This is a genomic window from Peptoniphilus olsenii, from assembly GCF_040545475.1.
Lineage (GTDB): Bacteria > Bacillota > Clostridia > Tissierellales > Peptoniphilaceae > Peptoniphilus_A > Peptoniphilus_A olsenii.
In genome coordinates this window covers 1-56,622 of the sequence record NZ_JBEPMA010000002.1, presented here as the reverse complement: position 1 = coordinate 56,622, position 56,622 = coordinate 1, and the positions used below count along the sequence as shown (strand labels likewise).

The 56,622-nt window shown below is 30.5% G+C and carries 72 protein-coding genes (1 of these 72 only partly in view); 59 read left to right on the top strand and 13 right to left on the bottom strand.

The features are described 5' to 3' along the window. The 29 genes in view from rplC to rplQ are tightly spaced (at most 30 nt apart) and all read left to right on the top strand, a layout consistent with a single transcriptional unit that may run on beyond the window. Nucleotides 1-620 carry the 3' portion of a 50S ribosomal protein L3 gene (gene rplC / locus ABID14_RS02355; protein WP_354366855.1) on the top strand. It extends 13 nt beyond the left edge of the window, so the window shows 620 of its 633 coding nt (coding positions 14-633); the start codon falls outside the window, past its left edge; it ends in the stop codon at nt 618-620. Between the two features lie 17 nt (nt 621-637). Further along, nucleotides 638-1,261 carry a 50S ribosomal protein L4 gene (gene rplD, locus ABID14_RS02350; protein ID WP_354366854.1) on the top strand — a complete coding sequence of 208 codons (624 nt, stop codon included), beginning with the start codon at nt 638-640 and terminating at the stop codon, nt 1,259-1,261. Continuing rightward, nucleotides 1,261-1,548 carry a 50S ribosomal protein L23 gene (gene rplW, locus ABID14_RS02345; RefSeq protein WP_354366853.1) on the top strand — a complete coding sequence of 96 codons (288 nt, stop codon included), beginning with the start codon at nt 1,261-1,263 and terminating at the stop codon, nt 1,546-1,548. Before rplD ends, rplW begins: the two co-directional genes overlap by 1 nt. Before the next feature lie 17 nt (nt 1,549-1,565). Further along, nucleotides 1,566-2,399, top strand: coding sequence for a 50S ribosomal protein L2 (gene rplB, locus ABID14_RS02340; RefSeq protein ID WP_354366852.1), 834 nt, complete (start codon nt 1,566-1,568; stop codon nt 2,397-2,399). Nucleotides 2,400-2,411: 12 nt separating this feature from the next. After that, nucleotides 2,412-2,696, top strand: a complete 285-nt coding sequence (rpsS, locus tag ABID14_RS02335; RefSeq protein ID WP_354366851.1) for a 30S ribosomal protein S19 — start codon at nt 2,412-2,414, stop codon at nt 2,694-2,696. Between the two features lie 14 nt (nt 2,697-2,710). Further along, nucleotides 2,711-3,046 carry a 50S ribosomal protein L22 gene (gene rplV / locus ABID14_RS02330; RefSeq protein WP_354366850.1) on the top strand — a complete coding sequence of 112 codons (336 nt, stop codon included), beginning with the start codon at nt 2,711-2,713 and terminating at the stop codon, nt 3,044-3,046. Between the two features lie 11 nt (nt 3,047-3,057). Further along, nucleotides 3,058-3,777: a 30S ribosomal protein S3 gene (rpsC, locus tag ABID14_RS02325; protein ID WP_354366849.1), complete on the top strand. Its 720-nt coding sequence runs from the start codon at nt 3,058-3,060 to the stop codon at nt 3,775-3,777. A 20-nt stretch (nt 3,778-3,797) separates the two neighbouring features. Then, a complete protein-coding gene (gene rplP, locus ABID14_RS02320; RefSeq protein ID WP_354366848.1) occupies nt 3,798-4,229 on the top strand; it encodes a 50S ribosomal protein L16 in 432 nt (143 codons plus the stop codon). Further along, complete coding sequence (gene rpmC / locus ABID14_RS02315) at nt 4,219-4,425, top strand: 50S ribosomal protein L29 (RefSeq protein WP_354366847.1); 207 nt, start codon at nt 4,219-4,221, stop codon at nt 4,423-4,425. Before rplP ends, rpmC begins: the two co-directional genes overlap by 11 nt. Nucleotides 4,426-4,429: 4 nt before the next feature. After that, nucleotides 4,430-4,684 carry a 30S ribosomal protein S17 gene (gene rpsQ, locus ABID14_RS02310; RefSeq protein WP_354366846.1) on the top strand — a complete coding sequence of 85 codons (255 nt, stop codon included), beginning with the start codon at nt 4,430-4,432 and terminating at the stop codon, nt 4,682-4,684. Nucleotides 4,685-4,708: 24 nt separating this feature from the next. Further along, nucleotides 4,709-5,077, top strand: coding sequence for a 50S ribosomal protein L14 (gene rplN / locus ABID14_RS02305; RefSeq protein WP_354366845.1), 369 nt, complete (start codon nt 4,709-4,711; stop codon nt 5,075-5,077). A 14-nt stretch (nt 5,078-5,091) separates the two neighbouring features. Further along, nucleotides 5,092-5,400, top strand: a complete 309-nt coding sequence (gene rplX, locus ABID14_RS02300) for a 50S ribosomal protein L24 (RefSeq protein WP_354366844.1) — start codon at nt 5,092-5,094, stop codon at nt 5,398-5,400. Between the two features lie 11 nt (nt 5,401-5,411). Then, the gene (gene rplE / locus ABID14_RS02295; protein WP_354366843.1) at nt 5,412-5,957 is read left to right on the top strand and encodes a 50S ribosomal protein L5; all 546 of its coding nucleotides are present in this window, start codon (nt 5,412-5,414) and stop codon (nt 5,955-5,957) included. 11 nt (nt 5,958-5,968) lie between these two features. Continuing rightward, entirely contained in the window at nt 5,969-6,154 is a 186-nt protein-coding gene (locus tag ABID14_RS02290; RefSeq protein ID WP_354366842.1) for a type Z 30S ribosomal protein S14, read from the top strand. 30 nt (nt 6,155-6,184) lie between these two features. Then, nucleotides 6,185-6,580 carry a 30S ribosomal protein S8 gene (rpsH, locus tag ABID14_RS02285; RefSeq protein WP_354366841.1) on the top strand — a complete coding sequence of 132 codons (396 nt, stop codon included), beginning with the start codon at nt 6,185-6,187 and terminating at the stop codon, nt 6,578-6,580. A gap of 14 nt (nt 6,581-6,594) precedes the next feature. Then, nucleotides 6,595-7,131, top strand: coding sequence for a 50S ribosomal protein L6 (rplF, locus tag ABID14_RS02280; RefSeq protein ID WP_354366840.1), 537 nt, complete (start codon nt 6,595-6,597; stop codon nt 7,129-7,131). A 15-nt stretch (nt 7,132-7,146) separates the two neighbouring features. Then, nucleotides 7,147-7,509 carry a 50S ribosomal protein L18 gene (rplR, locus tag ABID14_RS02275; RefSeq protein WP_354366839.1) on the top strand — a complete coding sequence of 121 codons (363 nt, stop codon included), beginning with the start codon at nt 7,147-7,149 and terminating at the stop codon, nt 7,507-7,509. Nucleotides 7,510-7,522: 13 nt separating this feature from the next. Beyond that, entirely contained in the window at nt 7,523-8,029 is a 507-nt protein-coding gene (rpsE, locus tag ABID14_RS02270; RefSeq protein WP_354366838.1) for a 30S ribosomal protein S5, read from the top strand. Nucleotides 8,030-8,041: 12 nt separating this feature from the next. Next, nucleotides 8,042-8,218, top strand: coding sequence for a 50S ribosomal protein L30 (gene rpmD, locus ABID14_RS02265; protein ID WP_354366837.1), 177 nt, complete (start codon nt 8,042-8,044; stop codon nt 8,216-8,218). 12 nt (nt 8,219-8,230) lie between these two features. Further along, nucleotides 8,231-8,680: a 50S ribosomal protein L15 gene (rplO, locus tag ABID14_RS02260; protein WP_354366836.1), complete on the top strand. Its 450-nt coding sequence runs from the start codon at nt 8,231-8,233 to the stop codon at nt 8,678-8,680. Next, on the top strand, nt 8,680-9,960 hold the full coding sequence (gene secY, locus ABID14_RS02255) for a preprotein translocase subunit SecY (RefSeq protein WP_354366835.1): 1,281 nt from the start codon (nt 8,680-8,682) through the stop codon (nt 9,958-9,960). Before rplO ends, secY begins: the two co-directional genes overlap by 1 nt. Before the next feature lie 9 nt (nt 9,961-9,969). Continuing rightward, nucleotides 9,970-10,611 (top strand): adenylate kinase, encoded by a 642-nt coding sequence (locus ABID14_RS02250; RefSeq protein WP_354366834.1) that lies wholly within the window; start codon nt 9,970-9,972, stop codon nt 10,609-10,611. A gap of 4 nt (nt 10,612-10,615) precedes the next feature. Further along, nucleotides 10,616-10,870, top strand: coding sequence for a KOW domain-containing RNA-binding protein (locus ABID14_RS02245; RefSeq protein ID WP_354366833.1), 255 nt, complete (start codon nt 10,616-10,618; stop codon nt 10,868-10,870). 18 nt (nt 10,871-10,888) lie between these two features. Further along, nucleotides 10,889-11,107, top strand: coding sequence for a translation initiation factor IF-1 (infA, locus tag ABID14_RS02240; RefSeq protein ID WP_354366832.1), 219 nt, complete (start codon nt 10,889-10,891; stop codon nt 11,105-11,107). A gap of 22 nt (nt 11,108-11,129) precedes the next feature. Then, nucleotides 11,130-11,243, top strand: coding sequence for a 50S ribosomal protein L36 (gene rpmJ / locus ABID14_RS02235; protein WP_010244353.1), 114 nt, complete (start codon nt 11,130-11,132; stop codon nt 11,241-11,243). A gap of 11 nt (nt 11,244-11,254) precedes the next feature. After that, nucleotides 11,255-11,611 carry a 30S ribosomal protein S13 gene (gene rpsM, locus ABID14_RS02230; protein WP_354366831.1) on the top strand — a complete coding sequence of 119 codons (357 nt, stop codon included), beginning with the start codon at nt 11,255-11,257 and terminating at the stop codon, nt 11,609-11,611. A gap of 13 nt (nt 11,612-11,624) precedes the next feature. After that, entirely contained in the window at nt 11,625-12,020 is a 396-nt protein-coding gene (gene rpsK / locus ABID14_RS02225) for a 30S ribosomal protein S11 (protein ID WP_354366830.1), read from the top strand. Nucleotides 12,021-12,048: 28 nt separating this feature from the next. Further along, complete coding sequence (locus ABID14_RS02220; RefSeq protein ID WP_354366829.1) at nt 12,049-12,996, top strand: DNA-directed RNA polymerase subunit alpha; 948 nt, start codon at nt 12,049-12,051, stop codon at nt 12,994-12,996. Between the two features lie 11 nt (nt 12,997-13,007). Further along, the gene (gene rplQ, locus ABID14_RS02215) at nt 13,008-13,349 is read left to right on the top strand and encodes a 50S ribosomal protein L17 (protein WP_354366828.1); all 342 of its coding nucleotides are present in this window, start codon (nt 13,008-13,010) and stop codon (nt 13,347-13,349) included. A 1,251-nt stretch (nt 13,350-14,600) separates the two neighbouring features. Here the strand turns inward: rplQ and ABID14_RS02210 are convergent. Beyond that, nucleotides 14,601-14,804, bottom strand: coding sequence for a thioesterase family protein (locus ABID14_RS02210; protein WP_354366827.1), 204 nt, complete (start codon nt 14,802-14,804; stop codon nt 14,601-14,603). Further along, nucleotides 14,795-15,280 (bottom strand): VOC family protein, encoded by a 486-nt coding sequence (locus tag ABID14_RS02205; RefSeq protein WP_354366826.1) that lies wholly within the window; start codon nt 15,278-15,280, stop codon nt 14,795-14,797. The genes ABID14_RS02210 and ABID14_RS02205 overlap by 10 nt, the downstream gene beginning before the upstream one ends. A gap of 365 nt (nt 15,281-15,645) precedes the next feature. Here ABID14_RS02205 and ABID14_RS02200 point away from each other — a divergent pair, with 365 nt between their 5' ends. Next, the gene (locus ABID14_RS02200; protein WP_354366825.1) at nt 15,646-17,121 is read left to right on the top strand and encodes a hypothetical protein; all 1,476 of its coding nucleotides are present in this window, start codon (nt 15,646-15,648) and stop codon (nt 17,119-17,121) included. Between the two features lie 309 nt (nt 17,122-17,430). Here the strand turns inward: ABID14_RS02200 and ABID14_RS02195 are convergent, their stop codons facing one another. Next, nucleotides 17,431-18,984 (bottom strand): acyl CoA:acetate/3-ketoacid CoA transferase, encoded by a 1,554-nt coding sequence (locus ABID14_RS02195; protein WP_354366824.1) that lies wholly within the window; start codon nt 18,982-18,984, stop codon nt 17,431-17,433. A 51-nt stretch (nt 18,985-19,035) separates the two neighbouring features. Then, complete coding sequence (locus tag ABID14_RS02190; RefSeq protein WP_354366823.1) at nt 19,036-20,175, bottom strand: acyl-CoA dehydrogenase family protein; 1,140 nt, start codon at nt 20,173-20,175, stop codon at nt 19,036-19,038. A 529-nt stretch (nt 20,176-20,704) separates the two neighbouring features. Here ABID14_RS02190 and ABID14_RS02185 point away from each other — a divergent pair. The 19 genes from ABID14_RS02185 (at nt 20,705) to ftsH (ending at nt 37,052) form a co-directional block, all read left to right on the top strand. Continuing rightward, nucleotides 20,705-21,067 (top strand): CidA/LrgA family protein, encoded by a 363-nt coding sequence (locus tag ABID14_RS02185; protein WP_354366822.1) that lies wholly within the window; start codon nt 20,705-20,707, stop codon nt 21,065-21,067. Further along, entirely contained in the window at nt 21,060-21,764 is a 705-nt protein-coding gene (locus tag ABID14_RS02180) for an LrgB family protein (RefSeq protein ID WP_354366821.1), read from the top strand. The genes ABID14_RS02185 and ABID14_RS02180 overlap by 8 nt, the downstream gene beginning before the upstream one ends. 221 nt (nt 21,765-21,985) lie before the next feature. Beyond that, nucleotides 21,986-22,714: a LytR/AlgR family response regulator transcription factor gene (locus tag ABID14_RS02175; RefSeq protein WP_354366820.1), complete on the top strand. Its 729-nt coding sequence runs from the start codon at nt 21,986-21,988 to the stop codon at nt 22,712-22,714. After that, nucleotides 22,711-23,991, top strand: a complete 1,281-nt coding sequence (locus tag ABID14_RS02170) for a GHKL domain-containing protein (protein ID WP_354366819.1) — start codon at nt 22,711-22,713, stop codon at nt 23,989-23,991. Before ABID14_RS02175 ends, ABID14_RS02170 begins: the two co-directional genes overlap by 4 nt. A gap of 145 nt (nt 23,992-24,136) precedes the next feature. Beyond that, nucleotides 24,137-24,760 carry a CPBP family intramembrane glutamic endopeptidase gene (locus ABID14_RS02165; protein ID WP_354366818.1) on the top strand — a complete coding sequence of 208 codons (624 nt, stop codon included), beginning with the start codon at nt 24,137-24,139 and terminating at the stop codon, nt 24,758-24,760. 8 nt (nt 24,761-24,768) lie between these two features. Beyond that, on the top strand, nt 24,769-25,212 hold the full coding sequence (locus ABID14_RS02160; RefSeq protein WP_354366817.1) for a hypothetical protein: 444 nt from the start codon (nt 24,769-24,771) through the stop codon (nt 25,210-25,212). Beyond that, complete coding sequence (locus ABID14_RS02155) at nt 25,205-26,416, top strand: radical SAM/SPASM domain-containing protein (protein ID WP_354366816.1); 1,212 nt, start codon at nt 25,205-25,207, stop codon at nt 26,414-26,416. Before ABID14_RS02160 ends, ABID14_RS02155 begins: the two co-directional genes overlap by 8 nt. Beyond that, complete coding sequence (locus ABID14_RS02150; protein WP_354366815.1) at nt 26,409-26,783, top strand: hypothetical protein; 375 nt, start codon at nt 26,409-26,411, stop codon at nt 26,781-26,783. Before ABID14_RS02155 ends, ABID14_RS02150 begins: the two co-directional genes overlap by 8 nt. Nucleotides 26,784-27,120: 337 nt before the next feature. Continuing rightward, nucleotides 27,121-28,824 carry an ABC transporter transmembrane domain-containing protein gene (locus ABID14_RS02145; RefSeq protein ID WP_354366814.1) on the top strand — a complete coding sequence of 568 codons (1,704 nt, stop codon included), beginning with the start codon at nt 27,121-27,123 and terminating at the stop codon, nt 28,822-28,824. Then, nucleotides 28,781-29,665 (top strand): ABC transporter ATP-binding protein, encoded by an 885-nt coding sequence (locus ABID14_RS02140; RefSeq protein WP_354366813.1) that lies wholly within the window; start codon nt 28,781-28,783, stop codon nt 29,663-29,665. The genes ABID14_RS02145 and ABID14_RS02140 overlap by 44 nt, the downstream gene beginning before the upstream one ends. Then, nucleotides 29,649-30,398 (top strand): hypothetical protein, encoded by a 750-nt coding sequence (locus tag ABID14_RS02135; RefSeq protein ID WP_354366812.1) that lies wholly within the window; start codon nt 29,649-29,651, stop codon nt 30,396-30,398. The genes ABID14_RS02140 and ABID14_RS02135 overlap by 17 nt, the downstream gene beginning before the upstream one ends. Nucleotides 30,399-30,709: 311 nt before the next feature. After that, nucleotides 30,710-31,630: an SAM-dependent methyltransferase gene (locus tag ABID14_RS02130; protein WP_354366811.1), complete on the top strand. Its 921-nt coding sequence runs from the start codon at nt 30,710-30,712 to the stop codon at nt 31,628-31,630. Nucleotides 31,631-31,777: 147 nt separating this feature from the next. After that, nucleotides 31,778-32,056: an HU family DNA-binding protein gene (locus ABID14_RS02125; protein WP_354366810.1), complete on the top strand. Its 279-nt coding sequence runs from the start codon at nt 31,778-31,780 to the stop codon at nt 32,054-32,056. A 118-nt stretch (nt 32,057-32,174) separates the two neighbouring features. Then, nucleotides 32,175-32,414: an RNA-binding S4 domain-containing protein gene (locus ABID14_RS02120; protein WP_354366809.1), complete on the top strand. Its 240-nt coding sequence runs from the start codon at nt 32,175-32,177 to the stop codon at nt 32,412-32,414. 24 nt (nt 32,415-32,438) lie between these two features. Then, on the top strand, nt 32,439-32,759 hold the full coding sequence (locus ABID14_RS02115; protein WP_354366808.1) for an FtsB family cell division protein: 321 nt from the start codon (nt 32,439-32,441) through the stop codon (nt 32,757-32,759). Between the two features lie 14 nt (nt 32,760-32,773). After that, nucleotides 32,774-33,157 carry a S1 RNA-binding domain-containing protein gene (locus tag ABID14_RS02110; protein ID WP_354366807.1) on the top strand — a complete coding sequence of 128 codons (384 nt, stop codon included), beginning with the start codon at nt 32,774-32,776 and terminating at the stop codon, nt 33,155-33,157. A 63-nt stretch (nt 33,158-33,220) separates the two neighbouring features. Then, complete coding sequence (tilS, locus tag ABID14_RS02105) at nt 33,221-34,558, top strand: tRNA lysidine(34) synthetase TilS (RefSeq protein ID WP_354366806.1); 1,338 nt, start codon at nt 33,221-33,223, stop codon at nt 34,556-34,558. After that, the gene (gene hpt, locus ABID14_RS02100; RefSeq protein WP_354366805.1) at nt 34,545-35,075 is read left to right on the top strand and encodes a hypoxanthine phosphoribosyltransferase; all 531 of its coding nucleotides are present in this window, start codon (nt 34,545-34,547) and stop codon (nt 35,073-35,075) included. The genes tilS and hpt overlap by 14 nt, the downstream gene beginning before the upstream one ends. Nucleotides 35,076-35,096: 21 nt before the next feature. Continuing rightward, nucleotides 35,097-37,052, top strand: coding sequence for an ATP-dependent zinc metalloprotease FtsH (gene ftsH / locus ABID14_RS02095; protein WP_354366804.1), 1,956 nt, complete (start codon nt 35,097-35,099; stop codon nt 37,050-37,052). Between the two features lie 166 nt (nt 37,053-37,218). Here the strand turns inward: ftsH and ABID14_RS02090 are convergent, their stop codons facing one another. Then, the gene (locus ABID14_RS02090) at nt 37,219-37,425 is read right to left on the bottom strand and encodes a hypothetical protein (protein WP_354366803.1); all 207 of its coding nucleotides are present in this window, start codon (nt 37,423-37,425) and stop codon (nt 37,219-37,221) included. A 525-nt stretch (nt 37,426-37,950) separates the two neighbouring features. On the opposite strand from ABID14_RS02090, the gene ABID14_RS02085 reads away from it, so the two are divergent. Continuing rightward, nucleotides 37,951-38,172: a hypothetical protein gene (locus tag ABID14_RS02085; protein ID WP_354366802.1), complete on the top strand. Its 222-nt coding sequence runs from the start codon at nt 37,951-37,953 to the stop codon at nt 38,170-38,172. 64 nt (nt 38,173-38,236) lie between these two features. On the opposite strand, the gene ABID14_RS02080 is transcribed toward ABID14_RS02085, so the two are convergent. From ABID14_RS02080 to ABID14_RS02055, 6 genes are all read right to left on the bottom strand, one after another. Beyond that, entirely contained in the window at nt 38,237-39,127 is an 891-nt protein-coding gene (locus ABID14_RS02080; RefSeq protein ID WP_354366801.1) for a copper amine oxidase N-terminal domain-containing protein, read from the bottom strand. Nucleotides 39,128-39,511: 384 nt separating this feature from the next. Beyond that, a complete protein-coding gene (thiE, locus tag ABID14_RS02075; RefSeq protein ID WP_354366800.1) occupies nt 39,512-40,126 on the bottom strand; it encodes a thiamine phosphate synthase in 615 nt (204 codons plus the stop codon). Further along, entirely contained in the window at nt 40,123-40,935 is an 813-nt protein-coding gene (gene thiM / locus ABID14_RS02070; RefSeq protein ID WP_354366799.1) for a hydroxyethylthiazole kinase, read from the bottom strand. Before thiM ends, thiE begins: the two co-directional genes overlap by 4 nt. Then, entirely contained in the window at nt 40,904-41,449 is a 546-nt protein-coding gene (thiW, locus tag ABID14_RS02065) for an energy coupling factor transporter S component ThiW (protein WP_354366798.1), read from the bottom strand. The genes thiM and thiW overlap by 32 nt, the downstream gene beginning before the upstream one ends. A gap of 983 nt (nt 41,450-42,432) precedes the next feature. Next, entirely contained in the window at nt 42,433-43,911 is a 1,479-nt protein-coding gene (locus ABID14_RS02060) for a DUF438 domain-containing protein (protein ID WP_354366797.1), read from the bottom strand. A gap of 93 nt (nt 43,912-44,004) precedes the next feature. Then, nucleotides 44,005-44,679 carry a Crp/Fnr family transcriptional regulator gene (locus ABID14_RS02055; RefSeq protein WP_354366796.1) on the bottom strand — a complete coding sequence of 225 codons (675 nt, stop codon included), beginning with the start codon at nt 44,677-44,679 and terminating at the stop codon, nt 44,005-44,007. A gap of 111 nt (nt 44,680-44,790) precedes the next feature. Between ABID14_RS02055 and hcp the strand changes: the two genes are divergently transcribed. The 3 genes from hcp (at nt 44,791) to ABID14_RS02040 (ending at nt 47,977) form a co-directional block, all read left to right on the top strand. After that, entirely contained in the window at nt 44,791-46,389 is a 1,599-nt protein-coding gene (gene hcp / locus ABID14_RS02050; RefSeq protein WP_354366795.1) for a hydroxylamine reductase, read from the top strand. A 105-nt stretch (nt 46,390-46,494) separates the two neighbouring features. Next, nucleotides 46,495-47,277 carry a carbon-nitrogen family hydrolase gene (locus tag ABID14_RS02045; protein WP_354366794.1) on the top strand — a complete coding sequence of 261 codons (783 nt, stop codon included), beginning with the start codon at nt 46,495-46,497 and terminating at the stop codon, nt 47,275-47,277. Between the two features lie 10 nt (nt 47,278-47,287). Then, nucleotides 47,288-47,977: a DUF2848 family protein gene (locus tag ABID14_RS02040; protein WP_354366793.1), complete on the top strand. Its 690-nt coding sequence runs from the start codon at nt 47,288-47,290 to the stop codon at nt 47,975-47,977. A gap of 219 nt (nt 47,978-48,196) precedes the next feature. Here the strand turns inward: ABID14_RS02040 and ABID14_RS02035 are convergent, their stop codons facing one another. Continuing rightward, on the bottom strand, nt 48,197-50,608 hold the full coding sequence (locus ABID14_RS02035; protein WP_354366792.1) for a transglycosylase domain-containing protein: 2,412 nt from the start codon (nt 50,606-50,608) through the stop codon (nt 48,197-48,199). Nucleotides 50,609-50,730: 122 nt separating this feature from the next. Further along, nucleotides 50,731-51,273: a biotin transporter BioY gene (locus ABID14_RS02030; protein ID WP_354366791.1), complete on the bottom strand. Its 543-nt coding sequence runs from the start codon at nt 51,271-51,273 to the stop codon at nt 50,731-50,733. A gap of 243 nt (nt 51,274-51,516) precedes the next feature. Here ABID14_RS02030 and ABID14_RS02025 point away from each other — a divergent pair, with 243 nt between their 5' ends. From ABID14_RS02025 to ABID14_RS02000, 6 genes are all read left to right on the top strand, one after another. Next, complete coding sequence (locus tag ABID14_RS02025) at nt 51,517-52,299, top strand: type III pantothenate kinase (RefSeq protein ID WP_354366790.1); 783 nt, start codon at nt 51,517-51,519, stop codon at nt 52,297-52,299. 36 nt (nt 52,300-52,335) lie between these two features. Continuing rightward, nucleotides 52,336-53,241, top strand: coding sequence for a tRNA dihydrouridine synthase DusB (gene dusB, locus ABID14_RS02020; protein WP_354366789.1), 906 nt, complete (start codon nt 52,336-52,338; stop codon nt 53,239-53,241). Between the two features lie 185 nt (nt 53,242-53,426). Next, entirely contained in the window at nt 53,427-53,900 is a 474-nt protein-coding gene (gene greA, locus ABID14_RS02015) for a transcription elongation factor GreA (RefSeq protein WP_354366788.1), read from the top strand. 42 nt (nt 53,901-53,942) lie between these two features. Further along, nucleotides 53,943-55,835, top strand: coding sequence for a lysine--tRNA ligase (gene lysS / locus ABID14_RS02010; protein WP_435529941.1), 1,893 nt, complete (start codon nt 53,943-53,945; stop codon nt 55,833-55,835). A 63-nt stretch (nt 55,836-55,898) separates the two neighbouring features. Further along, entirely contained in the window at nt 55,899-56,180 is a 282-nt protein-coding gene (locus ABID14_RS02005) for a CD1845 family protein (protein WP_001267200.1), read from the top strand. 83 nt (nt 56,181-56,263) lie between these two features. After that, a partial coding sequence (locus ABID14_RS02000) for a replication initiator protein A (protein WP_354366786.1) occupies nt 56,264-56,622 on the top strand: 359 nt, incomplete at its 3' end.

Sequence of the window (56,622 nt, the reverse complement as noted above, 5' to 3'; positions counted from 1 at the left end):
TAGGTAAGAAAATTGGGATGACCCAAATTTTTGATGAAGAAGGTACTGTTACTCCTGTCTCAGTTATTGAAGTAGAACCAAATGTTGTTGTGCAAAAGAAAACTATTGAAACAGATGGATATAATGCTGTTCAAGTTGCAACAGGAGAAGTTAAGGCAAAAAAACTTAATAAACCTGAAAAGGGACATTTTGAAAAAGCTGGTGTTGATTTCAAGAGACATGTATCAGAATTTAGAACTGATGATGTTGATTCATACAACATTGGAGATGAAATAAAAGTAGACATTTTTGAAGTTGCAGAACATGTTGATGTTACTGGTACTTCAAAAGGTAAGGGAACTCAAGGTGTTATCAAACGTCACAATTTTGGACGTGGTAGAGAAACTCACGGTTCTAAATTCCATAGAATGCCAGGTGGTATGGGAGCTGCTTCTTATCCAGGAAGAGTTTGGAAAAACCACAGAATGGCTGGAAAAATGGGAAATGAAAGAGTAACTGTTCAAAACCTTGAAATAGTTAGAATAGATACAGATAAAAACTTGATTTTAGTAAAAGGTGCAATTCCAGGAAATAAAAAAAGTACTGTAAAAATTAAAAGCACTGTAAAAATGACTAAATAAGATTAGGAGGTAAAGAGATGCCTAAGATTCAAATGATTGACATTAAGGGAAATCCTGTTGAAGAAGTCGAACTAAATGAAGGGATCTTTGATGTTGAAATTAATCAACATGCCGTTTATTTAGTTGTTAAAAATATACTAGCAAATAATAGACAGGGAACTCACGCAGCTAAGACTCGTGCGGAAGTGCGTGGAGGCGGTAGAAAACCTTGGAGACAAAAGGGTACTGGCCGTGCAAGACAAGGTTCCATCAGATCACCTCAATGGAGAGGTGGAGGAGTTGTTTTCGCTAAGAAACCAAGAGATTATTCTTATTCAACTCCAAAAAAAGTTAGAAGACTTGCTTTAAAATCAGTTTTAACTAGCAAATTAGCTGATGGCGAAATGATTCTTGTTGATAAATATAAAATGGAAGATGCAAAAACAAAGACATTTGCAAATATCCTTAAAAATATAAAAGCTGATTCCAAAGCTCTAGTTGTTGTAAATGACGAAGATTCTAACATTTATAGATGTGCTAAAAACATCAAAGGTGTAAAAGTATTAAGAGCAACTGATATAAATGTGTATGATCTTTTAAAATATAATAGTCTAGTAATCAGTAAAGATGCACTTAATACAGTTGAGGAGGTGTTTAACTGATGAATAAATTTGACATTATCAAAAGACCGATTGTCACTGAACAAAGTATGGATGAAATGGAATTTAACAAATATACTTTTGAAGTGGATAAAAATGCAACTAAACCGGAAATTAAAGAAGCAATCGAAGAAGTTTTCGGAGTAAAAGTTGAAAAAGTTAACACTATGAATGTACGTGGAAAAATGAAAAGACAAGGAGTTCATCAAGGAAGACGCCCTGCATGGAAGAAAGCTGTAGTAAAGCTTACTGATGACTCTGAACCGATAGAATTTTTTGATTCTATTTAATCGTAGGAGGTAGAAAAATGGCTATAAAAGGATTTAAAGCGACAACTCCTGCCCGTAGAGAGATGACTGTAGCTTCTTTCGAAGAGCTTACAAAAAAATCACCTGAAAGATCTCTATTAGCTAGCAAAAAAAGCAATGCTGGTAGAAATTCTTCTGGTAGAATTACTTCAAGACATAGAGGCGGCGGAGTTAAGAGAAAATACAGAATTATAGATTTAAAAAGAAATAAAGATAATATTCCTGCAAAAGTAGCTGCAATTGAATATGATCCATATAGAACAGCTTATATTGCTCTTTTAAACTATGCAGATGGTGAAAAAAGATACATCATTCAACCAAATGGTTTAAAAGTTGGAGATATTGTTGAATCTGGATTAGATGTTGATATTAAAGTAGGTAATACTCTAAGACTTGCAGATATACCTGTAGGTACAACTATTCACAATATTGAAATGACTCCAGGACATGGTGGACAAATTGCTAGAGCAGCAGGTTCATCTGCACAATTAATGGCTAAAGAAGGTAAATATGCTCAACTTAGAATGCCATCTGGAGAATATAGATTAATTAGACTTGAATGTAGAGCAACAATTGGACAAGTTGGAAACATTTCACACGAACTTATCACACTTGGTAAGGCTGGTAAAAAGAGATATCTTGGATTTAGACCTCATGTTAGAGGATCTGCAATGAACCCAGTTGATCACCCACACGGTGGTGGGGAAGGTAGAACACCAGTTGGTAGACCTTCACCAATGACTCCATGGGGCAAAAAAGCTCTTGGATTAAAAACTAGAAAGAGATCTAAGAAATCAAACATGTATATCGTTAGAAGAAGAAAGACTAAGTAATCGGAGGGTATAATGAGTAGATCAATAAAAAAAGGACCATTTGCTGATGAACACCTTCTAAAGAAGGTTGACGAATTAAATGAAAAAAATGAAAAGAAAGTTATAAAGACTTGGTCACGTCGCTCAACAATTTTCCCTGAGTTTGTTACACACACTATCGCAGTTCATGACGGTAGAAAACATGTGCCAGTATATATTACTGAGGACATGGTAGGACATAAATTAGGTGAATTTGTTCCAACAAGAACATTCAGAGGTCACTCTGAAAGAAGCGAGAAGACTACAACTTTAAAATAAGAGGAGGGTATTAAATGCAAGCACAAGCAATAGCTAAATATGTTAGAATTTCACCCCTAAAGGTGAACTATATCTGCGCTGAAATTCGTGGAAAAAGCGTTAATGAAGCCCTCTCAATTTTAAAATTTACTAATAAGAGAGGAGCTCACGAGCTCTATAAAGTATTACATTCAGCTGTAGCTAACGCTGAAAACAATCTTAATTTAGACAGAGACGATCTTTATGTAAAACAAGCATACGCTAATGACGGACCAACTATGAAGAGATTCCATCCTAAGGCGAAAGGAATGGCTTATCCAATCCTTAAGAGATCAAGTCACATTGGCGTTGTAGTAGCAGAAAGAGAGTAAGGAGGTAAAATATGGGTCAAAAAGTAAACCCACATGGACTTCGTGTTGGTGTTATTAAAGATTGGGATTCAAAATGGTACGCAGATAAGAAAAATTTTGCCGATCTTTTATTAGAAGATAATAAAATTAGAGAATATATAAAAGAAAAACTTTATGCAGCAGGAATTTCAAAAATCGAAATTGAAAGAGCTGCAAACAGAGTTAAGATTTCAATATACACTGCAAAACCAGGAATGGTAATTGGACGTGGTGGAGCAGGAGTTGAAGAACTTAGAAAAGAAGTTGAAAAACTTACAGGTAAATCTGTTGTATTAAATGTTGAAGAAGTTAAAAATCAAGATTTAGATGCACAACTTGTTGCTGAAAACATTGCAGACTCACTTGAAAGAAGAGTTTCTTTTAGACGTGCAATGAAACAATCCATCCAAAGAACAATGCGTCAAGGAGCTCTTGGTATTAAAACTTCTGTTTCAGGACGTCTTGGCGGAGCTGATATGGCAAGAACAGAAGGTTATTCAGAAGGAACTATTCCTCTTCAAACATTAAGAGCAGACATTGATTATGGTTTTGCTGAAGCTGATACAACATATGGTAAACTTGGTGTTAAAGTTTGGCTTTATAAAGGTGAAGTTCTTCCAGAACTTAAAGAAGATAATAGAAGAAAACCTAGAGATAATAGAAATCGTAGAAGACGCGATAACAAAAGAAATAAAAGAGATAACAACAAGTAATAAAGAAGGGAGGAATAGTCATGTTGATGCCTAAGAGAGTAAAATATCGTAGAGTTCACAGAGGCAGAATGAAAGGTAAAGCTATGCGTGGTAATGATCTTTCATACGGTGAATTCGGAATTAAAGCCCTTGAACCTGCATGGATTACTTCAAACCAAATAGAAGCGGCACGTCGTGCTATGACAAGATATATTCGTAGAGGTGGAAATATCTGGATTAAAATTTTCCCGGATAAACCTGTTACTGAAAAACCAGCTGAAACTCGTATGGGTTCAGGTAAGGGAGCTCCAGAATACTGGGTAGCTGTAGTTAAACCAGGTAGAGTTTTGTTTGAAATGGGTGGAGTTTCTGAAGAAACTGCTAGAGAAGCAATGAGACTTGCATCTATGAAATTACCTATCAGAACTAAATTCGTGATGAAAGATAAGGATGGTGACTCAAATGAAGGCTAAAGAAATTCGTAATATGTCTAAAGAAGATCTAAATAAACAAGTTACTGAACTTAAGAATGAACTTTTTAATTTAAGATTTAGATTGGCGACAGGCCAACTTGATAATCCATCAAGCATTAAGAATGTTAAAAGAGATATAGCAAGAGTAAAAACTATCATTAGAGAACGTGAACTTGAAGTTGGAAAGGAGGCTTAATCTCATGGAAAGAAATTCTAGAAAAACTTTAACTGGCGTTGTAGTCAGCGATAAAATGGATAAGACAATTGTAGTAGCAATAGAGACTTTTAAAACTCACCCAATCTACAAGAAGAGATTTAAGAAGACTACTAAATTCAAGGCACATGATGAAAAGAACGAATGTGGTATTGGTGATCGTGTAAAGGTAATGGAAACTAGACCACTAAGCAAAGATAAAAGATGGAGACTTGTAGAAATTATTGAAAAAGCTCAATAATTTTCGCTTGAAAGGAGATACACAATGATTCAACAAGAAACTAGACTGCGTGTTGCTGACAATTCAGGTGCAAGAGAACTATCTGTAATTAAGGTACTTGGTGGAACTAATAGAAAGACAGCTAGTATCGGAGATATTGTAGTTTGTTCTGTAAAGCATGCAACACCAGGTGGCGTTGTCAAAAAAGGTTCAGTTGTAAAAGCTGTAATTGTTAGAACAAATAAAGGCATAAGCCGTAAAGACGGATCATATATCAGCTTTGATGACAACGCAGCAGTTGTTATTAAAGATGACAGAAGTCCAGTAGGAACTCGTATTTTTGGACCTGTAACGAGAGAACTTAGAAGTGGTAACTTCATGAAGATAATCTCTCTAGCACCAGAAGTACTATAATTTGGAGGTGTAGAATGAAGATTAAAGCAGGCGACATCGTAAAAGTTATAGCTGGTAAAGACAGAGGAAAGACTGGTAAAGTTCTTAGAACTATACCTAAAGATAATAAAGTCGTAGTAGAAAATATAAATGTTGTTACTAAACATAATAAACCACAAGGACCACAAAATCCTGGCGGAATAAATAAAGTTGAAGCTCCTATTGATGCATCAAATGTAATGTATTTTGATAAAGCGTCTGGAAAAGCTTCAAGAATCGGATATAAATTCGAAGACGGAAAAAAAGTTAGATTTGTTAAATCTACTGGAAACACTATTAAGTAGGGGGTAAAATAATGACTTCAAGATTACAAGAAAAATATAAAACAGAAGTTGTAGGCCACCTAATGGAACATTTCAACTATAAAAATGTTATGGAAGTACCGAAACTTGAAAAAATTACTATCAATATCGGTTTAGGAGAAGCTAAAGATAATCCTAAAGCTTTAGAATCAGCAGTTAATGAACTTACAAAAATTGCAGGACAAAAAGCTATTGTAACTCACGCTAAAAAATCTATTGCGAACTTTAAACTTCGTGAAGGTCAAACTGTTGGTGTAAAAGTTACACTTAGGGGAAGAAGAATGTATGACTTCTTAGATAAATTAATGAATGTAGCTCTACCAAGAGTAAGAGACTTTAGAGGAATTAAACCAACTGCATTTGATGGCAGAGGAAACTATGCTCTAGGTCTTAAAGAACAACTTATATTCCCAGAAATTGAATATGATGAAGTTGAAACTGTTAGAGGTATGGATATTAATATAGTAACTTCTGCAAAAACTGATGAAGAAGCTAAAGTGTTCCTTGAAAAAATGGGAATGCCATTTGCGAAAGCATAAGGAGGTACAAAGTGGCTAAAAAATCAATGATTGCAAAACAAAAGAGAAAACAAAAATATTCATCTCGTGAATATACTAGATGTAAAATTTGTGGAAGACCACATTCTGTTTTGAAAAAATATGGTATTTGTAGAATCTGTTTTAGAGAACTTGCTTATAAAGGCCAAATTCCTGGCGTAAGAAAAGCTAGTTGGTAATAGACCTTAGATGAAAGGAGGCAAACTGATATGATGACAGACCCTATAGCAGATATGCTGGCAAGGATCAGAAATGCAAACAATGCAAGACACAAATCTGTTGACATTCCTGCTTCAAATATTAAAAAAGAAATCGCAAGAATTCTTCTTGAAGAAGGATATATTAAAAACCTAGATGTAATTGAAGATAACAAGCAAGGAATGCTTAAGATTGAATTAAAATATGCTGATAGCGGACAAAGAGTTATTACTGGTGTAAAGAGAATTTCTAAACCAGGACTTAGAGTTTATGTTAAGTGCGATGATGTTCCTAAAGTACTTGGTGGACTTGGAACTGCTATTATTTCAACATCTAAGGGAATTATAACAGACAAAGAGGCTAGAAAAGAAGGAGTAGGCGGAGAAGTAATCTGCTACATTTGGTAATTTGGAGGTGAAACATGTCAAGAATTGGTAAAAAACCTATTGAAATCCCAAGTGGAGTTGATGTTAAAGTTGAAGGTAATAACATCACAGTTAAGGGACCAAAAGGTGAACTTAATAAGTCTTTGAACAAAGACATGAAAATTGAAATTAATGACGGAGTTCTCACAATAGAAAGACCAAATGACTCTAAAGAAATTAAAGCCATCCATGGTCTAACAAGAACTCTTATATATAATATGATTATTGGTGTAACTGAAGGATATTCAAAACAACTTGAAATTATCGGTACAGGTTATAGAGCGGCAAAGAAAGGTAAAGTTCTTTCTTTAAATCTTGGATTTTCACATCCACTTGACCTAGAAGACCCTGAAGGAATTGAAGTTGAAGTACCTTCTGCTAACTCAATAATTATTAAAGGTATAGATAAACAATTAGTAGGATCTTATGCTGCAAAGATTAGAAGTTATAGAGAACCTGAACCATATAAAGGTAAAGGTGTTAAATATATAGATGAGCACGTAAGACGTAAAGTAGGAAAAACAGGTAAGTAAGAAAGGAGAATTTAAGTGTTTAAGAAAATTAATAAAAATGCTAATAGACAAAAAAGACACAGAAGAATCAGAAACCACATCTCCGGTACAGCTACTATGCCTAGACTTTCTGTATATAGATCAGCGTCACATATTTATGCTCAAATAATTAATGACGATGAGGGACGTACATTGGCTAGTGCGTCTACACTTGATAAATCATTAAACCTTGAAACAACAGGTAATATTGATGCAGCTAAAGCTGTTGGAGAGTTAATTGCTAAAAAAGCTAAAGATGCAGGCATTGAAGAAGTAGTATTTGACAGAGGTGGCTATGTATACCATGGTAAAGTCAAAGCTCTTGCTGAAGCTGCACGAGAAGCTGGACTAAAATTCTAAGAAGGAGGAAGTTATGGAGCGTTCATTAATAAATGCGGCAGAACTTGATCTTGAAGAGAGAGTAGTATCAATCAACAGAGTTGCCAAAACTGTTAAGGGTGGTAGAAACGTAAGATTCTCAGCTCTAGTAGTTGTTGGAGATAAAAATGGACATGTTGGTGTTGGTACTGGAAAAGCTCTTGAAGTTCCTGAAGCAATCAGAAAAGCTACACAAGATGCTAGAAAACACATTATAGAAGTAAATCTACAAAACACTTCAATTCCTCATCAAGTAACTGGAATTTTTGGTGCAGGTAGAGTATTCTTAAAGCCAGCTAGAGAAGGTACTGGTGTTATTGCCGGTGGAGCTGTGCGTGCGGTGTGTGAACTTGCAGGTATTTCTGATATTCGTACTAAAAATATTGGTACAAATAATCCTAGAAACACTGTAAATGCAACAATTGACGGATTAAAGAAGCTTGTTACAGCTCAATCAGTTGCAAAGCTTAGAAATAAATCTGTTGATGAAATTTTAGGATAAGGGGGAACTTTAATGAGTACAATAAAGATCAAACTAATAAAGAGCCCTATTGGTAAAATACCAAAACACAGAAAAACAATTACGGCTCTTGGTCTTAAAAAAATTGGCCAAGTCGTTGAAAAGAATGACACACCTCAAATAAGAGGTATGATTAAAGCTGTTGAATACATGCTTGAAGTTGAAGAATAAGGAGGTGTACCAATGAAACTACATGACTTAAGACCAAATGAAGGTGGCGGCGTTAAAGCCAGAAAGAGAGTAGGTCGTGGAATAGGTTCCGGTACTGGTAAAACTTCCGGAAAAGGTCACAAAGGACAAAATGCTAGAAGTGGCGGAGGAGTTAGACCAGGTTTCGAAGGTGGACAAATGCCATTATTTAGACGTCTTCCTAAGAGAGGTTTCACTAATGTTTTCAAGAAACAATATGCTGTTATTAATGTTTCTGATTTAAATAATTTCGAAGAAGGAACTGTTATTACACCTGAATTCTTAATCGAAAATAATTATGTGAAAAAAGCAACTGCAAAAGACGGAATTAGAGTCCTTGGAGATGGCGAACTAAATGTATCATTGACTGTTAAAGCTCAGCATTTCTCAAAATCTGCAATAGAAAAAATTGAGGCTTGCGGAGGAAAGGCCGAGGTGATCTAATGTTAGATACCTTTGCAAAAGCTTGGAAAATCGAATCATTACGTAAAAAGATGTTATTTACTCTTTTTATGCTTTTGATTTATAGATTAGGTTCACATATTGCAGTTCCATATATGAATTCACAAGTGATTTCTCAACTTTTTAGTGGAACTAGTGGATCAATATTTTCATTCCTAGACCTTATGGCAGGAGGTAACTTTAGAAGATTTACTATTTTTGCTGCAAATATATATCCATATATTACGGCATCAATCGTAATTCAACTATTAACTATCGCAATCCCATCTTTAGAAGCACTTGCAAAAGAGGGAGAGACAGGTAGAAAGACAATTGCAAAATATACTAGATATTTGGCAATTGTAATTGCACTTATCCAAGCAATTGGATATACTTTTGGCTTTTTTCAAAAAGCAATTAATGCAACAAGTCCTGTAGAATATGCAACAATTATTTTATCAATAGTTGCAGGTACAGCTATCCTTATCTGGATAGGTGAACAAATAACTGAACATGGAATTGGAAATGGAATTTCAATTCTAATTTTTGCCGGAATTGTATCAAGATTTCCAATTGATATTATGCAATCAATTAGAACTGTTCAAATAGGACAAGCAAGCCCAATATTTTTAGTATTATTTATTATCATTGCGGTAGCAATTGTATTTTTTGTTGTAACATTAACTGAAGGGGAACGCAGAATCCCAGTTCAATATGCGAAGAGAGTTGTAGGAAGAAAAATGTATGGCGGTCAAGCTACACATATACCTATTAAAGTTCTTATGACTGGTGTTATGCCAATTATCTTTGCCAACTCACTTACAGCAATACCTGCTACAATAGCAATTTTCACAGGAGAAAATACAAGAAATTGGATAACAAAATGGTTGACACCAAATGGTGGACCAGGCGTTGTTATTTATACAATTATGACAGTGCTTTTAATTGTATTCTTTACATTCTTCTATACAACTATTCAATTTAATACTGTAGAATATTCTAAAAACTTACAACAAAATGGTGGTTTTATACCGGGAATTAGACCTGGTAAACCGACAAGTGATTATCTTGGAAGAACACTAAATAGATTAGTAATGCCTGGTGCAATTGCTCTTTCAATATTGGCAGTATTGCCTACAATTTTGACAAAGGCTTCAGGATTACAATTCAACTATGGTGGTACATCTATTATAATTGTAGTTGGAGTTGTACTTGAAATTCACAGAGTATTAGAACAACAATTGTTGATGAGAAATTATAAAGGTTTCTTAAAAAGGAAATAGGAGGCATTTATGAAATTAGTTATATTAGGACCTCCAGGGGCCGGAAAAGGAACACAAGCTGATTATATTATCAAAAAATATGATATTCCTCATATATCTACTGGAGATATTTTCAGAGAAAATATTAAGAATAATACGGAACTTGGAAAAAAAGCAAAATCTTATATGGACAAGGGGTTACTTGTTCCTGATGAACTAGTTATCGACTTAGTAGAAGATAGAATTAAAAAAGATGATGCTAAAGACGGATTTTTACTTGATGGTTTTCCAAGAACAGTGGCACAAGCTGTCAGCTTAGATGCAATTTTAGATGCGGAAGGCGATAAGCTAACTAAAGTTATAAACATCAACGTTGAGCCAGAAATCTTAATAAAAAGAGCTTGCGGCAGACGAATTTGTAAAACTTGTGGTGCAACTTATCATATAGAGTTTAATCCACCTAAGGTTAGTGGTATATGTGATAATGATGGTACTAAACTTATACAAAGAGATGACGATAACGAAGAAACTGTTAAAAAAAGAATTGAAGTTTATTTTGACCAAACTGCTCCGCTAATTGACTATTACAATGCGCAAGGGCTATTAATTGATGTTAATGGTGCGCAAGATATTGATAAAGTTTTTGACGAAATAGTAGCAGGTCTTAAATAATTTTATGGATACAACAATAAACCTTGAAAGAGGACAAATTGTAAGATCCAAAAAGGGCAGAGATGAAGGAAAAGTTTTTGTCATAACAGAAGTTATAGATGAGAACTACCTTTATCTTGTAGATGGAAAGCTTAGAAAGCTAGATCGACCAAAAAAGAAAAAGGTAAAACATGTTTATATCTATAACAGTCAAATAGATTTAGATGTTAAAAATCTAAACGACTCTTATATTAGGAAAAAACTATTACCTTATAGCTAAAGGAGGATCCTTAATAATATGGCTAAAGAAGATGTAATTGAAGTTGAAGGCGTAGTTGTAGATGCACTACCAAATACTAACTTCAAAGTAGAACTTGAAAACGGACATATCATACTCGCTCATATTTCAGGAAAATTGAGAATGAATTATATTAGAATTCTTCCTGGTGATAAGGTGACAGTTGAGCTTTCACCTTATGATCTTACAAGAGGAAGGATTACTTGGAGAAAGAAATAATCCTAGATTAGGAGGCAATAAAATGAAAGTAAGACCATCTGTTAAAAAGATGTGCGAAAAATGCAAAATAATTAAAAGAAACGGAAAAGTAATGGTAATTTGCGAAAATCCGAAACATAAACAAAGACAGGGATAAGGGAGGTAATTATGGCTAGAATTGCTGGTGTAGACTTACCTAGAGAAAAGAGAGTCGAAATTGGCTTGACTTATATATTTGGTGTTGGTAAACCAAGAGCTCGCGAAATTTTGACTAATGCTGATGTTGACTTTAACACTAGAGTAAAAGATTTAACAGAAGCTGAACTTGCTAGAATTAGAGAAGAAATTGATAAATATCATGTAGAAGGGGATTTACGTCGTGACGTTGCAATGAGCATCAAAAGACTTCGTGAAATCAACTGCTATCGTGGAAAGAGACACAAAGCTGGTCTTCCTGTAAGAGGACAAAAAACTAAGACTAATGCTAGGACAAGAAAAGGTCCAAAGAAACTTATCAAGAAGTAAAGGAGGACTATAATTGGCTACAATTAAAAAAAGTACACGTTCTAAAAGACGTGTTCGTAAAAACATTGAAAAGGGAGAAGCTCATATAGTTTCAACATTTAATAACACTATGGTTACTCTTACTGATGTAAATGGTAATGTTATTTCTTGGGCTAGTGCTGGACAACTTGGTTTTAGAGGATCAAGAAAGTCAACTCCATTTGCTGCACAAGAAGCAGCACAAGAAGCTGCTGAAAAAGCAAAAGAACATGGTTTAAAAAGCGTAGACGTTTACGTTAAAGGCCCAGGTTCAGGAAGAGAGGCTGCTATTAGATCTCTTCAAGCTTCAGGACTTGAAGTAACAACTATTAAAGATGTTACTCCAATACCTCACAATGGATGTAGACCGCCAAAACGTAGAAGAGTATAATAACTATTTACCGAGAAGGAGGGTACTCATGATAGAAATTGAAAAACCTAGAATTAGTATTGAAGAAGTAGATGAATCTGGTAAATATGGTAAATTTATAGTTGAACCACTAGAACCGGGATTCGGTATCACTATTGGAAATTCCTTAAGAAGAGTGTTACTTTCCTCTCTACCAGGTACGGCTGTATCATTTATCAACATACGTGGAGTTGAACACGAATTTGATACTATTCCTGGAGTATTGGAAGACGTACCTGAAATAGTTTTAAATATTAAATCTATAGTTTTAAAAATGACAGATGATGAACCTGTTAAACTTATTATAGAAAAAAAAGGTAGTGGAGAACTAAAAGCATCAGATATTGAATTGACACCTAATGTTGAGATAATAAATCCTGAACAACACATTGCAACTTTAAATGATGATGCAGATGTGTTTATTGAAATGACAATTGAAAAAGGTAGAGGATACGAACCTTCTGAACTTAAAAAGGACGAAATAGATGAAATTGGAATTATTCCTATGGACTCTAACTTTACTCCTGTTGAAAAAGTTAACTGGAAGGTCGAAAACACAAGGGTAGGGCAAAGAACTGACTTTGATAGACTTATTCTTGAGGTTACAACAAATGGATCAATGAAAGCTGATGAAGCGACTTCACTTGCTGCTAAGGTTTTAACAGAACATCTTGAACTCTTCATTGGACTTACTGAGCATGTAAGCGACATCAATCTTATGGTTGAAAAAGAAGAGGATGAAAAAGAGAAAGTTCTTGAAATGACTGTTGAAGAACTTGATTTATCAGTAAGATCATTTAACTGTCTGAAGAGAGCTGGAATAAATACTGTTGAAGAACTAATCCAAAAGACTGAAAGTGAAATGATGAAGGTTAGAAATCTTGGAAGTAAATCACTTCAAGAAGTAACTGAAAAACTTGATGAACTTGGACTTAGTTTAAAACCTGAAGAAGAATAAAGGAGGGCACTATGACAAAACAAAGAACGCTTGGCCGCGCATCAAGTCATAGACGTGCAATGCTTAGAAATCTTGTAACTGATCTTCTTAACAATGGTAGAATTACTACTACTCATACAAGAGCTAAAGAAGTTCAAAAAGTTGCTGAGCGCATGATTACACTTGGAAAACGTGGCGATCTTCACGCAAGAAGACAAGCATTATCATATATATACTCAGAAGATGTTGTAACAAAAGTATTTGGCGAATTAGCTGAAAAATATGCCGATAGAAACGGTGGATATACTAGAATAATAAAAGTAGGTCCAAGACGTGGAGACGGCGCTGAACTTTCAATAATAGAATTAGTATAAGGAAATCCATAAGGGGTTTCCTTTTTTTTTATGTATGACGGGCATGTTCTAATGCTGGGGTGAAATTCCTCAAGGAGCGTAGTTGTCGACGAATCCCATAGCAACTTGCAAGTTTCACATGGTGACATGTGGGAGAGAAGAAGCAATAGCAAAATCGTGGCTTGGCTAGCAGGAACAGAATACAAGGCGTAACAGGTGGGCGAGCTAGCATAAGATAGCAAATTCCCAAAAGACAACCGTAAACCCAAGGCGTAGATTCTGCAAGTGAACGATGAAAGTATTAGAACTTATCCCGTGATGTCTCATAGACGATACAGTAGTAACAACGAACCATGAGAAGTCAGCAGAATCCATAGTAGCGAGGAAGTTTCTGTAATGGAAATGGAGCGACGGGAGGAACAATATTTATTGTAATATTTGAAAAGGATGGTCTATGACTTGATGGAATACAAGGAATGACGTATTCAGTCCTCGAGGTTCGGATACAAAAAGAATAAAGTTAAATAGATACATCAGAAATATATAATATGATACAAGAAAATATTGAACCGCCGTATGCCGAACGGCACATACGGGTGGTGTGAGAGGGGCTAACCTATAGCCCCTACTCGATTCTAAAAATACTGAAAATCAATGAAACTTTAATCTTTCGAATAATTACTTCGAGTGTAAGGAAATTTTAAAAAAATTTTCTAAAATCAAAAAACTTGTATTTTTGGAAGGGAATTTTTAAGGGAAAGTTTAATTTTTTATTTATAATCGATAGTTTATCTTCCACTTTATTATTCTATATTATATGTTGATGGGAAATATTTATGCTAAAATCTGTTTAAAACAGGAGTAATTTTAAGTAGCAATTAATGTTGTAATTCATACAAGAAAATTAAAAATATAATAAAAAGTGTTGCTTGACTTAGTGGCCGAAAGCAGCTCCTAATTTTATTTATTATTTGAGTTGTGATAAGACTACTTAAATAAATGCTAGTATTATCAAATTATGAAGTTAATAATCAACTGTATTTAGCTATGAAGATTTTGAAATATTAATAATTATGTTTTAGAGTCATATATCAATCCAAAAACATATTATACGCAGTAAATAAAGACCAGAAGTTTGGGATTAACTTCTGGTCTTTATAATTGTGTTCCGATTAATGTTTTTTAGTCGATTAGGTATAGTTGAAAAGTGTATATTTTGAATATTAACGGAAAAGGGTCTGTAGCTATTTTTAGAAGGATTCCTTTCGCGTGTTAAAGTTTATTTGTAAATTTTTCTAAATCGACTATATATCGTGTATGGGTAGATTTTCCTATTATTTTATCTTCATCATAAGCTGTAACATCGAACACATACTTTCTTTTATTTTGTTCTACTAATTTAGCAATACATCTAATTTCATGACCTATAGGAGATGGAGCAAGCTGATCTAAATTAATATTTGTTCCTACTGACACTTCATTAAATTTTTTTGTTTTCTCAGTAGCTTGTTGTGGACCACTAGTGCCTGTACCTGATATTCGCTATCAATTGGTTTGATAGTTTCTACAAATTCTATCAAAATTCCATTATTGTATTTTGGTCTTAAGAAAATTACGATTATGTCACTAGTACCTGACACAGCTTCTTTTTTTAGCATTTGTAGTCCTTTATCTTCATATTCTTTTCTAACAGCTTCAACATCATCTACCTCAAATGCAATATGAGCGATACCATCTTTGCCATTATTAAAATCTTTAAGTACTCCAGCTTCTGGGATAATAAACTCAATAGGGCTAGAGTGTTCTCCAGGTTTTGTAAAAATTAATTTAGATTGATAAGCATCAACATGACCTTTGTAATCGATTTCGAGTCCTAGTCTATCAATCATTTGATAAACGTCTTCTAATGTTGGAAGAACTATTCCAACATGGTGCATTCTCATTGGTTTCATATACCGTTCAACTCCTTTAACTTTGGAGAAAAACAAATATAGCTGATATAAATTAGGAAAATATTTTTTGAAATAAGTATTAAATCTTTGAGGAAATATTTTATAATTCTTTGATTTTCATTCACCTAAAAACATTGAAAATGTTTTTCTCTCTTGATATAATTTTATAAAAAGTTTACTGGATTTAAAAATGTCTTAGGATGACGTATTTTGAATAAAAAAGTCAAACTTGAATTAAAATGCCAAAAGGTCAAATGATATTTTGGCTAAAAAGGATTATGATTATCATAGAGGGTTAAGTAATTTATTTTGGTAATCATAAGAGAGGGGTTAGCTATGAATAAATATTCACCAATGTTAAAAAAATGATAGATTTTACAAATGTCAAACTTATTGTCTTAACAAATAAGTTAGATTACGACATATCATACATAAGTAAGTGGTGTAACGCTTCCAAATTACCTTCACAAAAATATATTCGTATTACAAATCAAAGAATAAGTGAAGTTATATGCAAAGATATCTTTGAACAGAATAAAGTATTAGATTTCTTCTTAGAATTTGATATACAATTACCAGAAAATTCTGATTATTTATCAGACAAAAAAGATGTTCAAGATAAAATCTTTAATATACTGATGAAGGTATACAAAAGTTCAATTAAAAACTATGATGGAAGTGATAATAATACCAGAATGGTAGAAGGCAATAGTAATATAAAAATGTTTTTAAGTGACTTCATTCAAAAGCAACATTTAAAAAGCGAAGATGGTCTAAAAGATATATTGATTTCTATGGAAATATCATCTGAAGGATTGGAAAATTTCTTGAATTTGATACAGAATACAGACAACATCAATATAAAAATTGGATTGGATATGAATGATTTTGACAAAAATCATGCTAAGCTCAAAAAGGTTTATAGAGTATTAAATGAACGCCCAAATCTCAATATTACTCTTTATAATAATAGTGACTTCAAAAACTTTAATGCGATAGTTGCTAAAAATAATTTTGTCATAAATTATTCTTTGGATATTAATGGTAAAATGGAAATAATATCGTACTCAAATAATGAAGAAGAAGTTGAAAGAGCATATAAAATACTATTAGCAAAATTTAAAGATGAAGATTTGCTTTTAAAAAATGTCAACAGCCTGGATATGAATAAAAGTGGGTATAGAACTGATTTTTATATAGACAATTATTTCAATATATTTATAAGTTATGGATTTGAATTTTTGTTACCATCTAACATTATAGATAAAATTGCTGATAAAGAATATGAGAGATTAAAAGGCAAAGATATAGATGATATTAAAATCATGGACAATATGTTACAAATTAAAAAATTGCAAATTGAATGGGAAGAGATTTTTCACAATAGAAATATTAATTTCTTTATTCCTAAATCAACTTTATATGAGTATATTCAAACAGGGAATTTGGTTTACATAGATACACCTTATAAAATGAGCATAGAAGAAAGAAAATCACATTTTAAGAATGCTTTAGGATTGATGAAAAAAAATCCAAATATAAAATTATATATCATCGATGGGGAAAAGATAGAAGGAGATTTTCAGGGTTTTAATCTTGGAATATATCTAAATCACAAGAAATTTTTTGTGAAAAATTATATCAGATATTCCCAAAATCTTGAACCATATATGTATACTGTAATGAACAAGAAGATTGTAGAGAGAGTAAATGATTATTTAGAATCTTTAAAAACTATGGATATTTGTAAACAATATACCGTAGAAGAATTAGAAGAAAAATGGAATAATTATGAGAGTATGTTTACTAAAATTATGGGTATTTCAGATGATATGAATTAATATTTTTAATTAAATACTATTTTTAATATAAAGATTTAAAATTATGACAATGGTCTTAGTTTTAAATCTTTTTTGTTAGGAGTTTTTTAAATGGAAGTATTTTAAGTTTTTAAATCTCAAATAAAAACTTTCACATACACAGTGATGTACAAGTAAAAAACTTTTTATGCTCTATCATTCTGAATAAACATAATAAAAGATTTTAAAAAAGTGCCGTGTAAATACACGACACTTTGACTAATACATTAATTTAAAATTTCAAGTAAAATATTTATGAGTTGGTTATAATGTCTATTGGATGAATAGTTTTTATTTTAGTCCCATAACTTGATCTAAAAAGATTCTGGAATCCATCATCTTGAGGTTTTTATCTATAATAGGTGTAAATTCCATTTGATTTAATATATCTTTTTGTAAATCAACACCAGGGGCGAATTCTATAAGTGTCAAGCCATCTTTTTTAAGTTCAAAAACGCATCTTTCAGTCACATATAAAACTGGTTGACCAATGTTAATTGCGTAATCACCTGAAAAAGTAATTTGTTCTACATCTTTTTTAAATTTTTTGACTTGACCTTCTTCTAATATAATAAGTTTTCCGTCTTCTACTTTAATTTTTAAGCCTTTGGCGGTAAAAGTACCACAGAATATTACTTTTTTGGAATTCTGTGAAATGCTAATAAATCCACCGCAACCGGCAATTCTAGTTCCAAATTTTGAAACATTTAGATTGCCATGAGAGTCCGCTTGTGCTAGTCCTAGATAACAAATATCTAAACCACCACCTTCATAGAAATCAAATTGATACGGTTGGTCGATTAGAGCATCGGCATTTATTGCACCTCCAAAACGTGGTCCTGATTGGGGTATGCCACCAATAGGTCCGGATTCTACAGTAAGTACAATATGATCTTTGATATTTTCTTCAGCTGCAATGTTAGAAACTAGTTCAGGGACCCCAATTCCTAAATTGCCAACCATATTTGGTTTTATTTCCATCGCACCACGTCGTGCAATAATTTTCTTCGTATTTAAAGGTATATAAGCATCGTAGCTTTTTTCTGCAATTCGAATGTTGCCAGCAAGTTCAGGTTCGTAATCAATGCCGTAGGCTTGTTCTTTTAGGGAGGGTTCGTGAACTTCTACAACATAATCTACATAGATGCCAGGGATTTTTACATGTTTAGGATCAAGAGATCCACTTTTTACAATTTTGTTTACTTGCATAATTACTTTTCCGCCACAGTTATGAACTGCTTGAGCAATTGAAAGTACTTCAGTAGGTACAACTTCCATATCCATGGAAATATTGCCATGCTCATCTGAAAAGTTTCCTTTTATTAGTGTAATATCAAAATTCATGGCTTTATAAAATAATCTCTCTTCTCCATTTATATTGATAAGCTCTACAATGTCTTCAGTGGTAATTTCATTTACTTTACTTCCTTCGATACGAGGATCGGCGAATGTATTTAAACCAACATGAGTTATTACTCCTACTTTTTTTCCAGCTACATTTCTAAGCATTTGAGCAAGAGCACCTTGAGGTACATTGTATCCTTCGATTTTATTAGATGTCATAAGATCCATCAGTTTTGGTGCTTTATTAAAATGTCCTGCAATTACTTTTTTTAGCAGTCCTTCGTGTGCTAAATGATTTACACATTTACAATCTCCATCGCTTTGTCCTGCGACATAAAATAATGTTAAATCTCTAGGGCTATTAGTTTCTTTAAATCTTTTTTCTAAACCTGCTTCTAAAGCTTCGGGATTAGAACATCCTATAAAACCAGAAGTAACTACAACATCTCTGTCTTTAATAACAGATAGAGCTTCTTTAAGATTTGTAAATTTAGGTATCATAAATGCCTCCTGTGACAAGCTAAAGATAAAAGTAAGCTTGTCTAATTATTATTATCTAAAAATACTTCCACTGATAATTAGTTTTTGTATTTTGTTATTACCTTCATAAATTTGAGTAATCTTTGCATCTCTCATCATTCTTTCAACATGGTAGTCTTTCATATAACCATTGCCACCCAAGAATTGAACAGCTTGAGTAGTAACCTCCATGGCTGTATCTGTGCAAGTAAGTTTTGCCATTGCAGCTGGTATTGTATAAGGAAGATGTTCAGTTTCGGCTTGAGCCGCTTTATATAGAAGAAGCTCAGAGTACTCAATTTTAGTTTTAAGTTCAGCCATCTTGAAAGCAGGATATTGTTGTGCACAGATTGGTTTGCCAAATTGTTTTCTGTCCATCATATATTTTCTTGCAATTTCAAAAGCACCTTTTGCAAGGCCAAGTCCTTGAGCTGCTACACCAATTCTTCCACCGTCAAGAGTTTGCATTGCTATTTTAAATCCTTGACCTTCTTCTCCTAATAAATTAGCAGCAGGAACCTTAACATCTTTTAAAAACATTTCACTTACTTTTGCAGATCTAATTCCCATTTTGTCTTCTATATGTCCAACGCTTACGCCTTCCCATGCAGTTTCTATTACAAAAGCTGATAATCCTTTTGCACCTTTTTCTGGTTCAGTAAGTGCAAATACAACATAATAGTCAGCTAGAGGACCATTTGTTGAGAAACATTTTGCACCATTAAGTACATAATAATCACCTTCTTTTTTAGCGACAGTAACACAGCCCCCAGCGTCAGAATCTGCATTTGGCTCTGTTAGTCCAAAAGCTCCTAGTGAAGTTCCGTTAAATACGGGCGGAAGATATTTTTTCTTAATTTCTTCGCTACCATATTTAAAAACTGGATAAGCATATAAAGATGCATTTACTGAATAGGCGATACCAATTGAACCGTCTACCTTTGATAGTTCTTCAACAGCTATAGCATATGAAATATAATCTCCGTCTTGTCCGCCGTATTCTTTAGGATATTGAATTCCATTTAATCCAGCTTTGCCTAAAGCTTTAAACTGTTCTAAAGGAAATTCACTTCTTTCATCTCTTTCCATAACTCCAGGTGCCAATTCTTTTTCTACAAAAGTTCTCATAGCACTTTGAATAGCCAATTGTTCGTTAGTTAATTTAAAATCCATTGTTTCCTCCTACGATTTTTTTATTTTAGATAGGCTTTGAATTCTAAGAAGTTCAAAACGTTTTCTATAATTTAGAATACATAAAAAATTTGGGAATAAAAAATACTTAAATATGACATAAATTGAATTAAAGTTCAACAAGTTCAAAAATTATCTTAATTTAGATTTGTATATTTATCGTAAAATTAGATAGTCATTAATTTTTAAAGTGATTTTAAAATAGTCTAAGGTAATATATATCAAGTCAATATGTCTAAAAAATGCAAAAAGAAGATTGACAAAGAAAATCGAAAACGATATCATTACTAAAAATTAATTTTTATAAATTAATTTCAATTATTTATAGTCAATGCAAAATTTAACCATAAGGAGGTGAGAGCTTTTAATTAATCGCATATAGTTATTTCAGTTTACATACTAAAGTGAAAGATTTTATTTATAATAAAGTGATTAATAAAAATAAATATGCGAAATATAAAAACTATAACGCTATTTGACTTAAATAAAATCAAATTTATAGGAGAATATTATGTTATTTCAATTAATTGTAATGTTTGGGGTTGCATATCTTGGACAAATAATTTCAAGTTTATTGCCTTTTCCTTTTCCAGGTACTATTATTGCAAGCTTGATATTATTCGTACTATTGCAAACAAAATTTATTGAACTTAAAAAATTAGATGGAGTTGTAAACTTATCAAGCAAATATTTGGCATTATTTTTTGTCCCAGTGGGAGTTGGTATTTTAGAATATTTCACAAAATTTAGTACTGATGTGTGGGTAAAAATTTTTGTATTGATAATTTTATCCACAGCGGCAACTATGGTTATTACAGGTAAATTTTCGGATTTATTCATAAAATTATTTAATAAGGGGGATTTTAATGATTGATATTTTGACAAAAGGACCACTATTTGGAGTTGGTATTATTGTTTTAGCGTTTTTACTTGCAATAAAGATAAAAGAAAGATTTAATAATAATTTATTTAATCCCATGTTATTGGCAATTATATTTGTAATAGCGACACTTATTATATTTAAAATTCCTCTTGAAAATTATCGAGAAGGTGGTTCTATGATTCAGTTTATGATATCTCCTATCGAAACTATAGTTATTGGCGTTGGACTATATAAACAATTTGACACTTTAAAAAAGAATTTTTTATCTATGGTTATATCAACAATTATTGGAGGTACATTTGTAGTCTTATTTGTAATCTTACTTGGTCGTGCATTAAATATGCCACAAGATGTATTGCTTGCAAGTATACCAAAATCAGTTACAACAGCTATTGGAATTGAAATTTCTAATAAAATGGGTTGGCTCACATCAATAACAGTAATGTATATCTGTATGACAGGAATAGTTGGGGCAGTTATAGCAAGACCAATTATTTCATTATTTAAAATAAAAAGTCCAATTTCACAAGGCCTAGCAATTGGGACTGCAAGTCATGCTGTTGGGACTAGTGAAGCAATTAAAATAGGAGAAGTTCAGGGAGCTATTAGCGGATTATCAATAGGTCTTCATGCTATTATTGCCTCTATTATAATTCCTATAATTGTTAATTTATTGCATATTTCTTAAAATTTTTTATAATATATAATTTACAATCCTCTTTAGATTCTAATAAAGGGGATTTTTTATTTTTATAATAATACATATAAACATAGATTTATCACTTCACTGTTATAATATTTAGCATATTAAAACTTCAACTTGTATTTATTTACTTTCTAATAATTATCTGTTTACAGTAACTTTACATATTTTCTGTAAAATTGTAAAAAGATATGTTAGGAGGCATTATGAATATAGCTATATGTGACGATAATATCAAATTTATAAATTTAATGGAAGATATGATATACGAATTATCTCAAAAATTTGAAAATTTAAGACCTGATATAGATGTGTATCAAAGTGGCGAAGAGCTTCTTAGAGTGATTGATGTAGACAATTTGCCATCAATTATTTTTATTGATATTGAGATGAAAGAAATTAATGGAATTCAAACTGCTAGAAAACTTAGAAAATATTCTGAAGAAATTCTCATTATTTATGTAACGAGTTACGAAACTTATACTCTAGAATCATTTGAAGTTAGACCTTTTCGTTATTTATTAAAACCTATTGATACAAAGGAGTTTGCAAAAGCATTTTATGATGCCATTGAATACATAAAAAATTCTAGTAGTCATGTCTTTTTTAAAAGGGGCAAAGATTATATACAAATAGAAAGTTCATCTATAATAGCAATATTTTCTGAAGCTGGAAGAAAATTAAGGATTAAGACCGATAATGAATTAAATGATGAGGTATTTTATGGAAAAATTAAAAATATAGAAAAGAAACTCCACCCACTCAATTTTGTTAAAATCAATAGGGGAACTATTATAAATTTAAAAAAAGTAAAAATTTTAAATTCTCAAGAGGTAATCATGGTAGATGACCAAATACTTACAATAAGTAAAAATAGAAAACAAAGTGTAATTGATTTATATTCTAGTTTTATATCCAAAGAGGTTGGCATATGAATATTGAAGCTGTTAAAGTTTTTGTGACACTTATAGCTATTGTGCTTTTGCAGACAAGTATTTCTTATGTTTTTTTTAATGAATATTTTATTAATCGAGGAAAAGATAATATTCTTTTTCTCAGTTTTTTTATTGTAATCTTTATAAATAAATTGTTGGGAGATTCTATTTTTATTAAACTTTTGTTTTTAACTTTGGCAAATTTAGTTATTGCCTTTATATTTTTTGATGGTTCTCAATATAAAAAAGTATTTTATGTAATGAGTTTTATTTGTAATTTCACATTATATGAAGTTATTGGACTTAGCTTTTTTTATTCGAATTTATATAAGGATTTTTTAAATATTGATGTCCCTATCTATTACATAATATTGTATTCTATTTTTTTGATTATTTTATATGTATATATAAAATTTATTAAAGATGAAAGTTCTCATAATTTTGATTTAAATAATATTGAGTATTTTATTTTGACTATCGTCCCACTCTGTAATTTAATAATACTGATGGTATTAGAAGATTATTCATCTAAAATTAGTATTGTACTTATGTTTGTTGTGGTACTTTCTGATTTATGTTATGTTTTTTTTCATAAAAAAATTAGAGAAAAGAATATTTCTCTTTCAAAGTATCAGGTTTTGGAAGAACAAAACAAAATTTTAAGAAAAGAAATTGAAAATGAAGCTAATTTTAGGAGATTAAAACACGATCTCAAAAATACTTTGCTTCAAGTAGATATGAATATAAAAAGAGGAGATATCAATCTTGCAATAGAACAAATTGAAGATATAGTTGGAGAGAAATTAGATTATCCAACATATTTAAGTGGTTTGACGGAGATTGATTATTTATTGAGTATTAAAATCAAAAAAATGGAAAAATTAAATATAAAGTATAAAATATCACTTCAGATACCTAAAGATTTAGATATAAAAGATATATCGATTGATTTGTCGGCAATTCTTGGGAATTTGATAGATAATGCAATTGAGGCAGTTGAAAGACTTGCTGTGGGCACTTCACCAATTATCATCAAGTTAATATATCGAGATGAAAAAATATATATGCACATTGAAAATCCTTCAGAAAAACTTGAAGAAGATTTTTCAAAAGATTTTATAAAATCATCTAAGTCAATCCGATATGGAATTGGTATAAAGAGCATAAAGCTCCGTTTAGATAAATTAAGAGGTTTTTATAATTTTAAGTACGAAGATGGATATTTTAGGGTGATTGTGATAATTCCTTGTGGAACACAAATTTCAGGTATTAGCTAATATATTTAAATAAATATTTTAATTAATACAAAACTTCCTATTTTTAGGGAGTTTTTTTAATACAATTTTTGATACTGTTTAATACATTTTAGAAATATGTATAAAAAAATCTAATATAATCTAATTGAAAGTTGAGGTGAGGTGTATGGAGATAGAAAGAGACAAAGATTATGATTTAAATTTTTTAGATATAAATGAAAAAAATCCATTAATTATAGCTTTGGCATTAGTAGTAATAAATTTGATGTCACTATTAGCACTGATTATTTTTTCTTCAGTATTAAATGTAGAAAGCCCCTTTTTAATGATGACATTACCAACGGTGATTTCGTTTTTAATACTTCCGAAAATATTATTAAAATTTTTAAAAGTAAATGACAATCTTGATATATTTAGATATCTAAAAACTTCTATTTTGGTTTTTGTATTATTCTTGGTGTTTTATATTTTCACCTTTAGTTCAAAACTCGATTTGAATTTTGTAGTTTTTTGGATAATACATTATTTATTTGTCGCTATAGGAGAGGAATACATCTACAGACATCTTTTAATTAATTTGTTAGGAAAAAAGATGAGTGTTTTAGCTTCTTGTATAGTATCGAGTCTTGTTTTTGCATTTATTCTTCACAACAATGAAGTTTTAGTAACAAATTTATGCTATAGACTACCTTTGGCACTTCTATTATCAGGAATATATGTAAAGACAAAGAGTTTAAGTTTAACAATTGTCGTACACACAATATACAATTTAATTGTAATGATTATTTAGGAGGTTTTATGAAAAAAAGCATTATTAGTTTATTAATTTCTCTAATAACATTAATTGCAATCACATTAAAAATTTCGACGAATGTAGACTCATTAAATGTTATAACATTTTTAGTATTTGGAGCTATTTTACCAGTACTTATTTCATCGGTAATGGGTTCTTCAATTATTAATATATTAAATGTTCAAGGTGAGAAAACAAAAATAATTGTTTCTGCGATTCTGTCTTTTATATATTCGGCATGTTATGTATTTTTTATCAGGTTTATAGACTTAGATTTTGATACAATAGCACGCAACTCTCAAAATCTTACGAACAATTCATCAATAGAAATAACTAATGTAAGTAGTCAATCAATTTTTACTGCAGGTTTAATAAATTTCTTTCTTGTATTTGCTTTCATATTAATATTTACAAAAATATCAGAAAAAGCAGGTGAAAGATATGTTTAAAAATCCAAATATTAAGACACAGAAAATTAAAGGTGCTAATCTTTTGATTAACACAGAAAATTCAGCTGTAGTAGGGCTTGACGATAAAACTTTTAATGATTATCTAGAAATCTTAGAAGATAATACAGTCAACGAAAATTTATATAATTTTTTGGTGGAAAATGAATTTATTAAAAAAAATAATGACTTTGGAAGAGATTATTCACCCAAAAATGCTTATATACACATAACTGATAGATGTAATTTAAAGTGCAATGGTTGCTATTCAGCGGACGAGCGATATGACAAACAAGAATTATCATTAGATGATTTAAACAAAGTTATAGATAATTTAAAATCTTTAAAACTGGAAAATATTATTATCTCTGGTGGGGAGCCGATGATTCGAAAAGATTTAGATAAAATATTAGAAAAAATAAAAAATCAACTTAAACCAAAAAATTTAATAGTGATAACAAATGGCACTATCCATGATTTTAATCTTTTAGAAAACATGGCAAAACATTTAGATATTCTTTCGGTTTCTCTCGATACTTATAGTTCCGATTGTAGAGCATTTCTAAGAGAAGAAAAAATTTTTGATAGGATAATGTATTTTATAAAAAAAGCAAAGGAATTGAAGATTAATCTGTCTATTTTGCCCACTATAAATCACCAAAATATAGATTATATAAATGAATATACTAAACTTTCAAAAAAATTAGATACTAATATAAGTTTTAGTTTATTTACGGTAAAACCAGATGAAAAAAATAAAGAGTTTGTGTTAAATGACGATGATCTTAAAAAGATTGTAGATTATTATAGAGTAAATGAAATAGAGGTTTTAGATGCACCTTTGGACAATTCTCTTGAAGGAAAATGTAATTGTAAAACGGGCGAGCAAATAATTTCTGTAGGTACGGATGGTTCGCTATATCCATGTCATATGTTGATGGAAGATGAATTTAAAATTGGAAATCTTTTAAAAGGAGATGCATTGAATTTGCTTATAAATAATGAAAACAAAGAATATAGTATAACAGTAGATGATATAAATGGATGCAGAAACTGTGAATTTAAATATCTATGTGGCGGTGGTTGTAGAGCAAGGGCATATCTAAATACAGATAAGATTACATCAAGGGATCCATTTTGTCCAATGTATTATGATTTTTTCAGTGAAATTATGAATAATTTAGTTGCGGGAAATGTCAATGGATAAATATATTGCTTCTTCAAGAGAAGATATAATAAGTAAAAATAAAAATTTTATGACTAGATTTAATGCAAAAAATCTTTTTAAATACAGTGGTCAGTTCATTATATCTGATGAGCATATAGAATTTAAAGGATATAGAATTATACAATTTAATGAAATTGAAGATATATCTTTGGAAAATGACGATGTAGTATCTTCTATGAATTTTGCAACTCAATCTAGGTTAGCTTTTGTAAAATCAGCTAAACCTATAAGACTATTATTAAAAAATAAAGAGATAATATACTTTTATGTAAATTGGAATATATTAACAGGGCTTAGCTCTAATAAAAAAGTATATGACATTTTAAATGTTCATATAAATAATTAATTGGGTTTTTTAAAATCCATAAATTTGAAGGAGGTGAAATATATGTTATTCAAATCATTAAAGAAAAACAACGCAGGCTGTGCATCAGTAGGGATGGTAGTTTGTGGTTCAGTAGGATATTCAGGTAAAAAATGGTCAGCATAAGGAGGTAAAACATGTTATTCAAATCATTAAAGAAAAACAACGCAGGCTGTGCATCAGTAGGGATGGTAGTTTGTGGTTCAGTAGGATACTCTGGCAAAAAATGGTCAGCGTAAAAATATTTTACTAATTTTAAAAGATTCATATATAAATTTGGTGTCTCATCTAGATGCCAAATTTTTATATGGAGGTGTATATGAAAAAATATCTTTACTCACAAAAATTAAGAATAGTTTTGATAGTTATACTTTCTATAATTACAAGTTTATTTAGTATATTTATCGTTATAAATATCCAAAAAATTGTAGATAGTATGATAATTAATGACTCGTCCACCTTTCAGAATAGTATTTGGTTTTTAATTAGTTCATTTATAATTAATTTTATATTGTCTTATTTTTTAGTGCTTTCAAATTCTAAATTAAAAAAAGACATCCATAAATCTATAAAAAGCGATATAATTGAAAGTTTTTTTAGAATGAAACATAAAGATTTTACTATGACTCTTCCATCAGAAAAGATTAATATATTTGAAACTGATTTAAATATTATAGATAATCATTATTTTGAGAATATGTTAAATATTTTAAAAAACAGTATGTTGATTGTTTTTGGGCTTATTTATTTAATAAAATTGAATAAGCAGATGGCGTTTATCATGATTTTCTGTTCACTTTTAATATTATTTTTGCCTTTTGTACTGGGTAAAAACATTGATGAATTAAGTTCAATGTATTCAAAAAATAAAGATAAATTCTTGGGTAAGATAAAAGATATTTTTGAATCAATGGATTTAATCCATAGCTATGGAATAGAAACTAAAATTTTGAAACAGTTTGACACATCCCTAGAAGAATTAGAGAGGTCATTATACTTATTTAATAGAAATTTGGGGTTATATTCGCAGATAATAGGTCTAGGAAATTATATAATAATAGCAATATCATTCTCGTTAGGAGGATATTTTGTAATAAATGGCAAGTTATCAGTAGGAGAATTAATTGCCATAACTCAAGTAATAAACATAATAATGGGACCAATTGGCGAGTCCACTACTGCTATTATGGAAATTAGTGGAGCTAAAAAAATTAAAAATAAAATAATAAAACTATTAAATTATTCTAATGCAGATAGTTTTTATATAAATGAAAAAAATTTTGATTCAATAGAACTAAATAATTTATGTTATACACATGATAATTCAAATTTTTCACTTGATAATATAAATTTAAAAATTGAGAAAAATAAAAAATATGTGATTTTGGGGAGTAGTGGTAGTGGTAAATCTACTTTATTAAAAATTCTCTCTAACATACTTGCAAACACATCGGGAGAGATTTATCTAAATGGGAATGAATATTCTATGCACGAGAGTATATCCAAAATCGTCTCTTTTGTATCTCAAGATACTTTCATATTTAATGATTCACTTGTAAATAATATTACTCTATACAAAGATTATCCTCATGAAGAAATAAAAAATGCAATTAAATTTTCGCTACTGGAAGATTTAAAAGAAAGAAATAATATGCCTGATTTAAATTTGGCTGAAGCTTTATCAGGTGGTGAGAGAAAAAAGCTTGCACTTGCAAGAGCAATTCTTAATAATACAGAAGTTATTTTGTTAGATGAGCTAAATTCATCTCTTGACCCAAAAAGTTCAAGAATTTTAGAAGATAGAATTTTTAATTTAGAAGAAAAAACAATTGTTATGGTTACACATAAAATAAATTATCATAATTTAATTAAAGCTGATGAAATAATATGTATGGATAATGGCAAAATTATAGAAAAAGGTAGTTTGAATAAATTATTAGAAAATAAAAATTATTTTTATAGAAATTTTGGAGAATTATATGGAAAAGATTTTAGAAATAAAAAACTTGAAAAAGTCATATAAAGATGTATTAATTCTTGATAATGTTAGTTTTAGTTTGAAACCTAGAGAAATAGTGGGACTTGTTGGTGCAAATGGAGCAGGTAAAACCACTCTTATGAAATTGATACTCGGCTTTATTTATAAAGATAGTGGTGAAGTAAAATTTTTTAATAATACTTCTTATACAAACAATCATGAATTGATGAGTAAAATAGGATTTTTAATAGATACTAGACTTTATGAGCATTTAACAGCCAAAGAAAATATTAAAATTCAAATACTTTATAGAAATATAAAAAATGAAAAAGAAATCTGGGATAGAGCCAATTATTTATTAGAACTTGTGGGACTAAAAGATGTAAACAAAAAAGTATCAGAATACTCATTTGGCATGAAACAAAGACTTAGTCTAACCTTAGCTTTGTTATGTGATGTAAAACTACTTATATTAGACGAACCATTTGTAGGGCTTGATCCAAAAGGTATAGAAGGCGTTAAAAAATTCATAAAAGAAATTGTAGAAAAGGAAGAAATTGCACTTCTCATATCATCACATCAAATGAAAGAAATAGATGAATTGTGCGATAGATTCTTATTTATAAAAGATAAAAAAATAGAAAATCATAACTTGAATAAGAATAAATTATATATATTGGAGTTATCAAAAAATATAGAAAATTTAAAAATAGATAAACAAAGTATTGTTACAATAGACAATAAAATTGTAATAAAAGAAAAAAATGAGCTCAATAGAATCTTAAAATTATTATCGAATCAAGACATTGATATAGCAGATATTAGTATTGAAATGGATTCTATAAATAAAGTATTTAATGAGGTGAAAAATGAAAAATCTAGTTAAAGCAGAACTTTTCAAACTCAAAAAAAGTAACACTTTTTTGTTGATTACACTACTTAATTTAGTTTCAATATTTTATGGAGCGGGCATAAAATTCGGATGGAGTTTTGTGTCTTTTAAAGGTCAATTTGACATATATAGATATGTGTTTTCTATATGGCAACTTTATTTTATACTTGGAGTCCCAATGATAATACTGATGTATGCTGGTTCCAAAATATTGGGAGACGAAATTTTAAAAGGACAAATAATACTTGAAGTTGCACCAGTAGCCAACAGAAAAAAACTAATATGTGGCAAATTTAAAGCGATGATTTATACGACTCTTTTTTATTTTTTAACAAATATAGCATTTAATATATTAGCTTATATATTATTTGTCAAAGGAACAGATTATGCGGTCAGTGGAAACTTATTTACAAAAGACAATTTTGAAATTTTAGTTCAAATATTATTTGGATTTTTAGAAATATATTTTTTGGTAATATTAGCAATGTCTGTTTCCGTAGATAAAGGTGCAATAATAGGCACATTAAGTTCAATTGGGGTCTATGTTATCACATCATTATTGACAAGAGCTAAAGGTATAGACAAATTTATAATAGGATATTTCAATCTAAAAGCTCCTAATATTATAAATATTGAGAATATATTGATACAATTAGTAATATTTTTAATATGCATAAGTTCTATAATATATTTTTCAATTCAAAAATTTAGTCGCAAAGATTTATAGATTTTTAAAGCAAAAATTTTGTTTTATAAAATAAAAATATTAATAAATTTATAATTATTACCAAGATTACCAAAACCTATTAAAAGGGTTAAATATTAAATAGAATTTAATTATTCTTTATATACTTAATTAGTGCAACAATAGCCAATACAACAAGCACCAAAATAAGTATTTGAAATAAAGCTCCAAACAAAGGCACAAAGCTAAACATTCTCAAAATAATCCCTCCTTTTATTAAGTATATTATAACATTTATTTCTATATTGTTTTAGTTTATTTGTTATTTGGTATAATTACTTAGGTGATATTTTATGATTAATATAGTAGGGCTAGGTGCTACAAACGAGAGAGATTTAACTCTTGAAGCAGTAAAAATTATAAATAATGGAAATAGAAATTTTTTAAGAACAGAAAAACACGAAGCGGTTGAATATTTTTATAAAAATAATATAAACTTTATTTCTTTTGACTATTTATATGATTATAAAGAATCTTTTGAAAAAGTTTATGAAAGTATTGTAGAAAATTTAATTAATTATTCAAAAAATGAAGATATAAATTATTTTGTTCCAGGCACACCTTTAGTTGCAGAAAAAACTGTTGCCATGCTCTTAAATAAAGATGTAGATTTAAATATTATAAATGGAATATCTTTTATAGAGCCAGTTTTAGCAGCAGTAGGTAGGGATGCAGTAAATGGTTTAATATTTTTAGACTCTGATGCGAGCAAAAATGATTTTGTGACCAATAAAGATATTCTCGTTACACAAGTATACAACAAAAGAATTGCATCAGATTTATCTTTGAAATTGCAAGAAGTTTATGCACCTGAAGATTCCTGTTTTGTAATTACAGATGCAGGTCTTGAGTCTCAAATTGTAAAAAAAATACCTATTTATGAATTATCAAGGCTTGATATTTATAATCATCAAAGTTGTGTTTATATTCCAAAATCAGGGGTAAAAGGATTAAACGAGCTTTTAGATGAAATCGAAAGATTTTGTGTACAAGATGATTTAAATACAAATGAGGATTTGTATTTAAAATTAAAGGAAAATTTGATTGAAAGTGCCAATAATATCTCGCCAGATTCAGAGCAAGAGATTATTTCAATTTTTGTAAAATCACTTTACTTATTAAAAATAAAAGAGCATGAAGGTTATCTAAATTTTGGAAATCTTATAGATGATATTTACAAAAAATTGGATAAAATAGGGCTTTTTTTCAAATAATTGTAGAAAATAATCTCAACATGAGTTATAATTGTAACAGTCTTAAGATTTACCGCACTCTTAGAGTGTAACCGTGTATGGGATTATTCCCAAAATTATTTAATGGTAAAGACTATTTAAGAATTAAATCTTCAAGGAGGATATATTATGAACAAATCAGAATTAGTAGCAAGCATTGCTGAAAAATCAAATCTTACAAAAAAAGACGCTGAAGCAGCTCTTAACGGATTCATTAGCTCTGTGCAAGAAGCTCTTGCAGCAGAAGAAAAAGTACAATTAGTTGGTTTTGGTACTTTCGAAGTTAGACAAAGAAAAGCTAGAGAAGGTAGAAACCCTAGAAATCCTAAAGAAGTTATTAAAATTCCTGCTTCTAAAGCACCAGTTTTCAGATCAGGAAAAGCTCTTAAAGAAGCTGTTAACAAGTAATTTAAAAATAGGAGGCCATGAGGCCTTCTTTTTTTGAAATATTTTTTTATTTCATCTAAAGTTTCCTTTTTTGTTGAAATTTTAGGCTTTTTCTGATATATTTTAATTGGAGAGTTTTATGAGAATAGATAAATTTTTAAAAAATTCAAGACTTATTAAAAGAAGAACCGTAGCAAAAGAAGCTTGCGATAAAGGGCTTGTCAAAATAAATGATAAAGTTGCAAAAGCAGGCGATGAGGTAAGCGTTGATGATATAATAATTTTGACGCTAGGTTCAAATGAAATAAAGGTAAGAGTTAAAGATATTTCTGAAGTAAATAGCAAGGCATTAGCTGAAACTCTTTACGAAAGAATTTAACATCAATATTATGGAGGTTTTGGCATGAATCGTAAAACGAGAAAATTTCCCATAGTTTTGGCATGCATAATTTTAATCTCAGTAATTTATGGTGCCATTTCAATTGGCAAATCTATATCTATTAGAAATCAAAAATTAGAAATTATTGAAAGAAATAATAAAATGATTTCAGAACTTAATAATGATATAGAGAATTTAAATTCCGAGATTGAAAATGCATATTCTTCCGACTTTATAGAAAAAGTTGCACGTGAAGATTTGGGCATGGTAAAACCGCGTGAAATTATTTATGTTGACAAAAATATGGAAAAAGATTCTGATAAAATCTCAAATAAAGACTTTTAGGGGGATAATTTTAAATGGAAATGTCGCAAGGCGATATTGTTGAAGGTAAAGTAACAAAACTTACTAAATTTGGAGCATTCGTAGATTTAGGTGAGGGTAAAAGTGGTTTGGTACATATTTCTGAAGTTGCCGACACATTTGTAAAAGATATAAGCGATCACTTATCTGAAGGAGACGAAGTTAAAGTTAAGGTTTTAAAAATTGACGAAAAAGGAAAAATTGCTCTTTCTATAAAAGATGCAGTTGAAAAAGTTGAAGCTAAGGAACCTCAAGATAAAAACTTTGATCCAAAATTCGAAGATATGATGAGCAAATTTTTAAAAGAATCGAATACAAAACTTGACGAGGCAAGAGCAAGACTTAACCAAAAAACAAATAGAAAAAAATCAAGAAATTAATTAGGGCGTCAGACTGTCTAATGGCAGCTCTGGCGTTTTATTTTTGTAGAATCGAGTTATGTCATGGATAATTTATTTATAGAAAGCATACAAAAATCAAATATATTGGAAAATAATAAAAAAGTTACATTAGCTGTCTCTGGAGGGGCAGATTCAATGTATTTGTTTTATAATTTTGTCGAACTAAAAAAAATTCTAAATTTAGATATTTTGGTCTGTCACTTAAATCATGATGTAAGAGATACAGCTACTCGAGATGAAAATTTCGTCAAATCAAAATGTGCAGAATTTGAAATAAAATGTGTTACTAAAACAGAAAATATGAATGAATTTGCTCAAGAAAATAAAATCTCAAAAGAAGAAGCTGGCAGAATCCTAAGATACAGATTTTTTAGGCAATATTCAAAAGATAGAATAATAGTCACAGCACATAATGCAAATGACAGAGCAGAGACACTTTTATTTAGACTCATTAGAGGAACGGGTATTAATGGACTTGTTGGGATAAAAGAGTTGCGTGGCGGTATATATAGACCAATGTTATCTATTTCTAGGGATAATATAGAAAAGTATCTTCGAGATAATAATTTGGAATATATAGAAGATGAAACAAATTATGAAGAGATATATACTCGAAATAAAATTAGGTTGTCGCTTATTCCTGTGTTGGAAAATTACAACCCGAATATAATAAATGCCTTACTGAGACTTTCAGATAATGCAAAAGATGCAATGAATTTTATAGATGATTCTGTAAAATCAAATTTTGATAAAATTATAATTAATGGCGTTATTTGCATAGAAGAATTAAATAAGGTCCACGAATATTTAGCAAAGGAAATAATTAAAAGACTTTTGGAACAAAAATATGGAAAAGGGCAAATTATTTCAAGAGACAATATATTAAAAATCTATGAATTAAAGAACTTTCAAAGCGGTAAAAAAATTGATTTAGGAAATAATATAATTGCCAGAAAATCCTTTGATAAAATTATATTTGAAGAGAAAAAAACATCAACAGAAAAAAGTGAAAAATTCCCACTTGAGATTGGAAACAATAGAAATTCATTTGGCGAATTTAAACTCAAAATCACCGATAAAAAAGCGGATATTCATAGGTTTAATATAATGCTCGACTATGATAAAATTAAAGGAAGTCTAATACTTAGAACAAGAATAAATGGAGATCGTTTCAAACCTCTTGGTATGAAAGGCGAAAAGAAATTAAAGGATTATTTCATAGATAGAAAAGTCGATGTAAATAAAAGAGATAATATTGCTCTTATTTGTGACGAAGAAAAGATCCTTTGGGTTGTCGGAATGGATATTTCTGAAGATGCCAAGATAGACAATTCCACTAAAAAGATATTACATTTGGAGGCAAAAAATGACAGGTATTAAGGAAGTGCTTTTCACTGAAGAAGAACTAGCAGTAAAAGTAGATGAACTTGCTAAAAGAATTACTGAAGATTATAAAGATAAAAATCTTCTGCTTTTGGGTATATTAAAAGGAGCTGTTCCTTTCATGGCAGACCTTATGAGAAAGATAGATTTAGAACTTCAATATGATTTTATGGATGTTTCTAGCTATCAAGGTTCTACATCGTCAGGAGAAGTTAGAATTTTAAAAGATATCTCAGCACCAGTAGAAGGAAAAGACATTTTGATTGTTGAAGATATAATTGACACAGGTATCACATTATCTTATCTAAAAAATCTTCTGCTCCACAGAGGTGCAAATTCTATAGAAATAGTGACTATGCTTTCAAAACCAGATAGAAGACTAAAAGACTTGGATGTAAAATATAATGGTTATGACATTGAAGATAATTTCGTAGTTGGTTACGGAATGGACTTTGATGAGAGATTTAGATCACTACCTTATGTAGCAATTTTAGATGAATCTGTCTACAAATAAATAAAGTTAGGAGAGATAATATTGAGAAAAAAAGCTGGAGGATTTGGTTTTTATATTCTACTAATCCTCTTACTAGTAATGACAATAAGATATTTTAGTCCACCTGTAAATACAGTAGAAGAAAAATCTTTTACTGAATTTGTTCAAGAGCTGGACAAAAATAATATAGTAAAAGTCCACCTTCAAAATGGCAGAGACTCCATTGCAGAAGTGAAACTAAAAGATGGCTCAACATTTAAAACAGTTATACCTCAAGAAGCTGCGGATAGTTTTTATAAAGATTATTTAAAAGATAAGAGTGACAAAGGAGATTTAAATGTAATTTCTTCTCCAACAAAACAAACACCTCTTATTTTAGAATGGTTGCCAACAATTATAATGTTTGCAATTATAATTTTCTTTTGGTACAGAATTATGCAAGCACAAGGCGGAGCCGGAGGTAAGATGAATAGCTTTGGCAAGAGCAAAGCCAAGATGATTAATAAAGAAGATTCCAAAAATTTGGTTAAATTTAAAGATGTTGCAGGACTTCAAGAAGAAAAAGAAGAATTGGCAGAAATCGTAGATTTTCTTAAAAATCCAAAGAAATTTATCGATATGGGTGCAAGAATACCAAAAGGAGTACTTCTGGTAGGGCCTCCAGGGACTGGTAAAACTTACCTCTCAAAGGCAGTGGCTGGTGAAGCAGGAGTTCCATTTTTTACTATGAGTGGATCAGATTTTGTAGAAATGTTTGTTGGTGTAGGTGCATCTAGAGTAAGAGACCTATTTGAAAATGCCAAGAAAAACGCACCTTGTATAATATTTATAGACGAAATAGACGCAGTAGGACGTAGACGTGGTGCAGGCCTAGGTGGCGGGCATGACGAAAGAGAGCAAACACTTAACCAATTATTAGTTGAGATGGACGGCTTTGGCACAAATGAAGGAGTAATAGTAATGGCGGCAACTAATAGGGCCGACATACTTGACCCAGCTATTCTACGCCCAGGCAGATTTGACAGAACTGTCTATGTAGGTAGACCAGATGTAAAAGCAAGAAAAGAAATTTTAAAAATTCATTCCAAAAAGAAAAAGTTGGCAGAAGATGTAGATTTGAGCGTAATCGCAAAGAGAACACCAGGATTTACACCAGCAGATTTAGAGAATTTGATGAATGAAGCAGCTCTACTTGCAGCAAGAAGCTTTAAAGATGCAATAACCATGGAAATAGTAAACGAAGCATCAATAAAAGTACAAGCAGGTCCTGCCAAAAAATCAAAAGTTGTTTCAGAAAAAGAAAGAAAACTCACAGCAGTTCACGAATCGGGCCATGCAGTTGTATCAAAATTACTGCCAGAAGAAGACCCAGTTCATATGATAACAATTATACCAAGAGGAATGGCTGGAGGATTTACTGCATATTTGCCAGAAGATGAAATTTCATTTATGACTAAGAAGAAAATGGAATCCTCAATTATATCATTGCTAGGCGGAAGAGTTGCAGAATCTCTACTTCTTGATGATATTTCCACAGGAGCATCAAATGATATCGAAAGAGCAACTCAAATTGCACGCGATATGGTAATGACATATGGAATGAGCGATAGGCTTGGTACTATTAATTTTGAATCATCAGACAATGAAGTTTTTATAGGAAGAGAACTCGGGAAAACAAAAAATTATTCCGAAAAGACAGCATCAGAAATAGACGAAGAAGTATCTCGAATAATAAACGATGCTTATGCAAAATGTAAAAAACTTCTAAGTGAAAATATCGACAAGTTGATGGCACTCTCTGATGCACTCCTAGAAAAAGAAACAATTTATGCAAAAGATTTTGAAAAAATATTTAATGGTGAAACACTTGAAAAAGAACCATTAGATTCAGACGATAGCATAACTATTAAGGATTTGTCAGATGAAGCCAAAGAAATCATCGGCGAAAAAGATAATAAAAAACCAAAAGACGAAACTCAAGAAGAAGATAACAAATAGAATTTTAAAAACTGTCTCTATAATTTATAATAAAAAAATTATGGAGACAGTTTTTTATTTTTAGAAAATCTATGTGAATTTAGAATTAGAGTAAATGTATAGATAACAGAACCTTAAAAAAGTAAATTTTTATCTTATTTTAATTGGATATTGAATTCATTTCACTTTAAATTGAACTTAATATTTCTTCTGGTATAGGATTATCTTTGCTATATTTAGGATATTCTATATCTCTACAAAGACTATAGATATATTCTTCTAGATTTTCAGACGAGCATAAAGGCATAGTAAAAGAGCGAAATTGTTTTTTGAAGTTATATTCTCCTAACTTATCTAAAAAGTCTCTTTGATTTGGATTGTCAGTAATTGACAAATCTGGATAAATATCAAATATTTTATCAGAATCTGGATTTTCTTCATTTCTAATTACTTCTGCTTTTTGATAAATATCTTTAGCTTCATCTACAACACCAGTTACTTTTTCATACTCAATACCATTTAATATTATCGCAATATTTCTAGTTAGAGCAACTATTTCATATTTTTCCTCGATTTTATCTTCTTCTACTGTTGCAGTTTTTTTGCATTAGTTTTTGAATTGGCAGTATTATTTATTTCAGTATTTTGAGTTGTATTATTTTGTTTATTGCAACCGATTACAAATAATAGCCCAGTTAATAGTATAAATAAAAACATTTTCTTATATCATAGTATACCTTCATGATTTAAATGATATACATTAAAATAAGGAGGTTCTTGTGAAAAACGATTATTATGTATTTTATTAGTATGTTTTATCACATGTGGAATCAATATGTCTGTGTTTGCAAGCAACGAATTTAATTTTATCGCAGATGAGTCTTAGAAAAATGTAAAATCCTATTACGATATTGTTCAATTGGGCTACGATGACGATGCTATTTACTATACTCGTAGTTCGCCATTCTGGAAAATTCAGAGATCTGCGTTTTTTGATCAAACTATTTATAGAACTGAAACGAGAAATGGACGCTTATATACTGGGACATTAAACTTTACAGGAAGAGTTACAGATGAAGGAAATGGTCGCTACAGAGGCGAATACACAGGTACTCTCTATTATTATGGAAGAGCTAAATAATATTTTAAAATAATTAATAAAGAAGATAGTGTCTCCAAAAGTATTTTCTAAGACACTATCTTCTTTATTTTGAATAACAAAACACAAATCCATTTAGTGCATCTACTGAAACTATTTCTTTGTCTTTTGTATAAAAATAATAGACTCCTGGGTCAGTTGCTGCTTTATCGTATTTATCAAGTTTGTTTTCTGGTAGGAAGTTTCCTTTGCTGCCGATTGTTTCTAGAAATTTAGCAGCTACAATGCGAGACTCTCTTTTAGAGAGTTCTACATCTCTAAAGGGATATTCTTCACAAGGTAGATAATAAAATCTATAAAATCTAAGGCTGCCGCTATCTTTATCAAATATAAAATTCATTGATAATTTGTTTGGGTCGTAATTATCTATTGATAGGTTGAAAACTTTTTGTTCAGGCAAATCTTCTACCATTAGTGAGCCATTTTTTAAGTAATTATCTAGGTCTGTTATCTTGCGAATATTTTTGATAGTAGTGAGTTCTTTTTCGTCAGCAGATTCGTCGTATTTGCGTTCTGGATTTTTAGTAAAGCCAGTTTCGATATGGGCTGTCAGAGTTTTTTCATCCCAGTTTAATTTTGTATTTAATGCATTGCATATAAATCTTATAGGTACATATGAGCGGTTATTATTTATAAATGGAGCAGTGTCCATTTTGTGGATAGAGTTGTTAATCTCTGCACTTTCGGAATTTATTTTCATTTTGATATAAGTATTATTTTTAATAATTTCTACTTCTTTATCTCTTTCGTGCCACAGTACTTTTGCACCTGTGTTTTCAGCCACTAATCGAAGTGGTACGTGAATGCGATTATTTTTGACAATAAATTCTTGGTTTTCAAAAACCATATTATTGATCACTAATTTCATTTTATTATTTGCACTGACAGTAGTTATTAACATTAATCCCGCAATAAGGGCTATAAAATATTTTTTCATATTGGCTCCTTGACTTATAATATCTTTTTTATAATAAAGTATTTTAATTCTACCTAATTTTTTTTATAAGAAAAACGACCATTGATAATACTAAAGCGACAATAGCAATTCCAAATATTAATTTGAAAAAAGTATTCCTAAAAGAAGTATTAAACTAAAATTCAATTATATCATTCCATATATTTTATGTAGATTTATGTCGACCTAATTTTTTCTTGTTACCATAATATTCACATTGAAATTTGTCATCAACAATATAATTAATATTAGCTAAATTATACCATAAATATTTTGTAAAAGAAAAAGATGTTATAAGCTATATTTAACTCATAACATCAATTTATATTTTATTTATTATTTAATTTTTGTAATTAAGACGAAATTTTAGATTAAAATTTCGTTAATTTTTTCTTTTAACATTTTTGATTTCATAAACACATTTTCCGCGTCCATGATTTCTCTTACAACGCATATTCCATCTACTTTTGAGCCTTTAAGTATATCTACATTTTCATAGGTGAGTCCGCCTATTGCATATACATCAATATCTACATTATCTTTTATTGCATTTAATGTTTCGACGGATGTTCTTACGGTTTTCACTTTAGTTAGAGTATCAAATATAGCTCCAACTCCTAGGTAAGTGGCACCATCTTTTTGAGCTTTTGTTGCTGTATCAACTCTTTTTGCAGTTGCACCTATTATTGAATTAGGCATTAGTTTTTTAGCATAATTTATGGGTAAATCTTCTGAACCAAGGTGAACACCACATTTTAAAGTCATTGCAATTGTTACTCTATCATCAATTGTAAGTGGTACTTCAAATTTATCGGATAACTCTTTTATCTTAAGACCAAGTTCCAATACCTCTCTATCATTTTTATCTTTTTCGCGAAGTTGTAATAAGTCTATGCCGCCTTTCAAGGCTTCTTCTATTCTTTCAAGAAATTCATCTTCACTATAATTGTCTGAATTAGTTACTAGATATAATTTTTTCATTTATAAATCCTCACTTTTGCATTTTCAAGAATTTCATCATCTTCAATAATTGCCATTTTATCAAATAATTTAGTTCGAAAAGTATAAATTCTTTTATCTGCTATTTTTTCTGCAGAAATTTCTAATATAAGTAGTGCTAAAAGTGCTGCATGCATTGCATTTGTAACAGATAAAAATGCTGCTATCATGGCACTTAATATACATCCCGTTCCAGTGAGTAAGGATAGATACTTAGTTCCATTTGAGATAGTTATAGTATAATCTTTATCAGTAAGTATATCTATTTCACCAGTTATTAGAACACAAGTATTATATTTAATTGACAGGTTTTTAGATATTTCTATGAGATTTTCTAGATTTTCAATATTCGCTTTATCTTCATCACCTGCATCAATTCCATTTGTATGTGACTTTAGTCCGGCTAATTTTTTAATTTCAGATGCATTTCCTTTTATCACTTCAAATTTATTTTCAGATAGAAGTTTTTGACAAGCTTCATAACGATAGCTTGAAATGGCAATTCCAACTAAATCAATAATTTGTGGTATATTTTTTTGAGTTGCAGTTTTAGATGAAATAAATATTGACCTGAGTCTTTCATCTGTTATATTGCCAAGGCTAATGCTTAATGCTTTAGATGCAGATGTTATATCTGCTACTTCTTTAGGGTTTTCGGCACAGATTGCTTTAGCTCCAAGTAAAAGTACAGCATTTACACTATTTTCAATGGCTATTTTGTGGGTGATACAGTGAATTAAATTATCGTTTATGATTTTTCTAATTGCTAAAATTTCTTTTAGATCTTTCATAAATATTTACACCTAATTTTTTTTGAATTTTGTAAAGCGTTCCATTTCTCTGTAAAGTCTTTAAGAAAATAAAGGCTATTGAACCGCCAATGAGTGTAGCTATTAAAAAACTTGGAGTGTAGAAAAAAATTGTAAGACCAGTTTTTCCCATTAAAAGTCTCATTACGGGATATGAAACTATCGAACCAATAATTCCAGTTCCAACAACTTCTCCTATTACTGCCCACAAAATTTTGCCATTAGTTTTTCTATACAAAACGCCAGATAATACTGCACCAAAAACTTGACCTGTAAAGGCAAGTGGTGGTATTCCCATTACAGTCATTCTAATGATAGCTGTTAAAGTTCCGTTTAAAAGGCTATACCATGGTCCTAGAAAAACAGACGAGACCACATTTACAAAGTGCGCCGTTGGGGCAAAACCCTCAAATCTAAGTATCGGCGAAATAACAACACCCAAAGCTACAAACATAGCAAGGGTAACAAGAATAAGTACATTTGAATTTTTTTTCATAAAATCTCCTTTAGGAGCATAAATTTCCTACGCAGGTATTATCCTGACAGGTACAAGGGTCGATTTCTCCTCTCAGCCGTAGCTCCCCAAAAACATTATAGCATAATTTATATATTTGTAAAAATTAGATAAATTGTTATAGATTTATGAAATTATACCAATGGGAATGAAAGTTGTGGGAGTTGTAGTTGTCCTTTTAACTGTAATCTCGACTAAAAAGCTTGCGAACGCATAAAGAGTCTTGTCTGTGGTCGAGAGAATCTGTTGAGGTTAAATAAAAAAAGTATTCAAGCACCTATACCACGAAAAACGATAGCAAAAAGTCGAAAAAGATTTTTAACTGTTAGAGCGATAGCGAGTTTTAAAAATCCGACTTTTTGCGGAGTGAAAGAAAAATTAAAGAGGTAACAAAATATATCGACGAAGGCGTTAGGGCTTGGTTTGGAGCTCGAGAGATAGGAAAGGGTCCTCGCAGCGAACGCGGAACGACCCCATTCCTGCCCTCGAAAGAGAAAAAAACATATTTTTAGTGTAATAATTTTTATTAGAAATTAAAAGAAAAGTATACTGTCTATTCCTACAGAGCTACTCCATTACGGGCAGATACATTCACTCTTCGAGTACACGGCGACTCAAGTAAATTCTTGTTAAGAATTTACTTCCGCTCAGTATGACAATTGAAAAGTTGTCGTGGTCTGTAGGTTTTAATTCTTGATAAGTTTTCTTTTGTATATTCTAATAACGATAGTAAATCTTAAATAAAATCTTACTTAACTGTCATCTCGACCAAGTGAGCGGAGCGAACGCGTGGAGAGATCTGTAAGTGCTTGGGCAGTTTTGTTTTGGTAAAATAAAAAAAGTAGTAATAGGCATAAAAAACATTTCTATTTATTCCTGCAGAACTACCCCTATACGGGTAGATACATTCAATCTTCGAGTCCACTGCGGCTTGCTCGCTCATAGTGAAAAAATACATATGTCTTTTATTGATTTAATTTTAAAAAATGGTTTTTTGCAAAAGTCATGTCTTGGACTACTTCTAGAGTACCTACATAATTTTTATCATCGTCTTTTACTGCTATATAATTAATGTATAGTGTATGCCCTTGTTTTTCTAACCAAACAGGCACATTATCTTTTCTGCCATTTTTCAAATCATCTATAATAGCTTTTACTAGTTTTTGTACTTTTGGTGGGTGACAAGTAAACACGCTTCTATCTATTGCCATTTTTGGTCGTTTCATTATTTTTTCGCCTTCGTTGAAATATTTGTTAATATTATTTGCATCTACAAAGGTTATTTCTAAAGGTATTGTATTTAATAGACAGTCAAGCTCATTTATATTTAAATGACCTCCAGACAATGTTATTTCTCCTTCAAGAAATTGTTCTTTAACGGTAGTATTTTCTCCTTTTTTCCATGTTTTTGGAGCTATTCCAAATACTTTATCATAATCTAGCATATCTTTATATATATTAATCCATTCTTTTTCTGTAAAATTCATAGCACAATTTGGAAATAATATATTTTCTTCTTTATAAATCATCTCTTCAATTCTCTTTAAAACATCTCTATATTTTTGTATGTTTTTTTCATAATTATCTTTATCCGAAAGTAGGGAACTGAAAATTTGCCTAATTTCATCATCTACTGTCCACATTACATTAGATGGACCGGTAATATTATATTTTGAATCCAAATGAGGATAAAGTAAGTCTCCTTTTTTCGCATAATGAATACTTATATCTTTCATATTATATAAAGCATCATAGAAATTTGTTTTAGTGTCGAGTGCATTTTTTAATTTTTTAATTAATTTTCTCAACTCATCATTTTCACGTGCAAATGTGTTTAGGGGATGACCATCAATATTTTTCAATTTTTTTGTTTTTGTAATTTTATCTTCAAATTTTTTGGAATCATATTTATAATTAGATTCTTGAATAGATTTTTCAGCATTTGTGATTTTTTCTTCTAGTGTTGAGCCATGAAATAGAGAGGAGTGTAAATCACATAATTTTTGAAGTTCATTTATAGGTGTACCGTCTTCTATTAATGACTGTTCAGCCTTCATTATTTCACTAGAATCTACATTTTTAAAATTATTCTTAAAGTCTTTTTGCACAATTTCAAGTTCTTCGCCTTCGCCAAGTCTTTTTAGATAATTTTTTAAAATTAAAACTCTATCTACTGAATTTTGTTCTATGATACTCGAATTATTTTCACTAGCAATTTGATAATTTATTATCTCAAAATTATTTTTATTAAATTTTTCTCTAATTTTTTCCATAGAGATATTGTGCATTTTGGCTCCTTGTGGAATTGTCATCACTTTGCCCATTGAGCTTAGTATAGTTTTGTTATTAATTTCTGTGAAACCAAGCTCATCCATTATATGGATGATTTCAGGGTACTGTTTTGTTAAATCGTATAAGTTTTTATTAAAATCAATTTTTTTCATCTTTTACTCCTTTAAAAACTAATTTCTTTGTGAAACCATAATAATATAAAATTAAGTATAATAATGTTGTAAATACAACATTTTAAAATTTATTCAATTTGCATCTAGTTCTTCATTTTGTATGATAGTGAAATGATTCTTTTTAAATTCTATAATTCCTTCATTTTTCATTTTTGATAACTCATTTGACATAGCCGATCTATCAACTGACAAATAATCAGCTAGCTGTTGACGATTATAAATAATAGAAAAACTTAGTGATTTGCTCTTTTTTACACATTCCGAAAAATAAGACAAAAGCCTACCACGAATAGTTTTTGGTCCTGTATGCAAAATTTTGCGAGATAAATTCAAATTTTTAATTGAGGCTATTGTTACTAAATTTGAAATTAATTGTGTGTGAAAATTGCATGCTTTTGGGCAAGTTTTTATAAAGTCTTTAATATTTAAAAATAAGACTTCAGTATCTTCATTAGCCAAAACATTAATCATGAGTGCTTCATTTTCTAGATATGCATATGTTTCTCCAAAAACTTCTCCTGGAAAAATTGCCCCAAGGATAGTGTTATTGCCCCATAAATCTGTACGTTCGATAATAACTTTACCAGTTAGAACTATCCCTAAATAATCAGTTGTATCTCCTTCTTTTAATATATATTCTCCCTTTTTATATTTCTTTTGATAATTATTTATGCATTGCAAGAGTAATTTTATTTCTGTTTTATTTATATTATTGAATATTTTAGTCTTGCTAAGAATTTCTTCCATTATTTCACCTCGTGTTGTTTTAACAACATAATTTATAGTTTAAGGATATTATAATCTGGATATAAATAAAATTCAAGAATAGTTTTATAATTATAATTTTAGGAGGAAAAAATGGATAATAAAATGTTTTGTTTTCAATGTGAACAGACTGCAGGATCAAGAGCTTGTACAGGGAGTGCCGGAGTTTGTGGCAAACCATTTGATGTTTCAAATTTACAAGATGAACTCACAGGAGCTATGATAGGTCTTGCAAGAACATGCTTAAATACGGGTAAACCCACAGATGGTACTTGGAAGATTTTTTTAGAAGGACTTTTCACAACAATAACTAATGTAAATTTCAATGGTGCTACTGTAAAAGAAATGACAGAAAAAGTACATGCTGAAAATAAAAATATTGTGCCAAAATGTAGTGATTGTGGAGAAACTTTTGGTGCATATGAAGATTATGATGTAGCTAAATTGTGGTCGTTAAATGAAGATATAAGAAGTTTAAAATCGCTCATCTTATTCGGTATAAGAGGTATGGCGGCTTATGCTTACCATGCTATGATATTGGGTTATACTGATAATGACATTAATAGATTTTTTGCAAAGGCATTAGTTGCTATTGGTGATGAAGATTTAACTATGGAAGAGCTTTTGCCAATAGTTATGGAAGTAGGAAAAGAAAACTTAGCATGCATGGAACTTTTAGATAAAGCTAATACAGAAACTTTCGGTAACCCAACGCCTGTAGAAGTACCTTTGAAAGTCGAAAAGGGTCCTTTTATAGTAATAACAGGGCATGATTTATATGACCTTTTCCTTCTGCTTGAACAAACAGAAGGAAAAGGAATAAATATATACACTCATGGTGAAATGTTACCATCTCATGGATATCCTGGACTCAAGAAATATTCACATTTGAAAGGGAATTTCGGAACAGCGTGGCAAAATCAACAAAAAGAATTTGACAATATTCCTGCACCTATTCTTTTTACTACAAATTGTCTGATGCCACCAAAAGATAGTTATAAAGATAGAGTATTCACAACTGAAGTAGTTTCTTTTCCCGATTTAGTTCATATAGGTGAAGATAAAGATTTCACACCTGTAATAGAAAAAGCAATTGAGCTTGGCGGATATGATGAGGATAAAGAATTTACAGGAATAAATGGAGGAAAGACTATGACAACTGGATTTGGTCACAACACTGTGATAGGTATAGCAGATAAAGTTGTCGATGCTGTAAAAAAAGGAGATATCAGTCATTTCTTTTTAGTTGGTGGATGCGATGGAGCAAGACCTGGCAGAAATTATTATACAGAATTTGTAGAAAAAGCTCCTAAAGATTCAATTATTTTAACAGTAGCTTGTGGGAAATATCGATTTAACGATTTAGAACTAGGCGACATAAATGGTATACCAAGACTATTAGATGTTGGACAATGTAATGACTCTTTTGGAGCAGTTAAAATTGCACTTGCACTTGCAGATGCTTTTGAATGTTCGGTAAATGAACTTCCGCTCTCAATAGTTTTATCCTGGTATGAACAAAAAGCAGTTTGTGTTTTATTGACATTACTATATTTAGGAATTAAGAATATAAAACTTGGACCAACACTACCGGCATTCGTATCAGAAAATGTATTAAATTATCTCGTAGAAAATTACAATATCGCACCAATAACAACTGCTGAAAATGATTTAGAAGAAATACTTGCTTAATTTAAAAATGAGGACCCCAATATCAATTACAATTTATTGGGGTCTTTTTGTATAATTAAAAACCTTGAAACATTGGGTATATAATAAATTGATTGGAGGCATTATATGAGAATAGCATTAGTACAACCCAAATTAAAAATAGGAGATGTGGACTATAATTTTAAAATTATCGAAAATTATATTACAAAAATTAAATCTAGTGGTGCAGATACAATAGTCTTGCCAGAAATGTGGAATACTTCTTTTTTTCCTAATAATGTATATGAACTAGCTGACAATATGGGTGAAAGAACTGTAAATTTTTTATCTGATTTAGCGAGCTCATCACATATAAACATAATAGGTGGCTCAGTAGCCATAAAAGAAGGGGATAAATTATTGAACCGATCCTATATATTTGGTAGAGATGGCAAATTGCTATCAAAATATGACAAAGTACATCTTTTTTCACCATCAGAAGAGGACAAAATATTTTCAAGGGGTGATAAATTGTCCACATTTGAAATTGACGGAATAAAATGTGGTATATGTATATGTTATGATTTGAGATTTAGTGAATGGATAAGAATGAATGTCCTTACAGGTATTGACATTTTATTTTTACCAGCAGCATGGCCAGATAAACGAATTAATCATTGGGAAATATTAAATAGAGCAAGAGCAATAGAAAATCAAATTTTTGTAGTATCGACAAATAGTGTGGGAGAAACTTCAAGTATGAAATTTGGAGGTCATAGCATGATTGTTGACCCTTGGGGAGAATATATTATAAATGCTAAATGTGAAGTGGGAGTTTTTATCGGTGAAATAAAACTAGATATTATAAAAGAAATACGTGAAAGTATAAATGTTTTTAAAGATAGAAGAGAAGATATTTATAAGTTATAAGAGGTGAAATATGAAATCCATTAGTTTTTTATGTAAAGATGAATTTATAAATTTTTCTTACGATAAAGTATTTATAGTTGGTTATTCTGGACGAGATATAGAAAAAACGAAAGAACATAAAGAACATATAGATGAATTAGAAAGAGAACTGGGAGTTAAACCACCAAGTAAAATTCCAACAATTTTTGAGTGTTCAAAAGAAAATGTAACCCAAGATGAAGACTTAAAATTTGTTGGACAAAAAACTTCTGGTGAAGCCGAGTATGTGATTTTAAAAGATAAAGATGAAATATATATTACAATAGGTTCAGACCATACAGATAGAGCATTGGAGAGTATTTCAATATATAAATCAAAACAAGTAGCTCTAAAACCAATCGGCAAAGAAGTGTGGAAATTTAATGACATAAAAGAACATTTTGATGAAATAAAATTAAATTCAAAACAGGTTATAAATGGAAAAGAAGTAGAATATCAAAAAGGGAAATTGAAAGATAAATTGCCTGTTGAAACTATTATAGAGGAGCTTACAAAAAGAGTGGGCAATATTGATAACGCAATAATTTTTTCAGGAACAGTCCCACTACATGATGGGTTCAAATTTGGAGAAAAATTTCTTGCGGAAATGATTGATGAGAAGCTAAATAGAAAATTAAGATTAGAATATAATATTGAAATAATTAAAGAAGAAGAAAAATAATATAAAATGAGATTTTAGTATAACGAAAACCTATTAAAATGTCATTTTGAATGAGCAAGGCGAGTCGCCGTATACTCGTAAGATGAAAATCCACCTGTGTATGAGTTTTTCTATAAAAATAAATAAAAATCTATAATCTATTATTAAAAGTATTATAAGATTCTATGTCTTATCCGTATAAAAAACCTTGCAGCATAATAGCCACAAGGTTTTTTTATTTTAGTTAGAATTATTAGAATCGTTAGAGTTACTATTTGAAGATTTACTTCTCTTTGAACTTTTATTATTATTATTATTATTATTGTTATTATTCTTATCTTCTTTTTTCTTCTTTTCTACTTTCTTTTCACTACGTCTATACCATCCAAGTTTATTTGTGTAGTGTGGTTCCGTTCCATCGACAAATAGTTCACGTCTGCCATATACATATTTAGTATAAATACCATCTGGCTGTTCAAATTCTTTTTTATCTAAACCTTCATGCACTCCACGCATTATTTGTTTCCACAAATATGCTGCCTGTGAGGAACCAAAGGATAAATTTTCATTTTTATCATTGCCAATCCATACAGAACAAGTGTAATAAGGAGTATAACCAACAAACCATACATTTGTCTTATCTGTAGTAGTACCAGTTTTACCAGCGATATCTTGACCAGAAAAAGCTGCATTTTTACCAGTACCACGTCTTACTACATCTATTAGCATATCTGTAATTATATAAGCATTTTGTTTTGAAGTAATTTCTTTTTCTTCTGGTTTTGCTTCATAAATTATATCCCCAGTATTAGATTCAATTTTTGAAACTACAATAGGATCAGCATATTGACCCATGTTAGATAGTGCAGTATAAGCTCCAGCCATTTCTAAAGGACTAATACCAAAACTCATACCACCTAATGTGAGTGGTGCATAATCCATGTCATTCCATGTTGGATTGTCTTCTTTTGTCACTATTGAAGTAACTCCTATAGATTTCAAAGTTTCAATAATTTTTTCGATTGCAACTTCGTCATTGTAAGCTTTAGTATAAGTTGATCTAGTATTTATCCTAGCATTTTTATCTGCGGAGATATCTCTAGCCACTTGATAAACGCCAACATTTGATGATTGACGAACTAAATTTCTAATAGTAGTCCAACCTTGATAATAGTTTCCAGCATTTCTAGGGGAGTGTCCGAATAATTTTTCAGGCATTTTAGCATCTAAATAGACATCTCCAGCAGTTGCGCCATAATTAAAGGCTGTCAAATATACTGAAATGGGCTTTATACTTGAACCAGGTTGTCTAGGAACAATGGCTCTGTTTAAAAGCTGTCCACCACTTACATTTCTACCTCCAACTAGTGCTTTAACTTCGTGAGTATTTTGGTCAATTATTACAGAAGAAACTTGTGGTTGTATTATACCACTTTTGTCTCTAAAAGTTCCATAATAGTATTTAGGATTAGCTACTGTTTCTTCTAGGTAGCGTTGAACTTTTAAATCCATTGGTATATAAATTTTAAGTCCACCGTTAAATAATTTATTTTTAGCGTCTTCTTCGGAATAGCCGGAGTCGACTAATATTTTTTTAACTTCTTTTTGAACAACATCAGTATAAAAAGATGAGATGCCGCTTTCTTTTCTGCTACCTATATTTATATCAATTGGATCTTGTAGAGCTTCTTCATAATCAGTTTGAGTGATTAGATTTCTCTGGGCCATTTTCTTTAAGACTTTTGCTTGACGTTCTTTAGAAGTTTCATTGAAAACAGCCTTCACAGGTAACACAATATTATTTTTAATTTGAATCATGGTGAAGTTGTCAATTCTACCAAGGTCCAAAAGTTTTTCGGCTACATCTATTATAAAATCAGAATTTTCTTCTGATTCGGCATTTTTAGGTAGCATTACAAATTCTATCTGTGATAAATCGTCATCTTCTGTGATTTCCATTGTATTATATGGAGTATATTTTTCCGGCAAATTAGTTACACCTGCAAGTAGTGCACACTCTGCCAGAGTTAGTTCAGAAACATCTTTGTCAAAAAAAGTTTTAGCAGCAGCTTGTACGCCTACTGTTCCTTTAGAGAAACTAGCGGAATTTAAATAAGCTTCCAATATCTGCTGTTTAGTCAAATCGCTTTCGATTTGATAAGCATAGTAGACGTCAGTAACTTTTCTGATAACAGATTTAGTCGAAGAAGTGTATAAGTTTTTTGCTAGTTGCATAGTTATAGTAGAAGCTCCTTGAGCAAAGGAACGAGTTTTTATGTCGTAAATTAGTGCGCCTGCAACTCTTCTAAAATCAACACCATTATGTTCGAAAAATCTTTCATCTTCAATAGCTACAATTGCATTGACTAGATTTTCTGGGATATCCTCATAAGGAACAAATTCGCTGAACTGGTCAGATACTAATGTCTCAATTAAAGTCCCGTCATCAGTATAAATTTTCGAAGTTTCTGCCATTTGAGATCTATATTCTTTAGGATCTATTTCTGGAGCTTTTTTGAAAACACCCAATACAAGAGAAGTAACCACAGTGCCCAGTACTATGATAAATGCAACAACTATGAGTATCAAGATTTTCAAAATACTTGAAAATTTAATCATTCCACGAGGTTTTTTATTTTTAGAGTTTTTCATATATAACCTCCCTATTCAAACATTATAACATTATTTTTTATTTTTAACTATAAAAAGTAAATTGTAATTAAAAAATTCCCTTGAAATAAGGGAATTCTTTAAGATTTTCTATTATTAATTATTTATCTTCTATTCAAAGCTTTATTTATTCTTGGAGCAATAATTGCCGCCACAGCTGCTTTTATCATATCTGGTATTAAAAATGGAATCATTGCAAGACTCATAATTTTAGATAAGTCCATTGGATTACCCATGACATTTTTCATAATAATATGAAAATATGGAAGTCCAATTGCATAAAATAAAACCTCTGCCAACACTAAAACAATCATGATTTTAACGGAGCTAGTTTCTTTTCTTGTAAGTTTAGATATCATAAATGCACCTATAACAAAAGAAATCAGAAAACCAAAAGTTGGGGAGAATACAGATTGAAATCCTCCAGTAAATCCTGCAAAAATTGGCAGACCAATAAGTCCAAGCAAAACATAAACTAAAACAGTTAAAAATGCTTGCCATGGAGTAAGTAAAAGTCCAGTCATAAATACAAAAAAGTTTTGTAAAGTAAAAGGCACAGGTCCCAATGGGATGGAAATAAATGCCCCAACAGCTATTAGAGCAACTAGAAGTGCCATTTTAGTCAAATCTTTAGTTTTTATTTTCATAATAACCTCCGAAAAATATATTACAATATGTTTACCGATATGTCAATGGGGTTGACAACAATTATTGTATGTTAAAATAGTATGTCAAAATTGTTTATATTCAGATAAATAGGTTAATAAATACTTAAAAGAAGAAGTTTTCAATTTAGGAATTTAAATATTAAATTCAATTTGTATTTGAATATTGAAAACTAAACACTTAACATATATAATTAAATCAATTTGTTAAATAAGGGTGAAAAAATGTTATTAGTAATAGATGTGGGTAACACTAACATCACATGGGGAGTTTACAAGGGTGATGAACTTGTAAATGACTTTAGAACTTCGACAGTAAAAACAAGAACTTCAGACGAATATGGACTTATTTTTATGAATACTTTGACTCATGCAAATATTGATCCTCAGGATATTGACAATGTAATTATTTCATCAGTTGTGCCTAACTTGATGTATACTTTGCCATCAATGATTATTAAGTATTTCAAAAAAAGACCTATAATAGTAGATAATTCTCTAGAACTTGGAATGAATATTAAATACGACAATCCAAAAGAAGTGGGAGCAGATAGAATTGTAAATGCAGTTGGTGCACTTAAATCATATGGACCACAGTCAATAATTATTGATATAGGTACAGCTATGACATTCTGTATAATAGATAAAGATAAAAATTATTTAGGTGGTTTAATTATGCCAGGTATCAGAATTTCAGCTGAAGCTTTATTTATGATGACATCAAAATTGCCAAAAATAGAAATAATCGCACCTGAAAAAGTTATTCAATCAAATACAGTTGGTGCAATGCAATCTGGATTATATTATGGTTTTCAAACTATGATAGATGGTATAATAGAAAAATTATTAAAAGAACTAGGTTGGGAAGCTGACGAAACATACTTAATTTCTACGGGTGGATTTTCTACAATGCTTACAAGTGAGTCTAAATACAATATAATTATAAATAAATATTTGACTCTTGAAGGTTTAAAAGAAATTTATAATATGAATAGTGAAATTTTTTAAAAAGAGAGTGATAAATTGCTAAAGGTATTAGCACCCATGGCGGGTTTTACAGATATGGCTTTTAGGGAGATTTGTCTAGAGTTTGGTGCAGATAACACAGTAACAGAGATGGTGTCTGCCCAAGCTCTTGTTTTTGGTGATAAGAAAACTAAAAAACTTTTAGAAACATCTCCAAAAGAGAAGAATGTATCAGTTCAAATATTTGGTCACGACCCATCTATTATGGGTGAAGCGGCAGAAATTTTAAATAAATATGAATTCGCTTCTATAGATATTAATATGGGTTGCCCGGCACCTAAAATTGTAAAAAGCTTTAATGGTTCATATCTATTGCAAGAGCCAAGTCTTGTATATAATATAGTAAAAGAAGTAGTATCATCTTCTGATATACCTGTTACTTGTAAAGTTAGAAAGTCCTTTAATGGAATTGACGCAATAAAGTCTATAAAGAATATTCAAAAAGCAGGTGCAACAAGAATTACAGTTCATGGCAGAAGTAGGGAAGAATTTTACTCTGGAAATGCTGACTGGGATTATATAAAAAATGTAAAAAGAATTTTAGACATTCCAGTAATCGGGAATGGAGATTTATTCACTCCAGAAGATGCACTAATGAAAATAAAATATTCAGGTGTTGATGGGATAGCCATTGGCAGGGGTAGTGTAGGTAATCCATTTATATTTAATCAGATAGAAGAACTGTTGGAACATGGAGATTATTTCAGACCAAGCAAAGAAGAAAAATTAAATGTTTTAAAAGATCATCTATTACGTGAAATTAAATACAAAGGTGAGCGACTAGGAATTTTAGAGATGCGAAAAGTTTATTCTCATTATTTTAAAGGTATGGAAAACTCTAAAGAAGTAAGAAATCATTTAAATCAGTTAAGTGACAAAAATGAAATTATCAAACTTATAGATTATTATTTAGATAATTTTTAAAATTAAATATAAAGAAATGGGAGTTTTAAGCTTTTTCTTGACAATTTTGCTTATATTTATTATAATGGGTAGGATTTAAAAGAATAGTTTGGTAGAAATTTTAAACTGAATAATTAGGACAATATATTTTGTCAATAATTAGAGGCGTTTATCGCCTTATTTTTTATATATGAGGAGAGAGTATTTTGGGAAAAGAAGTATTTTTTACGCCTGAAGGCCTAGAAAAAATTGAAAATGAAATTGAATATTTGAAAACAGTGAGAAGAAAAGAAGTTTCTGAGAGAATAAAAGTAGCTCTAGGATATGGAGATTTATCAGAAAACTCTGAATATGACGAAGCAAAAAACGAACAAGCTCAAGTTGAAGAACGCATAGCTAAGCTTGAACTTATGGTGCGTAATGCTAAAATAATAGATGAGAGTGACTTAAACACTGATGTGGTCAATATTGGATCAACAGTGAAAGTAAAAGAAATGGAATCTGGAGACGAAGATGAATATACTATCGTTGGTTCTGCAGAAGCTGATCCACTTGAAGGTAAGATTTCAAATGAATCACCTGTAGGACAAGCTTTAATCGGAAAAATTATTGGCGATATTGTAGAAGTCGAAGTGCCAGATGGATTAATTAAGTACGAAATTTGTGCAATAACACTATAGGAGGTAGCTGTGAAGAAAACAAATGAGCAAAAACAAAATGAAATGCTCCTTTTGAGAAGAAAATCATTAGAAGAATTGAGACAAGCGGGTAAAGACCCTTTTGTTCATGAAAAATACGATGTCGATGCTTATTCAGTTGAAATCAAAGAAGCTTTTGATGAAAACGAGGAAAGACAAGTAAAAATTGCTGGTCGTGTAATGAGCAAAAGACGCCACGGCAAAATATGTTTTCTTGACATAAGAGATTCAAAAGGCACTATTCAAGTATTTGCCAGAAAAGATGTGTTGGGTGAAGAAATATATGAAGATGTCAAAGGACTTGATATTGGAGATATAGTTGGAGTAGATGGAGTAGTATTTAAAACAGAAGCGGGCGAAATTACAGTTCGTGCAACTGATTTAGTATTATTATCAAAATCACTTCAAATTCTCCCAGAAAAATTTCATGGATTAAAAGATCCAGACTTGAGATATAGACAAAGATATGTAGATTTAATAGTAAATCCCGAAGTAAAAGATGTATTCTTAAAAAGAACTCAAATAATCAAAAAAATTAGAGAGTTTTTAGACAATTTAGGTTTCTTAGAAGTAGATACACCAATACTTGGAACAGTAGCTGGTGGAGCAAACGCAAGGCCATTCTACACACATCACAATACATTAGATATGGATATGCAAATGAGAATAGCCAATGAATTATTCTTAAAAAGACTTATAGTTGGAGGATTCGAAAAAGTTTATGAAATGGGTAAAATGTTTAGAAATGAAGGCATGGACCCTAAACATAATCCTGAATTTACAAATATAGAACTTTATCAAGCATATGTAGACTACGAAGAAATGATGAGGATAACAGAAAACCTATTTGAATTCGTAGCTAAAGAAGTATTAGGCTCTGAAGTAATTAACTATCAAGGAACAGAAATATCATTAAAAGCTCCTTGGAAAAGAATTACTATGATTGATGCAGTAAAAGAATATGCAGGAGTAGATTTTAACACAATAACTAATGACGAAGAAGCACGTCAAGCAGCAAAAGAAAAAGGACTTAATTTAGACGAAACATTTACTTGGGGAAAAGTTTTAGCAGAAATGTTTGAAGAGTTTTGTGAAGACAAATTAGTCGAACCAACTTTTGTAATAGGACATCCTGTAGAAGTATCACCACTTGCTAAGAGAAACCCAAAGGATAGAAGACTTACACAGAGATTTGAAGCTTTCATAAACACTTGGGAACTTGCAAATGCATTTTCAGAGCTAAATGACCCAATAGACCAAAAAGAAAGATTTGAACAACAAGTAGCAGACAAATTAGCAGGCGATGATGAAGCACATCCTATGGATTATGACTATATAAATGCAGTAGAAGTAGGGCTACCACCAACTGGCGGACTGGGAATTGGTGTCGACAGAATGATTATGCTTCTAACTGATCAACCAAGTATTAGAGATGTGTTATTGTTCCCAACAATGAAGCCAATAGGCTTAGAAAAGGCAGAAAATGGGGGTTTGTCAAAAGAAACTTACGAAACTTACGACAAACTTACGACAGAAGAAATTGACCTTTCAAAAGTGAAAGTTGAACCATTATTTGAAGATATGGTAGACTTTGAAACTTTCTCAAAATCTGATTTTAGAGTTGTAAAGGTTAAAAACTGCGAAGAAGTTCCTAAGTCAAAAAAACTTTTGAAATTTACATTAGATGATGGTTCTGAAAAAGAAAGAGTTATTTTATCTGGTATTAAGGAATATTACAGCGCAGAGAGCTTAATTGGAAAGACACTACTTGCAATTTGTAATCTTCCTCCTCGTAAGATGATGGGAATCGACTCAGAAGGTATGATTATATCTGCAATTTGTGAGTATGACGGTGAAGAAAAACTTAACTTAATAATGCTGGATGATAATATTCCAGCAGGATCAAAATTATATTAAAGGACACGCTAATTATGAAACTGGGGTTTGTTATGAATCCCAGTTTAATTTTTAGGAGTATGTATGAGATGGATAATTAGAATAATTTTATTACCGATAAGATTAGTGTTGAGTTTGCTCATAGCTTTTTTAACCTTCATATTAAGTTTGAGTACTGCGTTGTTAAGCGTAGTTTCTACTTTGATTTTTATAATTGGAATAGCTAGCATTTTTCAAGGAGACAAGCAAATTGTAATTGAAGCACTAATATTAGCATTTTTATTTAGTCCATTTGGATTACCTAAATTAGGTATATATGTTATTGGATTATTAGAATTATTAAACTATACAATAAAATCAATTTGAAGAAAAATAAATATAAGACAACCGTAGACGATAGAAAGCAATAATTCTGTCGTCTTTTTTTATTTTAAAGAGAGGAGGTAGGAATGAATTTTGATTATTTTTATAATAGGCAATCTGAAATGTATAACTTTATTAGGTTACCTATGGTATTAATGGAAGATGAGATTTTTGAGAGCATTTCTATTGAAGCTAAAGTTTTGTATTCATATATGCTTAATCGAATGGGTCTTTCATATAAAAATGGCTGGATAGATGAAGATGAAAAAGTCTTTATTTACTACACAATTGAAAGTATAAAAGAGCAATTTAATTGTGCGAGTGAAAAAGCAAATAAATTAATAGCTGAACTTGATATTAAATCAGGAATAGGACTGATTGAAAAGAAAAGACAAGGACTTGGAAAGCCTAACAGAATTTATGTTAAAGACTTTATGAGCATATT

Excerpts from the sequence above, each read along its gene's own strand:
- ABID14_RS02205 (WP_354366826.1), bottom strand. The coding sequence starts at position 15,280 with ATGAAACCAATGAGAATGCACCATGTTGGAATAGTTCTTCCAACATTA.
- thiM (WP_354366799.1), bottom strand. The coding sequence starts at position 40,935 with ATGAAAGATCTAAAAGAAATTTTAGCAATTAGAAAAATCATAAACGAT.
- ABID14_RS02040 (WP_354366793.1), top strand. The coding sequence starts at position 47,288 with ATGAAATCCATTAGTTTTTTATGTAAAGATGAATTTATAAATTTTTCT.
- ABID14_RS02035 (WP_354366792.1), bottom strand. The coding sequence starts at position 50,608 with ATGAAAAACTCTAAAAATAAAAAACCTCGTGGAATGATTAAATTTTCA.
- dusB (WP_354366789.1), top strand. The coding sequence starts at position 52,336 with ATGGCGGGTTTTACAGATATGGCTTTTAGGGAGATTTGTCTAGAGTTT.
- ABID14_RS02045 (WP_354366794.1), top strand. The coding sequence starts at position 46,495 with ATGAGAATAGCATTAGTACAACCCAAATTAAAAATAGGAGATGTGGAC.
- ABID14_RS02060 (WP_354366797.1), bottom strand. The coding sequence starts at position 43,911 with ATGAAAAAAATTGATTTTAATAAAAACTTATACGATTTAACAAAACAG.
- rpsH (WP_354366841.1), top strand. The coding sequence starts at position 6,185 with ATGATGACAGACCCTATAGCAGATATGCTGGCAAGGATCAGAAATGCA.
- rpsE (WP_354366838.1), top strand. The coding sequence starts at position 7,523 with ATGGAGCGTTCATTAATAAATGCGGCAGAACTTGATCTTGAAGAGAGA.
- ABID14_RS02220 (WP_354366829.1), top strand. The coding sequence starts at position 12,049 with ATGATAGAAATTGAAAAACCTAGAATTAGTATTGAAGAAGTAGATGAA.
- ABID14_RS02190 (WP_354366823.1), bottom strand. The coding sequence starts at position 20,175 with ATGGATTTTAAATTAACTAACGAACAATTGGCTATTCAAAGTGCTATG.
- thiE (WP_354366800.1), bottom strand. The coding sequence starts at position 40,126 with ATGAAAAAATTATATCTAGTAACTAATTCAGACAATTATAGTGAAGAT.
- rplV (WP_354366850.1), top strand. The coding sequence starts at position 2,711 with ATGCAAGCACAAGCAATAGCTAAATATGTTAGAATTTCACCCCTAAAG.
- ABID14_RS02170 (WP_354366819.1), top strand. The coding sequence starts at position 22,711 with ATGAATATTGAAGCTGTTAAAGTTTTTGTGACACTTATAGCTATTGTG.
- ABID14_RS02250 (WP_354366834.1), top strand. The coding sequence starts at position 9,970 with ATGAAATTAGTTATATTAGGACCTCCAGGGGCCGGAAAAGGAACACAA.
- ABID14_RS02125 (WP_354366810.1), top strand. The coding sequence starts at position 31,778 with ATGAACAAATCAGAATTAGTAGCAAGCATTGCTGAAAAATCAAATCTT.
- rplD (WP_354366854.1), top strand. The coding sequence starts at position 638 with ATGCCTAAGATTCAAATGATTGACATTAAGGGAAATCCTGTTGAAGAA.
- ABID14_RS02110 (WP_354366807.1), top strand. The coding sequence starts at position 32,774 with ATGGAAATGTCGCAAGGCGATATTGTTGAAGGTAAAGTAACAAAACTT.
- ABID14_RS02135 (WP_354366812.1), top strand. The coding sequence starts at position 29,649 with ATGAAAAATCTAGTTAAAGCAGAACTTTTCAAACTCAAAAAAAGTAAC.
- thiW (WP_354366798.1), bottom strand. The coding sequence starts at position 41,449 with ATGAAAAAAAATTCAAATGTACTTATTCTTGTTACCCTTGCTATGTTT.
- ABID14_RS02005 (WP_001267200.1), top strand. The coding sequence starts at position 55,899 with ATGAGATGGATAATTAGAATAATTTTATTACCGATAAGATTAGTGTTG.
- rplO (WP_354366836.1), top strand. The coding sequence starts at position 8,231 with ATGAAACTACATGACTTAAGACCAAATGAAGGTGGCGGCGTTAAAGCC.
- rpsC (WP_354366849.1), top strand. The coding sequence starts at position 3,058 with ATGGGTCAAAAAGTAAACCCACATGGACTTCGTGTTGGTGTTATTAAA.
- rplX (WP_354366844.1), top strand. The coding sequence starts at position 5,092 with ATGAAGATTAAAGCAGGCGACATCGTAAAAGTTATAGCTGGTAAAGAC.
- ABID14_RS02185 (WP_354366822.1), top strand. The coding sequence starts at position 20,705 with ATGTTATTTCAATTAATTGTAATGTTTGGGGTTGCATATCTTGGACAA.
- rpsM (WP_354366831.1), top strand. The coding sequence starts at position 11,255 with ATGGCTAGAATTGCTGGTGTAGACTTACCTAGAGAAAAGAGAGTCGAA.
- ABID14_RS02160 (WP_354366817.1), top strand. The coding sequence starts at position 24,769 with ATGAAAAAAAGCATTATTAGTTTATTAATTTCTCTAATAACATTAATT.
- lysS (WP_435529941.1), top strand. The coding sequence starts at position 53,943 with ATGCTCCTTTTGAGAAGAAAATCATTAGAAGAATTGAGACAAGCGGGT.
- rpsQ (WP_354366846.1), top strand. The coding sequence starts at position 4,430 with ATGGAAAGAAATTCTAGAAAAACTTTAACTGGCGTTGTAGTCAGCGAT.
- ABID14_RS02030 (WP_354366791.1), bottom strand. The coding sequence starts at position 51,273 with ATGAAAATAAAAACTAAAGATTTGACTAAAATGGCACTTCTAGTTGCT.
- rplP (WP_354366848.1), top strand. The coding sequence starts at position 3,798 with ATGTTGATGCCTAAGAGAGTAAAATATCGTAGAGTTCACAGAGGCAGA.
- ABID14_RS02080 (WP_354366801.1), bottom strand. The coding sequence starts at position 39,127 with ATGAAAAAATATTTTATAGCCCTTATTGCGGGATTAATGTTAATAACT.
- ABID14_RS02245 (WP_354366833.1), top strand. The coding sequence starts at position 10,616 with ATGGATACAACAATAAACCTTGAAAGAGGACAAATTGTAAGATCCAAA.
- ABID14_RS02155 (WP_354366816.1), top strand. The coding sequence starts at position 25,205 with ATGTTTAAAAATCCAAATATTAAGACACAGAAAATTAAAGGTGCTAAT.
- rplE (WP_354366843.1), top strand. The coding sequence starts at position 5,412 with ATGACTTCAAGATTACAAGAAAAATATAAAACAGAAGTTGTAGGCCAC.
- hcp (WP_354366795.1), top strand. The coding sequence starts at position 44,791 with ATGGATAATAAAATGTTTTGTTTTCAATGTGAACAGACTGCAGGATCA.
- ABID14_RS02115 (WP_354366808.1), top strand. The coding sequence starts at position 32,439 with ATGAATCGTAAAACGAGAAAATTTCCCATAGTTTTGGCATGCATAATT.
- rplB (WP_354366852.1), top strand. The coding sequence starts at position 1,566 with ATGGCTATAAAAGGATTTAAAGCGACAACTCCTGCCCGTAGAGAGATG.
- rpmJ (WP_010244353.1), top strand. The coding sequence starts at position 11,130 with ATGAAAGTAAGACCATCTGTTAAAAAGATGTGCGAAAAATGCAAAATA.
- ABID14_RS02180 (WP_354366821.1), top strand. The coding sequence starts at position 21,060 with ATGATTGATATTTTGACAAAAGGACCACTATTTGGAGTTGGTATTATT.
- ABID14_RS02120 (WP_354366809.1), top strand. The coding sequence starts at position 32,175 with ATGAGAATAGATAAATTTTTAAAAAATTCAAGACTTATTAAAAGAAGA.
- rplN (WP_354366845.1), top strand. The coding sequence starts at position 4,709 with ATGATTCAACAAGAAACTAGACTGCGTGTTGCTGACAATTCAGGTGCA.
- rplF (WP_354366840.1), top strand. The coding sequence starts at position 6,595 with ATGTCAAGAATTGGTAAAAAACCTATTGAAATCCCAAGTGGAGTTGAT.
- hpt (WP_354366805.1), top strand. The coding sequence starts at position 34,545 with ATGACAGGTATTAAGGAAGTGCTTTTCACTGAAGAAGAACTAGCAGTA.
- ABID14_RS02025 (WP_354366790.1), top strand. The coding sequence starts at position 51,517 with ATGTTATTAGTAATAGATGTGGGTAACACTAACATCACATGGGGAGTT.
- rplQ (WP_354366828.1), top strand. The coding sequence starts at position 13,008 with ATGACAAAACAAAGAACGCTTGGCCGCGCATCAAGTCATAGACGTGCA.
- rpmC (WP_354366847.1), top strand. The coding sequence starts at position 4,219 with ATGAAGGCTAAAGAAATTCGTAATATGTCTAAAGAAGATCTAAATAAA.
- secY (WP_354366835.1), top strand. The coding sequence starts at position 8,680 with ATGTTAGATACCTTTGCAAAAGCTTGGAAAATCGAATCATTACGTAAA.
- ABID14_RS02175 (WP_354366820.1), top strand. The coding sequence starts at position 21,986 with ATGAATATAGCTATATGTGACGATAATATCAAATTTATAAATTTAATG.
- ABID14_RS02200 (WP_354366825.1), top strand. The coding sequence starts at position 15,646 with ATGATAGATTTTACAAATGTCAAACTTATTGTCTTAACAAATAAGTTA.
- ABID14_RS02195 (WP_354366824.1), bottom strand. The coding sequence starts at position 18,984 with ATGATACCTAAATTTACAAATCTTAAAGAAGCTCTATCTGTTATTAAA.
- ABID14_RS02140 (WP_354366813.1), top strand. The coding sequence starts at position 28,781 with ATGGAAAAGATTTTAGAAATAAAAAACTTGAAAAAGTCATATAAAGAT.
- infA (WP_354366832.1), top strand. The coding sequence starts at position 10,889 with ATGGCTAAAGAAGATGTAATTGAAGTTGAAGGCGTAGTTGTAGATGCA.
- ABID14_RS02150 (WP_354366815.1), top strand. The coding sequence starts at position 26,409 with ATGGATAAATATATTGCTTCTTCAAGAGAAGATATAATAAGTAAAAAT.
- ABID14_RS02165 (WP_354366818.1), top strand. The coding sequence starts at position 24,137 with ATGGAGATAGAAAGAGACAAAGATTATGATTTAAATTTTTTAGATATA.
- rpmD (WP_354366837.1), top strand. The coding sequence starts at position 8,042 with ATGAGTACAATAAAGATCAAACTAATAAAGAGCCCTATTGGTAAAATA.
- ABID14_RS02145 (WP_354366814.1), top strand. The coding sequence starts at position 27,121 with ATGAAAAAATATCTTTACTCACAAAAATTAAGAATAGTTTTGATAGTT.
- ABID14_RS02130 (WP_354366811.1), top strand. The coding sequence starts at position 30,710 with ATGATTAATATAGTAGGGCTAGGTGCTACAAACGAGAGAGATTTAACT.
- rplW (WP_354366853.1), top strand. The coding sequence starts at position 1,261 with ATGAATAAATTTGACATTATCAAAAGACCGATTGTCACTGAACAAAGT.
- rpsS (WP_354366851.1), top strand. The coding sequence starts at position 2,412 with ATGAGTAGATCAATAAAAAAAGGACCATTTGCTGATGAACACCTTCTA.
- ABID14_RS02055 (WP_354366796.1), bottom strand. The coding sequence starts at position 44,679 with ATGGAAGAAATTCTTAGCAAGACTAAAATATTCAATAATATAAATAAA.
- tilS (WP_354366806.1), top strand. The coding sequence starts at position 33,221 with ATGGATAATTTATTTATAGAAAGCATACAAAAATCAAATATATTGGAA.